The sequence below is a fragment of the Stenotrophomonas sp. 62841_Sma genome (assembly GCF_056482945.1).
This window is the reverse complement of record NZ_CM151224.1, coordinates 705,704-762,949: the sequence shown is the minus strand read 5'-3', so window position 1 is coordinate 762,949 and position 57,246 is coordinate 705,704. Positions and strand designations below refer to the sequence as shown.

47 protein-coding genes, 1 tRNA gene, 1 pseudogene and 1 riboswitch (2 of these 50 only partly in view) are annotated in these 57,246 nt (G+C 66.7%); of the genes and pseudogenes, 17 read left to right on the top strand and 32 right to left on the bottom strand.

Going from position 1 to position 57,246, the window contains the following annotated elements; genetic code table 11:
* On the top strand, positions 1-1,190 hold the 3' end of the coding sequence (locus ACZK5G_RS03405) for an ABC transporter permease (RefSeq protein ID WP_478465350.1). It extends 1,327 nt beyond the left edge of the window; the window shows 1,190 of its 2,517 coding nt (coding positions 1,328-2,517); its start codon lies off the left edge, out of view; the stop codon is at positions 1,188-1,190.
* A gap of 109 nt (positions 1,191-1,299) precedes the next feature.
* The gene (locus tag ACZK5G_RS03400) at positions 1,300-1,785 is read left to right on the top strand and encodes a hypothetical protein (protein WP_478465348.1); all 486 of its coding nucleotides are present in this window, start codon (positions 1,300-1,302) and stop codon (positions 1,783-1,785) included.
* A 708-nt stretch (positions 1,786-2,493) separates the two neighbouring features.
* On the opposite strand, the gene ACZK5G_RS03395 is transcribed toward ACZK5G_RS03400, so the two are convergent.
* From ACZK5G_RS03395 to ACZK5G_RS03375, 5 genes are all read right to left on the bottom strand, one after another.
* Positions 2,494-3,420, bottom strand: coding sequence for a DUF6607 family protein (locus ACZK5G_RS03395; RefSeq protein WP_032129933.1), 927 nt, complete (start codon positions 3,418-3,420; stop codon positions 2,494-2,496).
* 73 nt (positions 3,421-3,493) lie between these two features.
* Positions 3,494-4,093 (bottom strand): Hemin transport protein, encoded by a 600-nt coding sequence (locus tag ACZK5G_RS03390; protein WP_478465347.1) that lies wholly within the window; start codon positions 4,091-4,093, stop codon positions 3,494-3,496.
* Positions 4,094-4,097: 4 nt separating this feature from the next.
* The gene (locus ACZK5G_RS03385; protein ID WP_315974805.1) at positions 4,098-6,341 is read right to left on the bottom strand and encodes a TonB-dependent hemoglobin/transferrin/lactoferrin family receptor; all 2,244 of its coding nucleotides are present in this window, start codon (positions 6,339-6,341) and stop codon (positions 4,098-4,100) included.
* Between the two features lie 153 nt (positions 6,342-6,494).
* Positions 6,495-6,689, bottom strand: a complete 195-nt coding sequence (gene hemP, locus ACZK5G_RS03380) for a hemin uptake protein HemP (RefSeq protein ID WP_005412278.1) — start codon at positions 6,687-6,689, stop codon at positions 6,495-6,497.
* A gap of 246 nt (positions 6,690-6,935) precedes the next feature.
* Positions 6,936-7,907: an aldo/keto reductase gene (locus tag ACZK5G_RS03375; RefSeq protein WP_032129941.1), complete on the bottom strand. Its 972-nt coding sequence runs from the start codon at positions 7,905-7,907 to the stop codon at positions 6,936-6,938.
* Positions 7,908-8,100: 193 nt separating this feature from the next.
* On the opposite strand from ACZK5G_RS03375, the gene ACZK5G_RS03370 reads away from it, so the two are divergent.
* The 5 genes from ACZK5G_RS03370 (at position 8,101) to ACZK5G_RS03350 (ending at position 13,083) form a co-directional block, all read left to right on the top strand.
* Positions 8,101-9,399: a NupC/NupG family nucleoside CNT transporter gene (locus ACZK5G_RS03370; RefSeq protein WP_010481870.1), complete on the top strand. Its 1,299-nt coding sequence runs from the start codon at positions 8,101-8,103 to the stop codon at positions 9,397-9,399.
* A gap of 25 nt (positions 9,400-9,424) precedes the next feature.
* Entirely contained in the window at positions 9,425-10,390 is a 966-nt protein-coding gene (locus ACZK5G_RS03365; RefSeq protein WP_132809230.1) for a ribokinase, read from the top strand.
* 148 nt (positions 10,391-10,538) lie between these two features.
* Positions 10,539-10,970, top strand: a complete 432-nt coding sequence (locus ACZK5G_RS03360) for a hypothetical protein (protein ID WP_478465344.1) — start codon at positions 10,539-10,541, stop codon at positions 10,968-10,970.
* 147 nt (positions 10,971-11,117) lie between these two features.
* Positions 11,118-12,113, top strand: coding sequence for a tRNA dihydrouridine synthase DusB (dusB, locus tag ACZK5G_RS03355; RefSeq protein WP_478465343.1), 996 nt, complete (start codon positions 11,118-11,120; stop codon positions 12,111-12,113).
* Positions 12,114-12,255: 142 nt separating this feature from the next.
* Entirely contained in the window at positions 12,256-13,083 is an 828-nt protein-coding gene (locus ACZK5G_RS03350; RefSeq protein ID WP_478465342.1) for a methyltransferase domain-containing protein, read from the top strand.
* 650 nt (positions 13,084-13,733) lie between these two features.
* On the opposite strand, the gene ACZK5G_RS03345 is transcribed toward ACZK5G_RS03350, so the two are convergent.
* The 3 genes from ACZK5G_RS03345 to olsF form a co-directional block, all read right to left on the bottom strand.
* Positions 13,734-14,801 carry a metal-dependent hydrolase gene (locus tag ACZK5G_RS03345; protein WP_478465341.1) on the bottom strand — a complete coding sequence of 356 codons (1,068 nt, stop codon included), beginning with the start codon at positions 14,799-14,801 and terminating at the stop codon, positions 13,734-13,736.
* A 129-nt stretch (positions 14,802-14,930) separates the two neighbouring features.
* Positions 14,931-15,731: a UDP-2,3-diacylglucosamine diphosphatase gene (locus tag ACZK5G_RS03340; protein WP_126927691.1), complete on the bottom strand. Its 801-nt coding sequence runs from the start codon at positions 15,729-15,731 to the stop codon at positions 14,931-14,933.
* A complete protein-coding gene (gene olsF / locus ACZK5G_RS03335; protein WP_478465339.1) occupies positions 15,728-17,443 on the bottom strand; it encodes a bifunctional ornithine lipid synthase OlsF in 1,716 nt (571 codons plus the stop codon). The genes ACZK5G_RS03340 and olsF overlap by 4 nt, the downstream gene beginning before the upstream one ends.
* Before the next feature lie 335 nt (positions 17,444-17,778).
* On the opposite strand from olsF, the gene metK reads away from it, so the two are divergent.
* The gene (gene metK / locus ACZK5G_RS03330) at positions 17,779-18,990 is read left to right on the top strand and encodes a methionine adenosyltransferase (protein ID WP_012510070.1); all 1,212 of its coding nucleotides are present in this window, start codon (positions 17,779-17,781) and stop codon (positions 18,988-18,990) included.
* Positions 18,991-19,128: 138 nt separating this feature from the next.
* Positions 19,129-19,635: an acyl-CoA thioesterase gene (locus ACZK5G_RS03325; RefSeq protein WP_049399791.1), complete on the top strand. Its 507-nt coding sequence runs from the start codon at positions 19,129-19,131 to the stop codon at positions 19,633-19,635.
* A gap of 25 nt (positions 19,636-19,660) precedes the next feature.
* Here the strand turns inward: ACZK5G_RS03325 and ACZK5G_RS03320 are convergent, their stop codons facing one another.
* From ACZK5G_RS03320 to ACZK5G_RS03300, 5 genes are all read right to left on the bottom strand, one after another.
* Positions 19,661-20,122: a hypothetical protein gene (locus tag ACZK5G_RS03320; RefSeq protein ID WP_478465338.1), complete on the bottom strand. Its 462-nt coding sequence runs from the start codon at positions 20,120-20,122 to the stop codon at positions 19,661-19,663.
* A gap of 90 nt (positions 20,123-20,212) precedes the next feature.
* Entirely contained in the window at positions 20,213-22,498 is a 2,286-nt protein-coding gene (locus ACZK5G_RS03315; protein ID WP_478465336.1) for a hypothetical protein, read from the bottom strand.
* Positions 22,499-22,517: 19 nt separating this feature from the next.
* A tRNA-Lys gene (locus ACZK5G_RS03310) sits at positions 22,518-22,589 on the bottom strand.
* Positions 22,590-22,674: 85 nt separating this feature from the next.
* Positions 22,675-25,386 (bottom strand): phosphoenolpyruvate carboxylase, encoded by a 2,712-nt coding sequence (gene ppc, locus ACZK5G_RS03305; protein WP_478466479.1) that lies wholly within the window; start codon positions 25,384-25,386, stop codon positions 22,675-22,677.
* A gap of 172 nt (positions 25,387-25,558) precedes the next feature.
* Entirely contained in the window at positions 25,559-28,075 is a 2,517-nt protein-coding gene (locus ACZK5G_RS03300; protein ID WP_478465335.1) for a S9 family peptidase, read from the bottom strand.
* Positions 28,076-28,195: 120 nt separating this feature from the next.
* Positions 28,196-28,279, top strand: a riboswitch (S-adenosyl-L-homocysteine riboswitch).
* Between the two features lie 36 nt (positions 28,280-28,315).
* Between ACZK5G_RS03300 and ahcY the strand changes: the two genes are divergently transcribed.
* The 4 genes from ahcY to ACZK5G_RS03280 all read left to right on the top strand — a co-directional run bounded on the left by ahcY (position 28,316) and on the right by ACZK5G_RS03280 (position 31,831).
* On the top strand, positions 28,316-29,761 hold the full coding sequence (gene ahcY / locus ACZK5G_RS03295) for an adenosylhomocysteinase (RefSeq protein WP_014036003.1): 1,446 nt from the start codon (positions 28,316-28,318) through the stop codon (positions 29,759-29,761).
* A gap of 59 nt (positions 29,762-29,820) precedes the next feature.
* Positions 29,821-30,552, top strand: a complete 732-nt coding sequence (locus ACZK5G_RS03290) for a GTP pyrophosphokinase (RefSeq protein WP_478465333.1) — start codon at positions 29,821-29,823, stop codon at positions 30,550-30,552.
* 302 nt (positions 30,553-30,854) lie between these two features.
* Positions 30,855-31,328 carry a Cys-tRNA(Pro) deacylase gene (ybaK, locus tag ACZK5G_RS03285; RefSeq protein ID WP_478465331.1) on the top strand — a complete coding sequence of 158 codons (474 nt, stop codon included), beginning with the start codon at positions 30,855-30,857 and terminating at the stop codon, positions 31,326-31,328.
* Entirely contained in the window at positions 31,328-31,831 is a 504-nt protein-coding gene (locus ACZK5G_RS03280) for a hypothetical protein (protein ID WP_478465329.1), read from the top strand. Before ybaK ends, ACZK5G_RS03280 begins: the two co-directional genes overlap by 1 nt.
* Here the strand turns inward: ACZK5G_RS03280 and ACZK5G_RS03275 are convergent.
* Both ACZK5G_RS03275 and ACZK5G_RS03270 read right to left on the bottom strand, forming a co-directional pair.
* Entirely contained in the window at positions 31,828-32,460 is a 633-nt protein-coding gene (locus ACZK5G_RS03275; RefSeq protein ID WP_149908791.1) for an energy transducer TonB, read from the bottom strand. The genes ACZK5G_RS03280 and ACZK5G_RS03275 overlap by 4 nt on opposite strands.
* 91 nt (positions 32,461-32,551) lie before the next feature.
* Positions 32,552-33,109 carry a DUF3228 family protein gene (locus ACZK5G_RS03270; RefSeq protein WP_065722784.1) on the bottom strand — a complete coding sequence of 186 codons (558 nt, stop codon included), beginning with the start codon at positions 33,107-33,109 and terminating at the stop codon, positions 32,552-32,554.
* Positions 33,110-33,245: 136 nt separating this feature from the next.
* On the opposite strand from ACZK5G_RS03270, the gene ACZK5G_RS03265 reads away from it, so the two are divergent.
* Positions 33,246-34,763, top strand: a complete 1,518-nt coding sequence (locus ACZK5G_RS03265; RefSeq protein WP_478465327.1) for an amidohydrolase family protein — start codon at positions 33,246-33,248, stop codon at positions 34,761-34,763.
* A gap of 6 nt (positions 34,764-34,769) precedes the next feature.
* Here the strand turns inward: ACZK5G_RS03265 and ACZK5G_RS03260 are convergent, their stop codons facing one another.
* From ACZK5G_RS03260 to ACZK5G_RS03250, 3 genes are read right to left on the bottom strand one after another with little or no spacing between them, the layout of a single operon-like run.
* Positions 34,770-35,501, bottom strand: coding sequence for a LytR/AlgR family response regulator transcription factor (locus ACZK5G_RS03260; protein WP_478465325.1), 732 nt, complete (start codon positions 35,499-35,501; stop codon positions 34,770-34,772).
* Positions 35,498-36,544, bottom strand: a complete 1,047-nt coding sequence (locus ACZK5G_RS03255) for a sensor histidine kinase (RefSeq protein ID WP_478465324.1) — start codon at positions 36,542-36,544, stop codon at positions 35,498-35,500. Before ACZK5G_RS03255 ends, ACZK5G_RS03260 begins: the two co-directional genes overlap by 4 nt.
* A 24-nt stretch (positions 36,545-36,568) precedes the next feature.
* A complete protein-coding gene (locus tag ACZK5G_RS03250; RefSeq protein WP_478465322.1) occupies positions 36,569-37,495 on the bottom strand; it encodes an alpha/beta fold hydrolase in 927 nt (308 codons plus the stop codon).
* A 203-nt stretch (positions 37,496-37,698) separates the two neighbouring features.
* Here ACZK5G_RS03250 and metF point away from each other — a divergent pair, with 203 nt between their 5' ends.
* A complete protein-coding gene (metF, locus tag ACZK5G_RS03245; RefSeq protein ID WP_478465321.1) occupies positions 37,699-38,526 on the top strand; it encodes a methylenetetrahydrofolate reductase [NAD(P)H] in 828 nt (275 codons plus the stop codon).
* 40 nt (positions 38,527-38,566) lie between these two features.
* Positions 38,567-39,151 carry a DUF4124 domain-containing protein gene (locus ACZK5G_RS03240; RefSeq protein ID WP_478465319.1) on the top strand — a complete coding sequence of 195 codons (585 nt, stop codon included), beginning with the start codon at positions 38,567-38,569 and terminating at the stop codon, positions 39,149-39,151.
* A gap of 87 nt (positions 39,152-39,238) precedes the next feature.
* Here ACZK5G_RS03240 and ACZK5G_RS03235 read toward each other — a convergent pair whose 3' ends face one another.
* From ACZK5G_RS03235 to ACZK5G_RS03225, 3 genes are all read right to left on the bottom strand, one after another.
* Positions 39,239-40,195 (bottom strand): Nudix family hydrolase, encoded by a 957-nt coding sequence (locus ACZK5G_RS03235; RefSeq protein WP_478465318.1) that lies wholly within the window; start codon positions 40,193-40,195, stop codon positions 39,239-39,241.
* Positions 40,196-40,308: 113 nt separating this feature from the next.
* A complete protein-coding gene (gene secA / locus ACZK5G_RS03230; protein ID WP_032129708.1) occupies positions 40,309-43,041 on the bottom strand; it encodes a preprotein translocase subunit SecA in 2,733 nt (910 codons plus the stop codon).
* A gap of 275 nt (positions 43,042-43,316) precedes the next feature.
* Positions 43,317-44,273, bottom strand: a complete 957-nt coding sequence (locus ACZK5G_RS03225) for a M23 family metallopeptidase (RefSeq protein ID WP_478465316.1) — start codon at positions 44,271-44,273, stop codon at positions 43,317-43,319.
* Between the two features lie 12 nt (positions 44,274-44,285).
* On the opposite strand from ACZK5G_RS03225, the gene ACZK5G_RS03220 reads away from it, so the two are divergent.
* Complete coding sequence (locus ACZK5G_RS03220; protein WP_005408086.1) at positions 44,286-44,735, top strand: DciA family protein; 450 nt, start codon at positions 44,286-44,288, stop codon at positions 44,733-44,735.
* 282 nt (positions 44,736-45,017) lie between these two features.
* On the opposite strand, the gene lpxC is transcribed toward ACZK5G_RS03220, so the two are convergent.
* The 11 genes and pseudogenes from lpxC to ACZK5G_RS03165 form a co-directional block, all read right to left on the bottom strand.
* Positions 45,018-45,929 carry a UDP-3-O-acyl-N-acetylglucosamine deacetylase gene (gene lpxC, locus ACZK5G_RS03215; protein ID WP_005408085.1) on the bottom strand — a complete coding sequence of 304 codons (912 nt, stop codon included), beginning with the start codon at positions 45,927-45,929 and terminating at the stop codon, positions 45,018-45,020.
* Between the two features lie 205 nt (positions 45,930-46,134).
* Entirely contained in the window at positions 46,135-47,370 is a 1,236-nt protein-coding gene (gene ftsZ / locus ACZK5G_RS03210) for a cell division protein FtsZ (protein ID WP_043397963.1), read from the bottom strand.
* Positions 47,371-47,540: 170 nt separating this feature from the next.
* Positions 47,541-48,776, bottom strand: a complete 1,236-nt coding sequence (gene ftsA, locus ACZK5G_RS03205; RefSeq protein WP_005408083.1) for a cell division protein FtsA — start codon at positions 48,774-48,776, stop codon at positions 47,541-47,543.
* 68 nt (positions 48,777-48,844) lie between these two features.
* Positions 48,845-49,522 (bottom strand): annotated as a pseudogene (locus ACZK5G_RS03200) (cell division protein FtsQ/DivIB); the annotation flags it as partial.
* A complete protein-coding gene (locus tag ACZK5G_RS03195; protein ID WP_049399805.1) occupies positions 49,519-50,481 on the bottom strand; it encodes a D-alanine--D-alanine ligase in 963 nt (320 codons plus the stop codon). The pseudogene ACZK5G_RS03200 and the gene ACZK5G_RS03195, both read right to left, overlap by 4 nt.
* Entirely contained in the window at positions 50,478-51,914 is a 1,437-nt protein-coding gene (gene murC / locus ACZK5G_RS03190; RefSeq protein ID WP_012510048.1) for a UDP-N-acetylmuramate--L-alanine ligase, read from the bottom strand. Before murC ends, ACZK5G_RS03195 begins: the two co-directional genes overlap by 4 nt.
* Before the next feature lie 40 nt (positions 51,915-51,954).
* Positions 51,955-53,043, bottom strand: a complete 1,089-nt coding sequence (gene murG / locus ACZK5G_RS03185; protein WP_049461621.1) for an undecaprenyldiphospho-muramoylpentapeptide beta-N-acetylglucosaminyltransferase — start codon at positions 53,041-53,043, stop codon at positions 51,955-51,957.
* The gene (gene ftsW, locus ACZK5G_RS03180) at positions 53,040-54,362 is read right to left on the bottom strand and encodes a putative lipid II flippase FtsW (RefSeq protein WP_049399807.1); all 1,323 of its coding nucleotides are present in this window, start codon (positions 54,360-54,362) and stop codon (positions 53,040-53,042) included. Before ftsW ends, murG begins: the two co-directional genes overlap by 4 nt.
* 1 nt (position 54,363) lies before the next feature.
* Positions 54,364-55,449, bottom strand: coding sequence for a phospho-N-acetylmuramoyl-pentapeptide-transferase (gene mraY, locus ACZK5G_RS03175; RefSeq protein ID WP_010481929.1), 1,086 nt, complete (start codon positions 55,447-55,449; stop codon positions 54,364-54,366).
* Positions 55,439-56,833, bottom strand: coding sequence for a UDP-N-acetylmuramoyl-tripeptide--D-alanyl-D-alanine ligase (locus ACZK5G_RS03170; protein ID WP_478465314.1), 1,395 nt, complete (start codon positions 56,831-56,833; stop codon positions 55,439-55,441). The genes mraY and ACZK5G_RS03170 overlap by 11 nt, the downstream gene beginning before the upstream one ends.
* Positions 56,830-57,246, bottom strand: the 3' end of a protein-coding gene (locus ACZK5G_RS03165) for a UDP-N-acetylmuramoyl-L-alanyl-D-glutamate--2,6-diaminopimelate ligase (protein ID WP_478465312.1). 1,092 nt of this gene lie beyond the right edge of the window; only the last 417 of its 1,509 coding nucleotides appear in the window; its start codon lies beyond the right edge, outside the window; it ends in the stop codon at positions 56,830-56,832. Before ACZK5G_RS03165 ends, ACZK5G_RS03170 begins: the two co-directional genes overlap by 4 nt.

Below are 57,246 nucleotides of genomic sequence, written 5' to 3'. Positions count from 1 at the left end.
GCCTGCAGCACCGCCTGCATGGCCACTGGCGGCTGGGTCTGGCCGCGCTGACCCGGCGCCGGATGCTGGCGGTGATGCAGCTGGTGGGGCTGTCGCTGTCGCTGTGCGCGCTGTTGCTGCTGGCGGTGACCGGCCCCGGCCTGCTACAGCAGTGGCGCGAGCGACTGCCCGCGGATACGCCGAACTACTTCCTGATCAACATCCAGCCCGAACAACGCGACAGCGTGCTGGCCGCACTGCGTGGAATGGGTGCCAACGACGCCAGCATCGAACCGATGGCCACTGGCCGCCTGATCGCGATCAACGGCAAGCCGCCGCTGCGCGTGGACCGCTCGCCGGAACAGAACGGGCAGCCGGCACAGGGCGAAGGCCAGCGCGATGACGACGACGAGAACCGGCCGTTGAACTTCAGCTGGCGCAGCAGCTTCCCGCCGGCCAACACACTGGTCAACGGCACCTTCTGGAAGGCAGACAGCACCGCCGCCGAAGCCTCGGTGGAAATCGGCTGGGCCAAGCGCTACGGCGTGCATCCCGGCGACCGCATCACCATTGCGGTGGGCGAGCAGGAACGCGAGTTCACTGTCACCAGCGTGCGCAAGGCCGACTGGAACACTTTCCGTCCGAACTTCTTCGTGCTGCTGAACCCGAATGCGGTGGGCGATACGCCACACAACCTGCTGTCGGCATTCCATCTACCGGCCGGCAAGGCCGCCGGACTGGGCGAGCTGGTACGCGCGCAGCCGAACCTGTCGCTGCTGGACGTGGACGCGGTGATCTCGCAGGTGCGCGATGTGATGGAACGGGTGGCACAGGCGGTGCAGCTGGTGATGGTGTTCAGTCTGCTGGCCGGCGTGCTGGTGCTGCTGGCCGCGCTGCAGGCCACGGCCGGTGAACGCCGCTACGACAGCGCGGTGCTGCGCACGCTGGGCGCGACCCGGCGCCAGCTGCGTGGCGCGGTACTGGTGGAATTCGGTGCTCTGGGCACGCTGGCGGCGTTGCTGGCGGTGGGCGCGGCCGCTGCGATCGGCGTGGTGGTTTCGCAGAGGGTGTTCGAGCTGCCGTTGCTGCCGCCGTGGCCGGGCCTGCTGATCGGCGGCGTGGTCGGCATCGGCTTGAGCCTGCTGGCAGGCTGGTGGGGTACGCGGGCGATCCTGCATACGCCACCGGCACTGGCCCTGCGCGAAGCCTGACGCGATCGTGACACGCTCGGGTGGGGCGCTATGCTGCGCGCCCCACCCGATCAGATCGTCCGGAAGCGCGGAAGGTTGCTCCCGCGCTCCCGAGGTTCAAGGAATGAAGATGAAATACAGCCTCTGCCTGCGCATCCTTCTGGCCAGTTCCCCGCTGCTCGGTGCGATGCTGCCTGCAGACGCCCGCGCGGCGGATGGCTATGTTCCTGACGCGGTGCAGGCCTTCATACTGGAAACGGTGCTGGCCGACGAGGCGCAAGCCTTCCACGAGGGCCACCCGACCTCTCTGGTTCCGGCCAGCGTGTCACGCGCGCGCAGCGATGCCGACGTGATGGCCGGCCTGCGTGCTGAATTCGACCGGTTCTACCGGGGCCAACCGAAGCCGAGAAAGGAAGTGGCGCACATGGCGATCCTCGTCGCACAGACCGCGCTGCTGCTGCCGGACCGTAGCGCCTGCAGCACGGATCGAGTGCGTTGCCACCAAGCTGTCATGGGCGTCCGCACCCGCGATGACGAGGCCAGCCTGCAGGCTACCCTGCGTGCCTTCCAGGACGCCGGGCTGGACCTGACCACCTTGAGTGGGCCGGCGTCCTGAGTGCATCGCATCCACGCATGGCATGGATGCAGCGTGTGATCACCGATGGTGAGCGTGCCGAGCAAGCTCGGCACCTACCAGGAGCGGATATCCGGCACGGCACATCCACATCACGCGTGGATGCAGCGTGCGATCACCGATGGAGAGCGTGCCGAGCAAGCTCGGCACCTACCAGAAGCGGATATGCGGCACGGTAGATCCACGCCATGCGTGGATGCGGTGTGCGATCACCGACGAAGAGCGTGCCGAGCAAGCTCGGCACCTACCAGGAGCGGATATGCGGCACGGTAGATCCACGCCATGCGTGGATGCGGTGTGCAATCGTCGGCGAAGAGCGTGCCGAGCAAGCTCGGCACCTACCAGGAGCAGATATCCGGCACGGCACATCCACATCACGCGTGGATGCGGTGTGCGATCACCGGCGAAGAGCGTGCCAAGCAAGCTCGGCACCTACCAGGAGCGGATATGCGGCACGGTAGATCCACGCCATGCGTGGATGCGGTGTGCAATCGCCAACGAAGAGCGTGCCGAGCAAGCTCGGCACCTACCAGGAGCGGATATCCGGCACGGCACATCCACATCACGCGTGGATGCAGCGTGCGATCACCGATGGAGAGCGTGCCGAGCAAGCTCGGCACCTACCGGAAGCAGAGGTTGGTAGATCCACGCCATGCGTGGATGCGGCCGTGGAGTCGAGCAGGGCTCGACTTACTGGGCCTTTTCCACGTACTTGGCGAACACGTCGTCGATCTGCTTGTCCTTCACCTTCTTGCCGGCCTGGATCTCTTCGGCCTGGGTGAACATCGGGATGATCATCGCCATGCCGTCGATCTTGGTCTTCAGGTGCACGCCCGGGGCCTGGCCGAGGAAGCCATCCCAGCGCTGGCGCACCTTTGCCCAGTAACCGGCGGTGGCCTTCCAGTAGTTGCGCGCCGGGGTGAAGTCGACCTCGGTGGTCTTCACGTAGTCGTTGAAGCCGAACTCGCGGGCGATCTCCACCTGGCTGCCATCGGCGTTGCGCTGCACCTTGGTGTTGAACTGCTCGTGGGTCCAGCCGTTCGGGGTCAGCGTGTGGCGGTTGATCACGGCCAGCGCGTTGTAGTCACTGCGCTTGGTGTACTCACGGCGCGGCAGCGGACGCCAGCTCAGGTCGCTGGTCCAGCTCGGCACGTTGTTGGTGTAGGTCCACGTGCCGGTGCCGCAATAGCGCGGTGCGTCGCTCACTTCGTACACGCACTGGGTCCAGGCGCCCTGGTTCACCGCCGCCGGAATGCTGCGCACCTTCCAGGTCTGGTCGGCACTGAACTCGAAACGGTTCGGTGCTTCGTACACCCAGTCCTGACGCCAGTGCTTGGTGATGTGGCCGCTCTTCTCGTCCAGCAGCAGGTGCTGCAGCACGATGCGCTTCGGCGTGTCCTCGACCACGATGACCACTTCGCTGCCGCCGCTGCGCATCGCCGGTGCGCGCTCGTAACCCGGCTTCAGCAGCACGGTCTCGTCGAAGGCGAAGTCCACGGTGTACTCACCCTGCATGGCAAGGATGCTGTCGTGGTCACGGGCGATATCGGAGGGCTGCGCGCTGGCCACGCCGCTGGCGGCGAGCACAAGCAGGGCGCTGGCTGTCTGGAGCTTCATCGGGGTCTTCCTTCGGGGTTGCAGATGCGTTGAGAGGCCGTCCGTGGCCGACAGGCGTTCCATCAGGAGTGGGTCACAGGCGGATCAGCGGCAGGTCGCCGGGAATCCGCGGCGCCGGACGCCGCGCGGCATCGGCACAGCAGCAATCGTCGATTGCCAGCTCGCCTTCGGCACCTTCCAGCCGTGCAATGCGGCGCGCGGTGGCTGCGCCCAGCGAGGACAGGGTCGACAGACTGGCGGCCAGCGTGCGGCCATCGTCGGCGGCATGCAGGCGCAGCGCGCACAGGCGCCAGCGCTGGCCACCCAGATGACCGGCCAGGCGCCGCCACAGGCGTTCGCCGACGCTGCCATCGCTGTCGTGCTCGGGCCCCGGCGGCAGCGCAGCCACCAGCCGGTCCCAGGCCAGGAAGTCGCTGTCCGGCAGCAGGTACAGGCGCCACACGCAGCGGCCGCGGCCATCGAGGAAGCACAGGCTTTCGCGCAGGCCTTCGCTGTCTACGCCCTGGCAGGCATGCACGCGTACGGCCTGGCGCCAGCCGCCCAGCTCGTTGCCGTCGGCGTGGTACAGGCACAGCACGGTGCCGAGCGTGGCCAGCTGTGCCGGGGTCGGCCAGGCCGCGCTGTACGGCGCGGCGATGGTGTCATTCCTGCGTGCGGACAGTGCTCGGCTCATGAGGTCACCAGGAAACGGCAAGGCTGGCGGAGAAGGTGCGGCCCGGGCTGCTGAAACGATCGCTCAGTGCGCGATTGGTGATCAGGCTCGGAGTGATGGACGACCATTCGATGTAGCGCTTGTCGGCCAGGTTGAACACGCCGACATTGAAGGTGGCACCCGGTGCGAAGTTCCAGTGCGCCATCAGGTCCAGCACGCCATAGCCGGCCGGCTGGTAGACGAACGGCGCCGGTGCGTTCGGATTGGTCTGCGCCGCCGGCGGCGGCAGGCGCTTCTTGCGCTGCACGAAGGTACCGGCCAGTTCGACGCCCCAGGTATCGGTGTCGTACATCAGGCCCAGCGTGCCACGCAGCGGATCGACCGAGGCCAGCGGTTCGTCATCGGTCCGGTTGTCACCACGCGACCAGGCCAGCGCACTGCGCAGCGCCCAGCCCTTCAGCGCCGGGCTGAGTTCACCGAACTCGATGCCGGCCTTCATTTCCGCGCCATAGATGCGCGCGTCGGCGATGTTCTGCGACTGGAACACGGTCAAACCCTGTGCGTTGCGGCCGGTATCGACGTTGGACTGGATGAAATCCTTGTAGTCGTTGTAGTAGCCACTGACGCTGACGTACGCCGCCGGCGCGATGAAGCGCAGGCCCAGTTCGTAGCCATCGCTGGTTTCCGGCTTCAGGTCCGGATTGGCGATGGCGGTATAGCGGAAGGCGACATTGGTCAGGCCGATGTTGACGTCGTTGTACGGCGGCGAACGGAAGCCACGCGCATAGCCGGCGAACAGCGACCACTGGTCGGTGAAGCGCCAGACCATGCCCAGCTTCGGCGACACGCTGGTCTTCTTCAGCTGGGCCACGGCCGTGGTCGGGTTGTCTTCGGCGAAGATGCTGTCCACTTCCGGCTTCAGCTCGTAACGGTCCACGCGCACGCCCGGCACCAGCGACAGCTTGCCGTCGGCCAGGCGCATTTCATCCTGCGCGTACAGGCCCAACTCGGTGGTCTTGCTGATCGGGAAGTCACGCACCGGGAAGGTGTCGGGGGTAACGATGTTGCTGACCACACCGGCACGGTTGACCTGGTAGCCGTCGCGCTTCTGGCGGATCTCGGTACGGGTGCCTTCGAAGCCGTAGGTCAATGCGTGCTCGACGCTGCCGGTGCTGAACGCCTTGTTGAACTGCGCCTGCAGGCCAAAGGCATGCTGGTCGAAGGAGAACACGCGGTGGCGGCGGCTGCCGTCGGTGCGGGTCTCGTCGGTCTGCTGCCGGGTTTCGCTGTTCTGCGCATACACCTGCCAATGCAGGCTGTCGGCGAACGGCTGGTCCAGCGCATCCATTTCGTGGGCAAAGGACACGCGGGTACGCTTCTGCGTGTCGTGGGACTTCATGCCAGTAGCCGCAGCCATCGCGCCGGGGCGCGGTGCAACGCTGGCAATCGCCGACAACACATTGGTATCGGTGGTGTCTTCGTTGCCTTCCACGGTCAGGCGGAAGCGCTGGTCTTCGCTCGGTGCATAGACCAGCTTGCTGAGCAGGCTGCGGCCATCACGATCCTGCGGATTGGACGCGGTGCGGGTGTCGTTGTCGCTGCGCACCGTGCCCTTGTTGTCCGTTTCCTGGCCCTGGTGGTGGTTGACGTTGACCAGGCCGCTCCAGTGGTCGCCACCAAAGGCGGCGGTGGCACCGCCGAGCAGGCCCTTCCACTCACCGTCGTAGCCGAACTTCAGTCCGAAGTAGCTGTTCTTGCCGTCCTTGAGGTAGTCGGCCGGGTCCTTGGTGACGAACGCCACCACGCCGCCCAGTGCATCGGAGCCGTACAGCGAGCTGGCCGGGCCGCGCACGATCTCCACGCGCTTGAGCGTATCGAGGTCGGTGAAGTTGCGGTTGGAACTGGCGAACGAACCGATGTCGAACCGGGTCGGCATGACGATGCCGTCGGTCTGGATGCGCACGCGGTTGCCGTCCAGGCCACGGATGCGGAAACCATCCAGGCCGAAGCGGGTCGCGCTGCGGGTGACCGACAGGCCCGGCTCGTAGCGCACCAGATCCTTGATGTCCTGCACCAGGTGCCGGTCCATCTGCTCGCGGTCGATGACGTCCACGGTGGCCGCCACGTCGCTCACCGCCCGCTCGGTGCGGGTCGCGGTGACCTGCACCCGGTCAAATTCGCGCGCGTCGGGCGCAGCGGCGGCAGCAGCGTGGGCGGACAGCGGCAACGCCATCCAGACAGCAAGACACAGGGCGGTATGGCGGGTCATCGGGTTCATTCGGTCAGGCAGGGGAACCCCCGGTTACCGGCACACCCGGAAGGTGCACGCGGTAGACCGAGGGGGAGAGAGCGGGAGCGGACGGGTCGCCCACCCTGTCGGCGCTGCCGGCAGGAGGGAGGGAGGCGGGCGACCAGGCCGCGATTACTTGGTCAGGATCAGCTTGTCGTTGCTGGTGTGCCGCAGGCGATAGAAGCGGTCGCCGTGCTGGATCAGGATTTCACGACGGCCCTTGAGCAGGGCTTCACTGTCGATGACCTCTTCCGGCGGAACGACGCGGACCGGTCGATCGCGGAGGGTCAGCGTTTCGGGGCGCAGCAGTACAGGTTGAGCATTCATGAGCATCTGGACTCGTGCGAGGGACGAGTTAAATGATAATGATTCTCAGTTGACAATCAACAACCATTCTCAATTTCATTGATGAGATTAATGATCGAATTCTGAAATTCGATAGATTTCATCAATTGAAAGATGGAGCGGGCGGCTTTTGTAGAGTCGAGCCTTGCTCGACTGCCCTTCGATCCCGGCCAGGTGAAACCCGCACTGCGCGCGGAGTCGAGCGTGGCTCGACTCTCCAAAGGGCTGTCAGGCGAAGACGGCTTCGACCTGGGCCCAGCCGGCCGCATCGACCTGCTCCAGCACGTCCAGCGCCTGCAGGTTCTGCAGCAGCTGGCTGACCCGGCTGGCGCCGAGGATCACGCTGGAAACGTTCGGGTTGCGCAGGCACCAGGCAATCGCCAGCGTCGCCGGGGCATGGCCCAGCGCGCGTGCCACCTCGCTGAAGCGCCGCACCTGGCCCAGGCGGGCGCCGGCGTCGGCCCCCAGCACCAGATCCTGCAACCACTCCATGCCTTCCCGCCCCAGCCGCGCATCGGCCGGGATGCCTTGGTCGTACTTGCCAGTGAGCAGGCCCGAGGCGAGCGGCGAGAAGATGGTGGTGCCCAGGCCGGCACCCGCATACAGCGGCGCGTACTCGACCTCGACCCGCTCGCGGTGCAGCAGGTTGTACTGCGGCTGCTCCATCGACGGGCCCTGCAGGTTGCGCGCCTCGGCGATGTCCAGCGCCTGCTGGATCTGCGCCGCCGACCACTCCGAGGTGCCCCAGTAGAGGATCTTGCCCTGCCGTACCAGGGTATCCATGGCGTGCACGGTCTCGGCGATCGGCGCGTCCGGATCCGGGCGGTGGCAGTAATAAAGGTCCAGGTAGTCCACCCGCAGGCGCTTGAGCGCGGCATGGCAGGCGTCGGTCACGTGCTTGCGCGACAAGCCGCGCTGGGTCGGCCGCGGGTCCTTGGCACTGCCGAAGAACACCTTGCTGGACACGCAGAAACCGTCGCGCGGCAGGCGCAGGTCGGTGATCACGTCGCCCATGACCTGTTCGGCACGGCCGTTGGCATAACCCTCGGCGTTGTCGAAGAAGTTGACGCCATGATCCCAGGCGGCGGCCACCAGGTTGCGGGCCTCATCGCGCGGGACCTGGTCGCCGAAGGTCACCCAGGCGCCGAAGGACAAGGCGGAAATCGGCAGGCCGGTGGAGCCCAGGCGACGGTATTGCATGCGAATCTCCTGCTGCGGGCCCGCATCCGGGCCGGGATCGAACCCCATTCTACCCGCCGCCGCCAGCCGCAAGCCCTTGCCGTTGCTGGCCTGATCGGTACCGTTGGCCGCGCGCACGCTGCTTTTTCTTGCCCCGGCCCCTGCCCTGCACTAGGCTTCCCGTTTTTCGCGACGCCCCAGGGGAGTCACTCACATGGTCGAAGGTTTGGGCAGGATCGGCTTCGGCCTGTTCGGGTTGGCGGTGCTGATCGGCATCACCTGGTTGTTTTCCAATAACAAGCGCGCGGTTGACTGGAAGCTGGTTGCCACCGGTATCACCCTGCAGATCGCCTTCGCGGCGCTGGTGATCCTGGTGCCGGGCGGACGCGACGTGTTCGACGCGCTGGGCAAGGGCTTCGTCAAGATCCTCAGCTACGTCAACGAGGGCTCGGGCTTCATCTTCGGCTCGTTGATGGACACCAAGAACTACGGCTTCATCTTCGCCTTCCAGGTGTTGCCGACCATCATCTTCTTCTCTGCGCTGATGGGGGTGATGTACCACCTCAACATCATGCAGGGCATCGTGCGCGTGATGGCCTGGTCGATCACCAAGGTGATGCGCGTGTCCGGTGCTGAAACCACCAGCGTCTGCGCCAGCGTCTTCATCGGCCAGACCGAGGCGCCGCTGACCGTGCGCCCGTACATCGCCAGGATGACCCAGTCCGAGCTGCTGACCATGATGATCGGCGGCATGGCGCACATCGCCGGCGGCGTGCTGGCGGCCTACGTGGGCATGCTCGGCGGTGGCGATCCGGCGCAGCAGGCCTTCTACGCCAAGCACCTGCTGGCGGCGAGCATCATGGCCGCGCCGGCCACGCTGGTCGTGGCCAAGCTGCTGATTCCGGAAACCGGTACCCCGCTGACCCGCGGCACGGTGAAGATGGAAGTCGAGAAGACCTCCAGCAACATCATCGATGCCGCAGCCGCTGGCGCCGGTGACGGCCTGAAGCTGGCGCTGAACATCGGTGCGATGCTGCTGGCCTTCATCGCCCTGATCGCGCTGCTGAATGCCCCGCTGACCTGGATCGGCGATGTGACCGGCCTGGCCGCTGCCATCGGCAAGCCGACCAACCTGTCGACCATCTTCGGTTACGTGCTGGCCCCGATCGCCTGGGTGATCGGCACCCCGTGGGCCGATGCCACCACCGTCGGTTCGCTGATCGGCCAGAAGGTCGTGATCAACGAGTTCGTGGCCTACACCGAGCTGTCGCAGATCGTGAACGGCCAGATCGCGGGCGTGAGCCTGTCCGAGGAAGGTCGCCTGATCGCCACCTACGCGCTGTGCGGCTTCGCCAACTTCAGCTCGATCGCGATCCAGATCGGCGGCATTGGCGGCCTGGCCCCGGAACGTCGCCACGACCTGGCCAAGTTCGGCCTGCGCGCGGTGTTGGGCGGTACCATTGCCACCTTCATGACGGCGACCATCGCCGGCGTGCTGACGCACTTCAGTTGAACCCTTGGTTGAGAAAAGATTCCCTATGAGCAGCAGTGTCGTTGTCGTCGGTTCCTTCAATGTCGATCACGTGTGGCGGTGCGAGTCGCTGCCGGCACCGGGTGCGACCATTGCCGGCCGTTACAGCACCGGCCCCGGTGGCAAGGGCTTCAACCAGGCCGTGGCGGCCTGCCGCGCCGGTGCCGACACGCACTTCGTGTGCGCGCTGGGCGACGACGCCGGTGGCGCCACCGCCCGTGAGCTGGCCGCGCAGGACGGCTTCGGTCTGATCGCCGAAGCCAGCAGCGAACCGACCGGCACCGCCGGCATCTACGTCGATGCCCGTGGCCGCAACACCATCGTGATCGGACCGGGTGCCAACGCCGCGCTGAGCACCGACTTCCTGCAACAGCAGCAGGCCCTGCTGACCGGCGCCAAGGTGGTGCTGGTGCAGCTGGAATCGCCGGTGCAGACCATCGAAGCGGCGCTGGCCACGGCCCGCGAGGCCGGCGTCACCACCGTGCTCAACACCGCACCGGCCGACGCCCCTTCGACCATCGGCCTGCTCAAGCTGGCCGATGTGATCACCCCGAACGAGACCGAGTTCGCCGCCCTGCTCGGCCGTCATGTCGGTGAGCGCGTGGATGCCAACGACGTCGCCGCGCTGGATGGTGCCAGCCTGCATGCGCTGTGCCGCAAGCTGGTCGGCAACGGTACCGTGGTGGTGACCCTGGGTTCGGTGGGTGTGTTCGTGTCGCATGCCGACGAGAACCTGCGCGGCGATACCCAGCCGTACTACCGCGTGGGTGCCGAACAGGTGCAGGCGATCGACACCACCGGTGCCGGTGACGCCTTCAACGGTGCGCTGGCCGCGTCGCTGGCGCAGGTGGCCGACGCCCCGTTCGCCCGCCACGTGCGCTTCGCCAACCAGTTCGCCGGTCGTTCGACCGAGAAGGAAGGCGCTGCGGCGGCAATGCCGCGCTTCACCCCGGCCGACGTGGAAGTGAAGTAGATCCACGCCATGCGTGGATGGGAAGGCCCGGGTGCGCTGGCATCCGGGCCTTTCTTTTGCCCATTGTCCAGCTCTGCGACCGCCTGCCGCATTGCCCTCACCCCGCCCCTCGCCGAACATCCGCGCAGCTTCTCTGCACGGGCATGACATGGACGGATTCCCCTGGTTGCTGGTTGCCGCCGCCGGCAGTGCCATCGCAGCCTTGCTGCATATCGGCTGCATTGCCTTTGGGGCCCCCTGGTACCGGTGGTTCGGCGCTGGCCAGCGCATGGTCCGGCTGGCACAGGCGGGGCATTGGTGGCCACCACTGATGACCGCCGGCATTACTGCCGTGCTGGTCGCCTGGACGCTGTATGCGCTGGCAGCCGCAGGCTGGCATTCGCCGCTGCCGGCCAACCGTCCGGTGCTGTCGGGCATCGCCCTGCTGTTGCTGCTGCGCGCGGCGATGGGCTTCGGTCTGGCGCTGCTCCGGCCCGGCTACAACGGCCGGTACTTCTGGGTAGTCAGTTCACTGGCCTGCCTCAGCCTGGGGCTGGCCTTCGCGTTGGGTACCCGCCAGGCCTGGCAGAGCCTGGGGTAGCCGCCTACCATCGCCCGCCCTTGGGGGCGGCGGAAGCAACCGTCAAGCATCTGTTGATGCCGGTACGGCATGAGCTGGGTGCGGATCGGCCTGAACCGGAACGCCCCCGACACGGCCGTACCGCCGCCCGCGCCCTACAATGGGCGCATGCAGATCGGCCCGTACACCATTGCCCCCAACGTCGTGCTGGCGCCCATGGCCGGCGTCACCGACAAGCCTTTCCGCCTGCTGTGCAAACGGCTGGGCGCGGGACTGGCCGCCTCGGAAATGACCATCAGCGACCCGCGCTTCTGGACCACGCGCAAGTCGATCCATCGCATGGACCATGACGGCGAGCCGGCACCGATCAGCGTGCAGATCGCCGGCACCGAGCCGCAGCAGCTGGCCGAAGCCGCGCGCTACAACGTGGACCACGGCGCGCAGATCATCGACATCAACATGGGCTGCCCGGCCAAGAAGGTGTGCAACGCCTGGGCCGGTTCGGCACTGATGCGCGACGAACAGCTGGTGGCGCGCATCCTCGAAGCGGTGGTCAACGCGGTGGACGTGCCGGTCACCCTGAAGATCCGCACCGGTTGGGACTGCGACCACCGCAACGGCCCTCTGATCGCCCGCATCGCCGAGGACAGCGGCATCGCCGCACTGGCGGTGCACGGCCGCACCCGCGACCAGCACTACACCGGCCAGGCCGAGTACGCCACGATCGGCGAGATCAAGGCCGCACTGCGCATTCCGGTGATCGCCAACGGCGATATCGATTCGCCGCAGAAGGCCGCCTACGTCCTGAAGGAAACCGGCGTGGATGCAGTGATGATCGGCCGCTCGGCACAGGGCCGGCCATGGATCTTCCGCGAGGTGGCGCACTACCTGGCCACCGGCGAGGAACTGCCGCCGCCGTCGCTGGATGAAGTGCGCGACATCCTGCTTGGTCACCTGCATGCGCTGCATGCGTTTTATGGCGAGCCGCAGGGCGTGCGCATCGCGCGCAAGCACCTGGGCTGGTACGCCAAGGACCGGCCGGAGAATGCCGCCTTCCGCGCGGTGGTCAACCGTGCCGAAGATCCGGCCAGCCAGATCGCATTGACGACCGAGTACTTCGACCGCCTGATTGCCGGGGAACCGGCGTTGTCTTCGGCAGCCTGAGCGCGCCAGCCCCTCGTAACCCGCCCGACTGCCTTGATCCGTAGAGTCGAGCGTGCTCGACTGGCTTTCTGAACAGTCGAGCGAGCTCGACTCTACGCGCCCCTTCCATTGATCACGCTCGACGCTACAAGAGCCCGCCCCCATGACCCCGCCGATTTCCTCCCCGACCTACCTGCACGGATTCTCCGGCACCGAGCAGCAGCGCCTGATGACCCAGGCCCGGCTGCTGGAATCGAGCATCTTCGGCCAGATCGACTACAGCGGCGCGCGTCGCCTGCTGGAAGTCGGCAGCGGCGTCGGCGCGCAGACCGAAATCCTGCTGCGCCGCTTCCCCGATCTGCACGTGACCGGCGTGGACCTGAGCGAAACACAGCTGGCCACCGCGCGCGAGAACCTGGCGCGCACACCGTGGTGCAGCGACCGCTACACCCTGCAGCCGGCCGACGCCGGGGAGCTGCCGTTCGAAGCACGCAGCTTCGACGCGGCGTTCCTGTGCTGGGTGCTGGAGCACGTGCCGTCACCAGCACGCGTATTGAGCGAAGTGCGCCGCGTGCTGGCCCCGGGTTCGCCGGTCTACATCACCGAGGTGATGAATGCCTCGTTCCTGCTCGACCCGTATTCGCCGCATATCTGGCGCTACTGGATGGCCTTCAACGATTTCCAGTACGACCACGGGGGCGACCCGTTCGTCGGCGCCAAGCTGGGCAACCTGCTGCTGGCCGGCGGCTTCCGCGACGTGCACACCGAGATCAAGACCATCCACCTGGACAACCGCGAACCGGCCCGTCGCAAGACGATGATCGCGTTCTGGGAACAGCTGCTGCTGTCGGCTGCCGACCAGCTGTTGCAGGCCGGATCGGTGGACGAGGAAACCGTGGAAGGCATGCGTCGCGAGTTCCGCCTGGTGCAGAACGACCCGAATGCGGTGTTCTTCTATTCGTTCGTGCAGGGCCGCGCGACGGTGTATTGATTCGGTGGAGCCACGCCATGCGTGGCTGCCTTCGCCGATGCCCGCGCCATCCACGCATGGCGTGTATCTACGGATGCGACACTGCACTGCCGATGGAGGCAGTAGAGCCACGCCATGCGTGGCTGCCTTCGCCGATGCCCGCGCCATCCACGCATGGCGTGGATCTACGGATGCGACACTGCACCGCCGATGGAGACAGTAGAGCCACGCCATGCGTGGCTGCCTTCCGATGCCCGCGCCATCCACGCATGGCGTGGATCTACGGATGCGACACTGCACTGCCGATGGAGACAGTAGAGCCACGCCATGCGTGGCTGCCTTCCGATGCCCGCGCCATCCACGCATGGCGTGGATCTACGGATGCGACACTGCACCGCCGATGGAGGCAGTAGAGCCACGCCATGCGTGGCTGCCTTCGCCGATGCCCCCGCCATCCACGCATGGCGTGGATCTACGGATGCGACACTGCACTGCCGATGGAGGCAGTAGAGCCACGCCATGCGTGGCTGCCTTCCGATGCCCGCACCATCCACGCATGGCGTGGATCTGCGGATGCGACACTGCACTGCCGATGGAGGCAGTAGAGCCACGCCATGCGTGGCTGTCTTCGCCAATGTCCGCGCCATCCACGCATGGCGTGGATCTACTGATCAATGCACGGCGCTGTGGTCGGCCGCACCCGGCTGTGCTGCCGGCTCCTGCCAGATCCGCTGCCACATCGCGGCCAACCGGCGTCCGACGTCGGCGCGTGCAGCCGGGCTGCTGTAATCCACCCGCACCTGCTCGGGCGTGATCGCCCGCCACTGCCCATCAGCCTGCTCGGCCACCGCGAAGTTGAAGGTGTAGTCCGGTTCCAGCCCCATGCGCAGGTCGCTCAGCACCAGCCGGCCGTCCACCACCTGCGCACGCATGAAGCCACGGTTGAACCACGTCAGCTGCTGCACCGCCGGAATGGCCTGCGCTTCGCGCAAGGCCTGCACGTTGGATGCGTGGCCTTCGAACCGCATCGGCCCGTGGTCGGCCACCAGCGAGCGGTCGCCCACCACGTAGCCGTTCGGCGTCATTGCCACCACGCGCCACAGCAGGGTGTTGAACGGCATCGGCACCGAGAAGCGCGGCGCATCGCCCAGGCCCATCGCCGCCAGGCTCTGCTGGGCAGCACGGTCGACCTGCGCCTTGGCGATCAGGCCCCAACCCAGGTAGGCGCTGCTGACCAGCAACGCCACACCCAGCACCTTGCCAGCCCAGGGGCGGGCGCGGCCAAACCAGGCCAGCACGCAGCCCAGCAGCAGCCATACCGTGTAGCCGGGATCGATGATGAAAACGCTGGAGCCCATGGTCGGGTGTGGCCGCAACGGCCACCACAGCTGGGTGCCGTAGACGGTGAACGCATCCAACAGCGGATGGGTGACCAGCGCCAGCTGGATCGCCCAGAACCAGCGCACCGGCGATTGCGCGACGCGGCCGTTGCCGAAGCGCTTGAACAACCACCAGACCAGTGCAGCCACCCAGGGCAGCACCAACAGCGAATGGCTGAAGCTGCGGTGCTCGATCATGTTCGCCACCGGGTCGACGGCGGTGAAGCCGAGCCACAGGGCGTCGAGGTCCGGCAGGGTGCCAAGCGCCGCACCGGCCAGCAGGGCCGCACGGCGATGTCCGGGCGGGGCAATGGCAGCAGCGACGGTGCCGCCGAGCACGATCTGGGTCAGGGAATCCATGGGCCGATGCTAGCGCGATGGCCGCGCGTTTGTAGAGTCGAGCTTGCTCGACTGTTCCGCCCCTGTAGAGTCGAGCTTGCTCGACTGCGGATAGAGCAGTCGAGCAAGCTCGACTCTACAAGAGCAGGTTCAGGCCGCCTGCGACAGGCGCGCGCCCGGCAGTTCCACCAGGGTCTGGCCATTGTGGTCAAGCAGGCGCAGCGCGCCATCATGGTCTTCGGCCAGCGCGGTCAGGCTCTCCACCCAGTCGCCGTCGTTGGCATAGACCAGGCCATCGCGCTCGATCAGCGCGGCGCGGTGGATGTGGCCACAGACGATGCCATCCAGTCCGCGCCGCCGCACGTCATCCAGCCCGGCCTGCACGAAGCGCTCGATATAGCGTTCGGCCGCGCCGCTGCGCTTCTTCAGGAACTCCGACAGCGACCAGTAGCGCATCCCCAGCCGCCGCCGCACCGCATTCAACGCCTGGTTGCCGGTCAGGATGCGGTAGTACAGCCAGTCACCGAACTTTTCCTGCAGGCCACCGAAGTGGGTCACGCCGTCGTACTCGTCCCCATGCGCAACGAGCAGGCGACGGCCATCGGCGGTCACATGGATGGCGCGACGGCGCACCTGCATCGCTGGGAGCATCAGCCCGCACACGTGGCGCAGTGACGCGTCATGGTTGCCGGGGATGTAGACGATCTCGGTCCCGGCACGGCGCAGCGCGTGCAGGGCCTGGATGACTTCGCTGTGCGACTGGCGCCAGTTGGCGCGGCGATGCGCCATCCACCACAGGTCGATGATGTCGCCCACCAGGTACAACCGTTCGCAGCGCAGCTGCGAGAGGAACCGCGCCAGCTCGGTGGCATGGCAATGACGTGACCCCAGGTGCACGTCGGAGACGAACACTGCGCGCCGGTGCGGCGACAGGTTCGCCAGCGCGCTCATGCCGGCGTCCCCACGTCGCGCAGGTAGCGTTTGCGCTTGTTCGGCCTGATCGCGCACAGGTCCACTTCAATCAGGCCGTCGATCGAATCACTGAAGTCCGGGTCGACACCGAAGGCAAGGAAACGGGCGCCACCGGGTTCGCACAGATCGGTGTACTGGCGATACAGCGTCGGCACGCCGGTGCCGAGTGCGGCCAGGTTGGCCTTGAGCACGTCGAACGCGGCACCTGCATCCAGCTCGCCGAAACTTGGCGGCGCGGCGAAGTACTGGAACGGGCGGTTCGATTCGGCCAGGCCGGCGGTACCGCTGTAGTAGCGCTGGTAGTACGCCACCAGCTGCTCGCGTGCATCGCGTGGCAGCGCTGCGCTGATCGACACGGCGCCGAACAGGTAGCGGATGCCGGGCCGGCACTGCAGGTAGGCGCCGATGCCCTGCCACAGATAGTCCAGGCTGCGGCTGCCCCAGTAATCAGGCACCACGAAGCTGCGGCCCAGTTCCAGGCCTTCGGCGATGTGGGTGATGGCGTCGTCGGAATAGCGGAACAGCGACGCGCTGTAGAGCCCGGACAGGCCGTGCCGGGCCAGCGCGTGAGCACCACGCATGATCCGGTAGGCGCCGGCGATGCGCTGCGCGGCCGCGTCCCAGATCACGATGTGTTCGTACCGCGGATCGTAATCGTCCAGATCGCGGCTGCGCCCGGTGCCCTCGCCTACCTGGCGGAAGGTCAGCTCGCGCAGGCGCCCCAGCTCCAGCAGCAGCGGCGAATCGGCGGTACAGGTCGCCAACATGATCTGCTTGCCATCGGCGGTCTGGCCCAGCTGGGTCGACGCGGCAATGCCGGCGGCCACCTGCGAAGGCGGCACCGGGGCCGCCAGCGGCTCGGGGCCTGCGCAGGCTGCGGGATTGCCGGCCGCGCCAGTGCGGCCCAGCGCATACAGCGCGCGGCGTACCGCCAGCAGTTGGGCGCCCGGGTCGCCGCCCTTGCCCAGCTGCATCGGCTCGCCGATGCGCAGCCGCAGCGGACGGCCACGACGGGTGAACATCTCGCGCGCCAGCAGCGCGGTGCCGGCCGGCTTGAACAGGGTCGAGGCGCCGTAGAACAGCGCCGAGTTGCGCGCCTCCACACGCACCGGCAGCACCGGTGCGCCGGCCGCGCGGGCAAAACGGACGAAACCGCGCTGCCAGCGGCCATCACGGATGCCGCGCAGCGACAGCCGCGAGACCTCGCCGGCCGGGAACACGATCACGCACTGCTCGGCGGCCAGTGCTTCCTCGACGGCATGCAGGCTGCCGCGCTGGGCCTTGCCACCGAGGATGCGCACCGGCAGCAGCAGGTCCTGCAGTGGCGCGATTGCCCCCAACAGGTCGTTGGCCACGATCCGCACGTCACGGCGGATGCGGCCGACCGCGTCCAGCAGGGCGAGGGCGTCCAGTGCCCCGGAGGGATGGTTGGCGACGATCAGCAGGCGGCCGGTGGCCGGGATCCTGGCCAGCGCGGCCGGGTCCACCTGGTACTGACCGTCGATGAACTCCAGGCCGGCGGCGACGAAGCCGAAGCCACGCAGGCCTGAGCTGCGCTGCAGGAAGGCTTCGATCTGGTCCAACCGCGACCAGCGACCGACGCTGCGCAGCAACGGCCGCGCCAGTTGGCCCCGGCGGCCGAGGAACCAATCGGGGAAGCGTTGCTGGAGACGCTGTTCAAGTTCCTGCATGGCAGATCCACTCATGCCCGGCGGCCGGATTGGCCGACAGCCTGCGCTCGGCAGGCGGCAGCCAGATGGCGGTTTTTGGGCAGAACGATGACGGCCGCACAGCCGCTGCCGGGCGTTGTGGCCCGCGCAGTCGGGGCCGGTAGCCGCCCGCTGCGTTGTCACGCTGGTGGAACACTGGGCCTCGAGGCTGAGCCCCAATCCCGGCCGGACGGCCCCTGCCGGGCCTACGCGGGCTTAACCACCGGCAACCGGTACAGGTTCACAATGCACAGGCGGCGCACCCCGTGTATCATTCGCGCCCATCTTTCCATCCGAATCAAGGGATATTACGCCTGATGTCCAGCTATCTCTTCACCTCCGAGTCGGTCTCCGAAGGCCATCCGGACAAGGTTGCCGACCAGATCTCCGATGCGGTGCTGGACGCGATCCTGACCCAGGACCAGCGCGCCCGCGTGGCCTGCGAGACCATGGTCAAGACCGGTGTTGCCATTGTGGCCGGTGAGATCACCACCAGCGCCTGGATCGACCTGGAAGCGCTGACCCGCAAGGTCATCGTGGACATCGGCTATGACAGCTCCGACGTCGGCTTCGACGGCGCCACCTGTGGCGTGCTGAACCTGATCGGCAAGCAGTCGCCGCACATCGCCCAGGGCGTGGACCGCAAGAAGCCGGAAGAAATGGGCGCTGGCGACCAGGGCCTGATGTTCGGCTATGCCACCAACGAGACCGACAGCTACATGCCGGCCGCGATCCACCTGTCGCACCGCCTGGTCGAGCAGCAGGCCAAGATCCGCAAGAAGAAGAACTCGCCGCTGTCGTGGCTGCGTCCGGACGCCAAGAGCCAGGTCACCCTGCGCTATGAAAACGGCGTGGTCTCGGCCATCGACGCCGTGGTCCTGTCGACCCAGCACGCCCCGGGCATCAAGCAGAAGGACCTCATCGAGGCCGTCCGCGAAGAGATCATCAAGCCGGTGCTGCCGGCCAAGTGGCTGCACAAGGGCACCAAGTTCCACATCAACCCGACCGGCAAGTTCGAGATCGGCGGCCCGGTGGGCGACTGCGGCCTGACCGGCCGCAAGATCATCGTCGACACCTACGGCGGCTGGGCCCGTCACGGTGGTGGCGCCTTCTCCGGCAAGGACCCGTCCAAGGTCGACCGTTCGGCGGCCTACGCGGCCCGCTACGTCGCCAAGAACGTGGTTGCCGCCGGCCTGGCCGACCGCTGCGAAGTGCAGGTTTCCTACGCCATCGGCGTGGCTGAGCCGACCTCGATCTCGGTCACCACCTTCGGCACCGGCAAGATCAGCGACGACAAGATCGAGAAGCTGATCCGCAAGCACTTCGACCTGCGCCCGTACGGCATCATCAAGATGCTGGACCTGGTGCACCCGATGTACCAGCAGACCGCGGCCTACGGCCACTTCGGCCGCAAGCCGAAGGAGTTCAGCTACCTCAACGGCGAAGGCGAGACCGTCAACGCCACGGCCTTCTCCTGGGAGAAGACCGACCGCGCCGCCGCCCTGCGCGCCGATGCGAAGCTGAAGTAAGAAACACGAAGGGCCGCGCAAGCGGCCCTTCTGCTTCTGGTAGAGCCGGCCGCTGGCCGGCTTTTTCATGGCCTCCGGGAACAATCGCGTGGTTGCCGGCCAGCGGTCGGCACTACCGGTTGCCGATACAATCGCCCCATGTCGACCGAACTGAAAACCCACCAGCTGTCCATGACCGTGCTGATGTCGCCGGAGATGGCCAATTTCTCCGGCAAGGTCCACGGTGGCGCCATCCTGCGCCTGCTCGACCAGGTCGCCTACGCCTGCGCCAGCCGTTACGCCGGCAGCTACGTGGTCACCCTGTCGGTGGACCAGGTGATGTTCCGCCAGCCCATCGCGGTGGGCGAGCTGGTCACCTTCCTGGCCTCGGTGAATTACACCGGCACCTCGTCGATGGAGATCGGCATCAAGGTGGTGGCCGAGGACATCCTCAAGCGCAGCGTGCGCCATGCCAACAGCTGCTTCTTCACCATGGTGGCCGTGGACGAGGAAGGCCGGCCAACGCCGGTGCCGTCATTGCAGCCGGTCACGTCGGACGAGAAGCGCCGCCAGGCGGCCGCGCTGATCCGCCGCCAGTTGCGCCAGGAAATGGAGCAGCGGCATCTGGAACTGCTGGCGTCGAACCCGCCGTCGCCGGAAGAATGAGGGTTCTGCCGGCCAGCGGCCGGCACTACCCTTCCCGTTCGGGCAGATAGGGAGAGTGGAACCGCTCGATGTTCAATAACGGGTTGGCGTCTGCCAATGCGGCCGACGCGTCCACCGACGACACCGCATACATGTAGTAGTCGTAGCCGAAGTGCACTTCGGCGTTCTGATAGACCAGCTTGCACCAGAAGGCGTTGCGCAGCACGCCGCGCGCCACCCGCTCAATCTCGTGCAGGCCGAGTTGCTGGCCGTCGTGGTACTGACACGGGCCGTGCGAAGAAAGCGACTGGATGCGAAGGGACTCGACACCGATGCCGACACAGAAACGCCTTATCACGTCCAGATAGGCATCCTCGACAACGAGGTAATCCTCGATGCTCACGCGCTTGCCGACATCGCTGAAGTCAGTCCACTCCTCGGGCGGTGACCACAGGTAACCCTCAGGCGTCCGCTGCCAGTATTTGCTGATACGCCAGGAATGCTTCATGGGGCGGGAGGATACCGGAAGGCGCGGGGGCCAGCCGTGCAACCTACACCACGGTAGTGCCGGCCGCTGGCCGGCAATCTCAGGTCCCAGTCAATGCCCTGTAGGAGGCTGCAACCAGGACTGCGGGCTCCAGCCGAGCAGCACCTGCGCCGGTTGTCCGCCCCGCGACGCCAGAACCAGGCCTTCCATCGCGGGCGCAAAGCGCCGCTGGAAATCGGATGGCTGTGCAGTGAAGAGCAACCTTAGTGTCGCCATGGATTGCGCCAAGCCGGCGTCATCCAGCCTCGAGAGGAAGAACACCATCTGCCGCCACGCGTAGGCGCCTCGCCTGCGTGCTGTCAGCCATGCATGCCAGTGCGGAGCGACCTGCTGCAGGTCGGTACAGACCGCAGCAAAACTACGCTGGATCATGTCCGGCAGTTCCTCGGCCAGCATCGCGTCGAGCTGGAAACGGTCGAACAGGACCGCCAGGTTGTGGGTGGTCAGGATCTGCACCTGTTCGATCACTGCGCCATTCGCAGCGGGCGCTGCCTGGCCCGGTGCAAGGTCTGCCCGAGCCATGCACAGGCCCGCCAGATCGTCTACCCGATACTGTGACCGTCGGCCCGTTCGGAGTGTCGGTTCGCCAAGCCGCTCGAGCATCGTGCTGTCGATACCGTAGTAGCGGGCGTACAGACTGCCTGAGGTGAACCGTCCGGCATGCCGTGCCGCTGCCGCGAAGCCGGGGGCGAACTTGCCCATGAAGATATCTGCGGCCAGCTCTTCCACCAGTGGCAGATCAGCACCAGCACTGTCCGCCAGGCTCCGCAGCTGTCGCAGCAGGGGGTTGGGCAAGGGCGTTTCCGGGTAATGGCGCAGCGCCAGGGCCACGATGTCGGCCAGCATCTGCTTGGCAGCAGGTGTCCCACGCTGCCGTTCGCCTGCCAGTGCAGCGGCCCATGGCAACTCCGCCATGCGCACCTGCGACTGCAGGTTCAGCAGCAGCAGCGAACGACGCGCATTGAAGGCGGTCTGGCATGCAGCATAGAGACGGCCATGGACCGGGTCGGTGAAGCCTCGCTCGGCGATGCGTGCACCCAGCGGCGGAAGCAGCAGGGCGAGCGACTCCAGCGAAGTCACAAGCCCTGCCTCGATCAGCTGTTCAACGGACCCCTGCTGGCAACGCGCCACACGCCGACGCACCGCAAGCGGCAGCACGCTTCCCGCGGCAACGAGGGCGGTTGCTTCATCCGGCTGCACATCCCGCTGCAGCGATGCGACATCAACAACGCCGGCATCGGCAGGAAACCGGTGCAGACGTGCAGCGGCGATCCGCGCGAGGGCGGCATGAGGTGGCGCAGCGACGCTCTCCTGCTCGAAGGCCATGCGAGCCGCGTAGCTGGCCGAACCCGGCCTGCTGTGCTTTTCGACGTGATCGTTCACGATCTGACGCACACGCGACAGCTGATGTGGATTCAGCACCGTGCCATCGTGCACGCACAGCGTCAGGTACTCCAGCAATTCAACGTCGCGATGCCGCGACGCAGTGCGCTGCGGTGATTTCCCGCGAAGCGTCTTGAACGCGGCGACGACGGGCTGTGCTTCCAGCAGCCAGCCCTGCGGGAAACGCATGGAGGGCTGATCCTCCTGCAAGGTCTGCAGGAACAGCCCGACAGCGGTCGCATACAGCGGACGCCATTGCGTCAGCACCCGGTGCTGCTCCTTCACCCGTACCGAACTGGTACACCGCTGCAACTGCGCGGCAACGGCGCCGGCCGTGTTCACGAAGAGTGTGATGTCACCCTCTGCCGGGGAACTCCCGGACCCGGTAGCCATCTGGACAGGCTCCGGGTAGAAACGCAGGCTCGCGAACCAGCCGATGATGGTGGCCAGAATCGGTTCCACCTGCGCATGCGCACCCTGCTGCAGGAGCCAGGCCACGGTAAGCAGCGCCGACTCTTCCGGCACACTGACGTGATAGTCGCCCCGCTGCAGGCGCGCGTGCAGCCAAGCCAGGCCTTCGTCGCTCAGGCACCATTCGTTCAGGCGAAGGCGTAGATTGCCGTCACCCGCACCCAGGACCTGCGCGGCCAGATGCTTTTCCCAGTCCAGCAGCGGCCCCCCGGCCAGCAGGGTACCGGTGGCAAAACCGCCGGTCGCAACTTCCGGTGTAGCCCACGCAGGCACCCCGGCGATGGGCATCCGTGAGCCGTGCTGCAGCAGGTCAAGGGCCTTGCCGTCGAGAAGTCGGCTCCAGCGATCGACACGTGCCTGTGCGGACTGGCGCTGTTGTCGGGTGGAGGCTTCCTTCAACGCGTGCAATGCCTTCCGCATCTGGGCATCGATGTAGCCGTTCCCGATGGTGGGTGAAGCGTCGCGTTCGTCGTCCTTGGCCATCACTGCTGGAATCCATGTGGTCCGGGGGCTGGAATCGAACCAGCGCCCACCCGGGTAAGAGCCAGGTGTTCTACCACTGAACTACCCCGGAGTAGAGTCCGCATGCTGTCCGATAGTCGACCGCACGGCAAGCGATGGAGAACGGACGGGGGAATTCCCCGTCCCACGAAAGCGGATCAACCGGTGTTCTGCACACCCTGCGAAACACCGTTCACGCAGGCCACCAGCGCGCGCAGCAGGTCTTCATCCTCGCGCCCGCTTTCGCGCCAGCGCTGCAGCAGATCCACCTGCAGCACGCTGATCGGATCGACGTACGGATTGCGCAGGCGGATCGAAAGCGACAGCCGCGCATCGTGGTCGAGCAACGTCTGCTGGCCCATCAGCGCCAGCAACCAGTGCCGGGTCAGTTCCAGTTCGCGCTGTACCTGCGGGAAGAAGCGCCCGTGCAGGTCGCCCGACAACAGCGAGAACTGCTCGGCAATGGTGATATCCCCCTTGGACAGCACCATCGCGATGTCGTCCAGGAAGGTACGGAAGAACGGCCAGTCACGTGCCATCTCGCGCAGGGTCTGCTCGTGACCAGCATCGACTGCCGCCTGCAGGCCGCTGCCCACGCCATACCACCCGGGAATGACTGCACGCGCCTGGCTCCAGGCGAACACCCAGGGAATCGCGCGCAGGTTGCCCAACGCCGCGTCCTGGCCGAGCCGGCGCGACGGACGCGAACCCAGCGTCATCCGCTCGATCACGTCGATCGGCGTGGCCGTGCGGAAGTAGTCCATGAAGCCAGACTGGCCGACGAAGGCGCGGTACACCTCGCTGCTGGAGCCAGCGACCACATCCATCACCGGTCGCCACTCATCCTCGCGGGGTTCGGCAGCCCGCGGGCGGAGGCTGGCGCGCAGCACCGCGCCGGTGGCCTGTTCCAGCGAGCGCAGCGCCAGCGCACGGATGCCGTATTTGCGATGGATCACCTCGCCCTGCTCGGTCACCCGCAGGCGGCCATCGATGCTGCCGCGCGGCGAAGCATCCACCGCGTGCGTGGTCTTGCCGCCACCGCGGCTGATCGAACCACCACGGCCATGGAAGAAGGTCAGGCGGATGCCGGCCTCGGCCGCCACCTCCAGCAGTTCCACCTGCGCGCGTTGCAGGCCCCAGCGCGAAGCAGCGATGCCGCCGTCCTTGCTGCTGTCCGAATAGCCCAGCATCACCATCTGCACGTCATCGCGTGCATGCAGGTGTGCGCGGTACACCGGATCGGCCAGCAGGTCGCGCAGGGTCGCGGTGCCACGCTTGAGGTCGTCCACCGTCTCGAACAGCGGCGCGATATCCAGCGGCACCGAACCGCCCTCTTCCACCAGGCCGCCACGGCGTGCCAGCGCCAGCACGGCCAGCACGTCACTGCGGTCGTGTGCCATCGAGATGATGTAGCTGCCCAGCGCATCGCCACCATGGCGCGCACGCGCATCGGCCAACGCCGCAAATACCGCATCCAGACGCTGGTTGCCTTCGTCGTCGCCCTTCGGCAACGGCGCGTCACCACTGGCATGCGGCGCCAGCAGACGCGCACGCCCCACGGCATCGAGACTGTCCCACGCTGCGTCGCCGCCCAGCACGGTGGCCAGCGCGCGCGCATGCACGCTCGATTCCTGGCGCACGTCCAACCGTGCCAGGTGGAAGCCGAAGGTCTTCACCCGCCACAGCAGGCGCTGCACGGCGAAGCCACCGGCATGTTCGCCGCGGTTGGCGCGCAGGCTGTCGAGGATCAGCTGCAGATCCTCGATCAGTTCATCAGGACCGGCGTAGGCGCCTTCGCCGTCATCCAGTGTGGCCTGCAGGCGTGCACGCATGCGGTCATTGAGCAGGCGGTACGGCATGTCGGCATGGCGTGGGCGCGACTGCACCTGCGGCAGCAGCTGCTGGTAGTGCGCCACCCGTGCCTGCAGCGCATCGCTCACACCCACCCGCTCGGTGGACTGGCTGAGCAGGCTGGCCAGCTGCAGCAGTTCCTTCTGGTAGCGCGCGAGCACCGCCTGCCGCTGCGCATCCAGCGTATTGCGGATGGTATGGGCATCCACGTTCGGATTGCCGTCCATGTCGCCGCCCACCCAGGTGCCGAATCGCAGCAGGCGTGGCAGCGGCAGTTCTTCGCCGTAGGTATCGCGCAGCGCCTGCTGCAGCGATTCGTACAGCACCGGAATCACCCGGTACAGCACCTGCACCAGATAGAAGCCGACGTGCTCGCGTTCGTCATCGACGGTGGGCCGCACCGGCGAGGAATCGGTGGTCTGCCACGAAGCGGTCAATGCCATGCGGAAGCGCGCGGCATCGGCGGCGGCTTCACCCGGTGTGCGCTGGCCATCGAGATTGTCGACCAGGCTGGCCACCATCAGCTGCTCCTTCTCCAGCAGCGCGCGGCGCACTGCTTCGGTCGGGTGTGCGGTGAACACCGGTTCAATGTCGATGCGTGGCAGCCACTGCGCCAGCTCGTCCAGGCCCACGCCCTGCGCCTTCAGGTGCTGCAGTGCATCCTGCAGGCCATCGGGCTGCGCCCCTGCGGTACCGGCGCGCTGGTAGTCACGGCGGCGGCGGATGCGATGCACGCGCTCGGCGATGTTGACCACCTGGAAGTAGGTGCTGAAGGCCCGCACCATGGTTTCGGCCTGCTGAGGCGTGCGCCCGGCCAGGCCATCGGCCAGCTCCGACAACGGCGCCTGGTTCTCGCGGCGGGCGATGGCGCGGGTGCGCACGTCCTCGACATCGTCGAGGAACGCGGCGGAGACCTGTTCAACCAGCAGGTCGCCAACCAGCGCGCCGAGCCGGCGCACGTCATCGCGAAGCGGAAGATCGGGGGAAGCAAACTCGATGCTGCTGCGGTACTCGTTCATCGGCGACGCACAGGCCTCGGTCAACGGATCCAGACCCCAAGCCTAAACCAGAACGGGCATCGTGCTGCGATGCAAAAATGGTTTCATCTGGTAGTGCCGGCCGCTGGCCGGCAACCTCAGGTCGCGTGAGTCCATGAGGTTGCCGGCCAGCGGCCGGCACTACCGGGTCACGTCAGCGCTTCTTCTTCGCCTTGCCCTGCTCGGCCGGGCCGATGGTCTGTTCCAGCCAGCGCTCGCTTTCGGCCAGCATGGTCATGATCGACTCGCGTGCACGGTAGGCATGCGATTCGTTCGGCAGCATCACCAGACGCGCGGTACCACCCAGGCCCTTCACTGCGGCGAACATGCGCTCGCTCTGCATCGGGAACGTGCCGGAGTTGTTGTCGTCCACGCCGTGGATGAAGAGGATCGGATCCTTGATCCTGTCGGCGTAGTTGAACGGCGCCATCTTCTGGTAGACGTCCTGCGCCTGCCAGTAGTTGCGCTCCTCGGCCTGGAAGCCGAACGGCGTGAGCGTGCGGTTGTAGGCGCCGCTGCGCGCGATGCCCGCCTTGAACAGGCGCGTGTGCGCCAGCAGGTTGGCGGTCATGAACGCACCGTAGGAATGGCCACCAACGGCGATGTGATCGCGATCGGTCACGCCACGGCGCACCACTTCATCCACGGCGGCCTGCGCGTTGGCCACCAGCTGTTCGATGTAGGTGTCGTTGGGCTCCTTGTCGCCTTCGCCGATGATCGGCATCGACGGGCTGGCCAGCACCACATAGCCCTTGGCCAGGAACGCCTGCGGGCCCCAGTAGCTGACCGCATTGAAGCGGTACGGCGAATCGGTCACCTGGCTGGCCGCAGCCGCACTCTTGAACTCGCCCGGGTAGGCCCACATCAGCAGCGGCCGCGGGCCGTCGCGCTTCGGGTCGTAGCCCGGCGGCAGCAGCAGGGTCGCGGTCAGGTCGACGCCATCCTTGCGCTTGTAGCGGATCTGCTCCTTCTGCACGCCCTTCAACTGCGGCAGCGGATGCGCGAAGTGGGTCAGCGCACGCGGTGCAGCACCGGCATCGGCCAGCGACTGCACGTAGAAGTTGGCCGGCTCATCCGGGCTCTCGCGGCTCAGCAGCAGCGAGCTGGCCTGGTTGTCCAGCAACGCCACCGGCAGCGCATAGCTCGGCGCCTGCGAGTGGAACAGGCGGGTGGCCTTGCCCGTGGCGACGTCGAAGCGGTCCACGAACGGACGATCACCTTCCGGCGATGCACCGGCACCGGCCAGATACAGGCTGCTGCCATCGGCGCTGGTCTGCAGCAGCGAGCGCCCGCGGTCGTCGCTGGACAACAGCGGCCGGCCCGGATCGGAATAGCGGTCCTGTCCGTCGCGATCCCACAGCAGGCGCGGCTCGGCGCCGGCATTGTCCGGGGCAATCAGCCAGGTCCTGGTCTTGCGCGTCTTCCACCACGACTCGGTCAGCAGGGCCAGGTCGCCACGGCCCCAGTTGATGCCCACCAGACGGCTGCCGAGCTGGGCCAACGTGACCGGCGGCGTGTCGAACGGCGCAGCTTGCATCAGCACCGCATCGCGCACCTTGGCCTCCCTGTTCGGGTCGCCGCCGTCCTGGGCTTCGGCCCAGACCAGCGTGGCATCGGCATCACCACGCCAGCTGATATCGCGCACGCCGGTCACTTCAGCGTCGTTGCCGGTCGGCAAACCTTCCACCAGCGGACGCACGGCCACGGTGTGCACCAGCTTGCCGCTGGCACGGTCGATCACTTCAATGCGGCGCGGGAAACTGCTCACCGGCACCACGTAGGAATACGGCCGCTGCACCGGCTGGCGCAGCACGAAGCGGCCATCCGGCGACACCGCAAAGCCCATGAAGATGCCAGCTGCGCCGATCGCGCGGGTGTTGCCATCCAGGCTGACTTCCATCGGCTGGGTGGTGGCGTAGTAATCGAACTGGCGCGCGTCGGCCTCGTTCTTCAGCAGGTCCTGGTAGGTACGGATCGACACCACGCCGCCGCCCTGGCTGGTCTGCTGCACGGCCGGGCCGGTCGGAATGCCGTCGGCGGCCGGGGCCGCACCAAGGTTGGCCGGGCGCATGAATACCACCAGGCCGCGGCTGTCCGGCAGCCACTGGTAGCCACTGCCGATCACCGTGTTCAGGCTGGCGACCAGACGACGGGCGCTGCCGCCGGCCACATCCACCAGCCACAGTTCATTGGCGCCGCTGGCGGCGTCGACCTGGTTGAAGGCAAGCCACTTCTGGTCCGGCGACCACATCACGCTGGCGATCGACAGCGTGGCCGGCAGGCCGCTGATCTGCCGTTCCTTGCCGTCGGCCACGTTCATCAGCCACAGCTTCTCGCCGAAGCTGAAGCGGCTGTCGGAGAAGGTGCGCGGGTTGATGCGCAGGCCGGCCAGCTTCAGTTCCGGCTGCGCCACCACCTGGATCGACGGCAGCGACGGCATCTGCATCAACGCGGCCACGTCGCGGCGTGGCGACAGGTACAGCGAAGGCGCGCGCGGCGCGTCGACCACCGCCTGCAGCGCGGCCGACGGCAGTTCGTAGCCGGTGACGCCCGGGGCCTGTACCTGGGCGGGCTGCGGGGACGCAGCCCAGGCCAGCGGGGCCACCGCCAGCAGTCCCATCGACAGGACCAGACCGGTCCAGCGCCGTGTGCGGCGCGCGTGCATGCTCATCGTTCCACCTGTGTGATGCGTGAAAACACCGACCTTAACAGGCCGTGCACGCGATCCCACCTGCCGATGGTTGGGTCATCCGGATGTCACGCCGGGGCCGCGATATAATGGGGGTTCTCCCCTGCCGAGGGGCGCTGCGACCGGATCCCATGAGGCCCGGCCAGGCTCGGTAAGGTGGCTTTGTAACAACGGCGCCCGGCTAGATGCGAGCACCCGCTCGCCCACAACCGGAGCACACGAATGAACGCTGTTGCCAAGACCTTCTCCACCGAAGGTGATTACAAGATCCGCGACATCACGCTGGCCGACTGGGGCCGCAAGGAACTGGACATCGCCGAGCACGAGATGCCGGGCCTGATGTCGATCCGCCGCAAGTACCAGGCCGAGCTGCCGCTGAAGGGCGTGCGCGTGACCGGCTCGCTGCACATGACCATCCAGACCGCCGTGCTGATCGAGACCCTGAAGGACATCGGTGCCGACGTGCGCTGGGCCTCGTGCAACATCTTCTCGACCCAGGACCACGCCGCTGCCGCCATCGCCGCCACCGGCACCCCGGTGTTCGCCTGGAAGGGCGAGACCCTGGAAGAGTACTGGGACTGCACCCTGGACGCGCTGACCTTCACCCTGGCCGACGGCACCCTGACCGGCCCGGAACTGGTGGTCGACGACGGCGGTGACGTGACCCTGCTGATCCACAAGGGCTACGAGCTGGAAAACGGCAGCGACTGGGTCAACACCGCCTCTGCCTCGCACGAAGAACAGGTCATCAAGAACCTGCTCAAGCGCGTCGCCAAGGAGCGCCCGGGTTACTGGGGCCGCGTGGTCAAGGACTGGAAGGGCGTCTCCGAAGAGACCACCACCGGCGTGCACCGCCTGTACCAGCTGGCCCAGGCCGGCACCCTGCTGATCCCGGCGATCAACGTCAACGACTCGGTCACCAAGAGCAAGTTCGACAACCTGTACGGCTGCCGCGAGTCGCTGGCCGATGGCCTGAAGCGCGCGATGGACGTGATGCTGGCCGGCAAGGTGGCCGTGGTCTGCGGCTACGGCGACGTCGGCAAGGGCTGCGCGGCCTCGCTGCGTGCCTACGGCGCGCGCGTGATCGTCACCGAGATCGACCCGATCTGCGCCCTGCAGGCGGCGATGGAAGGCTATGAAGTCAACACCATCGAATCGACCCTGGGCCGTGCCGACCTGTACGTCACCACCACCGGCAACAAGGACATCATCCGCATCGAGCACCTGAGCGCGATGAAGGACCAGGCCATCGTCTGCAACATCGGCCACTTCGACAACGAGATCCAGGTCGATGCGCTGGTGTCGTTCGCCGGCATCAAGCACGTCAACATCAAGCCGCAGGTGGACAAGTACATCTTCCCGAACGGCAACGCGATCTTCCTGCTGGCCGAAGGCCGCCTGGTGAACCTGGGCTGCGCCACCGGCCACCCGAGCTTCGTCATGTCCAACAGCTTCGCCAACCAGACCCTGGCACAGATCGACCTGTGGGCGAACAAGGACAGCTACGAGAAGAAGGTCTACCTGCTGCCGAAGAAGCTGGACGAAGAAGTGGCCCGCCTGCACCTGGAAAAGATCGGCGTGAAGCTGACCACCCTGAGCCAGGAACAGGCCGACTACATCGGCGTGCCGGTGGAAGGCCCGTTCAAGCCGGACCACTACCGCTACTGATCGTTTTTATCTATCCGACGGGGCCTTACCGCCCCGTCGGTTTGAGGGACACAACATTGTTGAGCAACAGCAGTGTTACACGACTCGGCGAGCAGCTGAAGAATGGTAATGACGATGCCAATACGCTCACCGAGCTAGAAGCATATCGTTCAGAATTCGTACCCGCATACAACCACGTAGTTCGAATCCTGAAAGATAAGCTGCTTCTTTCGGTCACCGGGCGCTTCAAATCAACAATTTCGATCATTGAAAAATTGAGACGAAGCAGCAGCAGACTTGCTCAAATTCAAGATATTGCGGGTTGCCGCGTCGTCGCCACTACGACAATGGAGCAGAGGGAGATTGCCGACTCTCTCAGACAGTGGTTTCCTGACATTAAATTCATTGATCGCACTACACGCCCAAGTAACGGTTACAGAGCTATACACGCACTTGTTCGACATGATGGCCGCGTTGTCGAAATTCAAATCAGAACGCTCATTCAGAATTTCTGGGCAAGCATCTCAGAGAAGGTCGCCGATCTCCATGGTCAGGAAGTCAAATACGGAGGGGGGCCTCCGGAATTGCAGCGCCACCTCATTGGCCTCTCAGAAGCATTCAGAGTGGCCGAGGATCGCAACGAGCAGTATGCACTGACGCACGTTAGCGTGGTGCAAGCGAAGCGTTCTGGCGTCTCCAAAGACACTTGGAAGAAGCTTCGCGACGATAAATCTAGCGCCAAGAAGAGATATGAAAGCGCCATGAGCCACGTTAGCAAGCTACTTGCTAGCAAGCTGCTTAAGGGAATCTAAATATGTATTACCTTGTTCACTACAATCGGCGCTCCAGATCAGTCCTCAGGCTAAGTGAGTTTGTGGACAGACCTTCTGCATCACGCGAAAAGCTCGCAATTGAGATCAGCCTAATTGGGCACGACGACGGACACGAGGTCGTCATACTGGAAGCTAAGGACATGACAGACCTTCAGCGCAGTCATAGCAGATACTTCGCTGATTTGACGAAGCTAAATCCTTTTGGCCGCAGAACCGAATAGGTCTGATGGTGCAGTAGCCTCGGTCAAGGCAACACCCCTGCCCCGCGCTAGGATGCCCCCATGACTCCGGCCATCAACCTGCTCAAGCGCGAGAAGATCGCCCACACCGTGCGCAGCTACGTGCACGATGCTCACGCCGAATCCTATGGCGGCGAAGCCGTCGACAAGCTCGGCCTCGACCCGGCCCAGGTGTTCAAGACCCTGCTGGCCAGCACCGAGACCCACGAACTGCTGGTAGCGATCGTGCCGGTGGCCGGCCAGCTGGACCTGAAGGCCCTTGCCGAAGCGGCCAGCTGCAAGAAGTGCGAAATGGCCGCGGCCGATGCCGCACAGCGCGCGACCGGTTACCTGGTCGGTGGCATCAGCCCACTCGGGCAGAAGAAGCGCCTGCGCACCTTCCTGGACGCCAGCGCGCAGGCATTGCCCGCGCTGCATGTCAGCGCCGGTCGCCGCGGCCTGGAAGTGGAACTGGCACCAGCCGACCTGCTGCGGCTGACTGCCGGCCACTACGCTGCCATCGGCAAGTCACGCTGATGCGCTGGCCCTGGTCTGCAGCACCGATACCCCGGCTCGACGATGCACAGGCCGATGTGCTGCTGCAGGACCTGTTGTCGCGCGATGCAACGCGCATTACCGATGCCGCGCGTACGGTCGCTCGGCTGTTCAGCGCCTCATCGTTGGACGCGCTGGTCGCGCATGTGGATACGATCGAACGCAGCTGCCAAGGCATCGCCCTTGGCGGCATGCTGATCAGCAACCAGGCGCACCTCAAGGCGGCCCTGCAACGGCTGCGCTACTGGCAGGCACGCGAAGGCTGCCTGTGCGCGCTCTACCCATCCTATGTGTTCTTCAGCCCCGAGCCGCTGCTGGAACAAGATCACGTGCAGCTGCGTGCACGGGGCGAAGCGGAGGACGGCTGGGGCGAATGCTACCGGCTGACGTGCACCTGCTGCGCGCAGCAATGGAGCGCGACCGAGCGCGAATACCACTACACCTGGTGGGAGTGGAAGCCCGAGCCCGCCCTGCAGACGCCTTAGTTGAGCTTGAACGTGACCGTGCCGCGTATCAGGCTCATGCTTGGTGCCTTGCCTGCCGCTTCACGCTCGTAGCGCCAGTCACGCGCGTGCTTGAGCGCCGCCGCATCGAGCAGCGGGTAGCCGCTGGATCGGGACAGGATGATCGCCTGGGTCTTGCCCTGCGCATCCAGCAGCAGCATCAGCTCGACACCTCCCTGCTGGGCCTCGCGCATGGCGGCCGCAGGATACGTCGGGACCGACGAAAGTCGCCGCTGGTGCCAGCCTCCTTCCCGGGCAATCAAGGGCGTGCTGGAAGAGAGTGGGCAACGCGCAGGCATCTGCAGGTCGAAGCCTGCAGCCCCTTGCGAAGGCCGGGTGGTGGCTGGCGCACCACAGGCGATCGCAGACACGCTCTGCAGCAACGACTGCTGACGCGAAAGCGCTGCAGCGTCATCCGCTTCCACATGGAACGTGCAGCGCCCCGACGTTGCCTGCGCCTGCAGTGAACCCACGCCGGCATCGCGGATCGGCGTCACGTCGGACAAAGCACCACAGGCAGCGCCTGCATCGTATTTTGCTGCAGAGCCCTCACACGCGGCCAGCAGGCCTGCGGCGACCCATGCGAACGGCATCCAACTGCGAACATCCATCCCTGTGCTCCCTGCGTTGATCCACCGCCATGGTAGCGCCCCGCTGCAATCTTCCCTGTTCACAGGCCGACTGGCCGGCCGCAGCGTGGGCTCACGGCCGCCAGTTGGCGTTGTTCTCCCAGAACGCGACGGAGCGCTGATAAGCCTCGCGATCCAGCGGCACACCGGAACCGCCCTCCTCCACGCCCAGTGCATTGCGCATCATGGTGATCGGCGCCATCGGTACCTCTTCGGGTTCGGCGGTGTAGATACAGCCGACGATGCCCCAGTCGGCCTCGATCGGTGAACCCTCCTTCGCCAGCTGCCCGGCGCTGTACAGGATCACCACCAGGTAGTTCGCACGCGGTGACTCCACGCCTTCGAACCAGCGCACCAGTACCGGCAGTTCCTCGCGGTTGCGCGCCTCGTAGCCGCTGCGCAGCTGGTGGCGGTTGGCGTCGGTGACCGGCACCGTCAGGCAGCGCGTGCTGGTCCAGTTCTCGTAGACGAACAGTTTGCAGAACGGCGCGTAGCCGTCGAGCACCTTCAGCGGCGCGTGCGCATTGAGGTGTGCCTCGAACTGCTCGGCAGTGCAATCCTGGATGGTGTTGCCGCGCGGCACGCGCGGGAACAGGCGGGGACGGGCGAAGTCGGTGAGGACGATGGACATGGCGGGGCGTGATCAGGGGTTCCACCGCACAGGGTAACCGCCCCGGCGACAGGCAGGGGCGGATGCCGATGGTCACTGGCGCCCGCGTCCGGCTTGCAGCACCCTGCGGGGGACCCAATGCAAGGATCGCCGGCTCATGGATGTAGCACGCGCGTTGCCCCGTTCCGCCCACCGTCGGCGATGGCAGATCGTCCTGACCATCCTGCTGCTGGCGCCGCCATTGCTGTTCGCCGCCGCTCTGCTCTGGCCGCTGTCGGCACCGCCGTTGCCCGAGCCGGGCAACAGCCGCATGATCGTCAACGCGCGGGTGGTGGACGTCGCGCGCGGCCAGGTCAGCGAACCCACCACGGTCACCATCCGCAACGGCACGATCACCGCCGTCGGCGAAGGCATTGCCGATGCAGCGTTGCCGGTCTTCGACGCCGGCGGCCGCTGGCTGCTGCCCGGCTTCTGGGACATGCACACCCACGCCCTGCAGCTGTCGCCGCAGCTGCAGTTCCCGCTGATGCTGGCCAATGGCATCACCGGCACCCGCGACATGATGGACTGCCCGCAGGCTACCGATCCGCTGATCGCCTGCGTGGCCGACAAGCGCCGCTGGACCGCACAGGCCGTTGCCGGCCAGCAGGTCGCACCGCGCTTCGTGCAGATCGCCAGCTTCTATTTCGAAGATCCAGCGTTGGCGCCGGACACCGCGGCACAGCGTGCGCGCACGTACAGCGCGCGCGGTGTCGACGCGTTGAAGGTCTACAACCGGTTGCGTGCGGATACCTACCAGCGGCTGGCCAGCGAAGCGCGGCACCTGCATCGCCCGCTGGTCGGCCACCTGCCCAGGGCGGTTCCGCTGGAGGACGCGCTTCAGGCAGGCCAGCGCAGTTTCGAGCATGCGCACCTGTTCGTGCGTCATTGCTTCGACAACGCCGCCGCTTGGCGCGGCGGTACGCTGGATGGCGAAGATCCGACCGCACTGGCCGAACGCATGGTCGGTGGCTACCAGCCTTCCGTGTGCAATGAGGCGTTCGGCTTGATGCAGGCCAGCGGCGCCGCGTTCGTACCCACCCATGTCACCCGCGAAGAGGATGCGCGTGCGCGCGACCCCGCCTTCATCAACGATCCACGTCTGGCCTATCTCGATCCACTTTCGCGCTGGGCATGGCGCGATGATCTGACGGCCACCACCGAACGCTATCCTGGCCTGCGCGGCGAAGACGCGTTGAAGGCGTACTTCGAGCATGGACTGGCCCTCACCGGTGCCGCGCACCGTGCCGGCGTCAGCGTGCTGGTCGGCACCGATACCGGGCTGGGTGGCTTCCGCTATCACGAGGAACTGCAGTGGCTGCGGCAGGCAGGCCTGAGCCAGGCCGACGTGCTGCGCGCGGCAACGCTGCACGCGGCGCGTCATCTGGAGCTGCAGGCATCGCATGGCAGTGTCGAGGTCGGCAAAGCCGCCGACCTGGTATTGCTCGACGGCAACCCGCTGCAGGACACCGCCAACACCCGTCGTGTGCACGCGGTGCTGCTGGCCGGGCACCTCTACGACCGCTCGCGGCTGGATGCACTGCTCGCCTACACCCGCGCGCAGGCACGTTCACCGGCGGTGATGGCGCGCCTGCTGTGGGGCTTCATCACCAGCCCGGTCAGTGCCGAGCTGTAGCGGCAGCTACAACGCCATCCGTTCACGCAGCTCCCGCGCCTGCCGCCGCGACACTTCCACCTCGCTGCCATCATCCAGCGCCAGGTCATAGCCGTCGCCGATGCTGGGCGACACCCCACGGATACGGCGCAGGTTGACCAGCGTGTTGCGGTTGGCACGGAAGAACAGATCCGGCGGCAGACGTGCTTCCAGCGCACTCAGGCTGCGGGTCAGCAACGCGTTCTGGTCGCGGAACCACAGCCGCGTGTAGTTGCCATCCACCACCAGCCGGCGGATCTCCGAGACCGCGACGAACCAGCAGCGTTCGCCCTCGCGCACGAACACCTGGTCCTGCGCGCCCAGCGTGCTGCGCGGCTCCGGCGTTTCGCCCGCCACCACCTCGCGCTGGCGCGCCCGCTGCAACGCTTCCAGCAAACGCGGTGCCTCGACCGGCTTCACCAGATAGTCCAGCGCGTTGGCCTGGAACGCGCGCACCGCGTAGGTGTCATAGGCGGTAACGAACACCACCGCCGGCACCGCCTCCAGCCCGTCCAGCACATCGAAGCCACTGCCGGACGGCATCTGCACATCCAGCAGCACCAGGTCCGGCGCCAGTGTGGCGATCGCCTCGCGTGCGGCAGGCACATCGTCGGCTTCGCCCACGCACTGCACCCACGGCAGCGCCGACAACAGCGTGCGCAGCTCCTGCCGCGCCAGCCGCGCATCATCAACGATCAACACGCGCAGCACGCCATTCATTGCGGAATCTCCAGCAGGGCCCGCATGCGGTCGCCGACCGGCTGCAGGATGAAACGACCTTGCGTACCGAGCTGCGCACGCAGGTAGGCCAGGCCGACGCCATGCCCAGGGGTGGGCTCGTTGGCGCTGCCCAGAGGATTGTCCACCTGCAGGCGCAGCACGTCATTGTCCAGCGTGGCGCGGATCTGCACCTCGCCGCCGCCGGGGCGGCTGGCGATGCCGTGCTTGATCGCGTTTTCCACCAGCAGCTGTAGTGCCATCGCCGGCAGCTGCGTCTGCATGGCATCGGCATCAATGTGCTGGCTTACCTGCAGGCGCTGTTCGAAGTGGATGGCCTCGATGGCCAGGTAGTCGTCGACCACCGCCAGCTCCTCGGCCAACGTGACCTGCTCACTGCGGTTGTGCGCCAGCGCCTGGCGCAGCGTGCGCGACAGGCGGGTGACCATGTCGCGCGCACGCTCAGGATCTTCCAGGATCAGCGCGCGCAGGTTGTTCAACGCATTGAACATGAAGTGCGGGTTGAGCCGTGCACGCAGCGCATCGCGTTCCAGCGCACTGCGCTCGGCTTCGGCGCGCAGGCGGGCCAGTTCCGCCCCGCGTATCCGACGCAGGCTGTGCAGGCTTGCCCAAAGCGCTGCCCACAGGGCCAGCATCACCGCAGTGGTGTACCAGTAGAGCAGCAGCGCCTTGGGGCTGAAGTCGGCCGTCTGCCGCCCCAGGCTCACCCAGTTCCAGGCCAGCGCCGAGTGCAGCGCGATGTTCACCAGCAGCTGCGCCACTGCAGCACCCAATGCCACCGACAGCGCCAGCCGCAGCAACAGCCCGGCCATACCGCGCGCCCACCAGTCGGCACGCAGCGCCAGCGCACGGATGGCACCGCTGCATCCAAACAGGGCCAACGCCAGGCCCAGCGTGATCAACACGCCTGCGCTTCCGGCATCGCTGAAATAGGCCTGGCGCAGGCCGATTCCGGCAACGCCATAGAGCGCCCATACCAGCGCATTGAGCAGCCAGAAGCGTACCGTCGAGGAGGAATCCGGCATGTCCATTCCGAGGCGTGTTGAAACTCAGTGGTGGCGGTCGAGGAAGGCCCGCACCTGTTCCTGCAACCAGCGCGGATCATCCCACATCAGGAAGTGGAAACCCTGCGCGCTCATCGCGATCTGTACGCCCTGCAGTTTCGCGTACTGCGACTGGAACACCGCCCGGGTGCCGTCCTCGGTGCCACCCATCGGCTGGTAGCCGGCCCAGCTGCCCAGCACCAGCGTCGGTGCGGTGATCGAGGCAATGCTGTCACGCAGGTCAGTGGTCATCACCGCATGCATGGCATCGGCCGTGGTCTGGCGATCGCTGCCTTCGCCCCAGCGGCCCAGTTCGGCCTGGCGCTGAGTATCGCGGGTCATCCCCGGCAGGCCCGCCTTCAACTGCGCCTGCCATTGCGCTGCGCCGGCGGCCAGCATGCCCTTGCGCAGCTGGTCGGCCATCGGCCGCACGCTGTCAGCGGTGGCCTTCGGGTCACGCGCGGCCGGCAGGAATGGCAGGGCGTCAACCACCACCAACGCGCTGACCGCCTTCGGCTCGGCCTGCGCCATCTGCAGGCCCAACAGGCCACCGAGGCTGTGGCCCACCACCACCACCGGCCCCAGATGCTGGTCATGCAGGTAGGCCAGCAGCTGCCCGCGCATCGCCGGCAGGAACTCGACCGGGCGCGGATCGGCCGCGAACGCACCGGCAAAGCCGGGCAGCTGCACCAGATGGCACTGCACATCCTTCAGGGCCAGGCAGGTCTCGCGCCACACCTCGGCGCTGCTGTTGAGGCCGGGAATCATCAGCAGCGGGCGGCCCTTGCCGACCACCTCGACCTGCACCTTGCCCGCCGCCGGGGCGCTGGCGGCGTGCGCCGAGCCGGAGCCGAGCACGGCCATCGCCATGCCGATCATCGCCAGCCGGGCCAGGGCCTTCATTGCATACCAGAGTGCCAGGAAGATCTTCATCGTCTGCTCCTTCGTCAGGTGGGTGGTGCCGGGATGGGCTCAGCGTGCCGCCGGCCATGGCACCCGGGGGGCGATTTCGGAGCAGCGGCCGATCGCCGGGGCGAACGGTCGCAGGCGGCTGACGATGTACGCCCGCAGAAATTGACAACATCCATCTTGATGAAGCGATATACTAATCCGCACCCGCCGCTGCCGCCCGTGCCATGACCGCCATCAGCTTCGAGTTCTATCCGCCCAAGACCGACGAACAGCGCAGCCAGCTGGACCGCGCCGCGGCCAGGCTGAAGTACTACGGTCCCGAGTACGTGTCGTGTACCTTCGGCGCCGGTGGCTCGACCCTGAGCTATACCTCCGAGACCGTGCGCCACCTCAACCAGCACCATGGCTTCGATGCCGCACCGCATCTGTCCTGCGTCGGCGGCACCCGTCAGGAAATCCGCGAGCTGCTCAAGCTGTACCGCGCCATCGGCTGCCGCCGCCTGGTCGCGCTGCGCGGCGATCTGCCGTCGGGCATGGGTTTCCCCGGTGACATGCGCTATGCCGCCGAACTGATCGACTTCATCCGCGCCGAGCACGGCGATGCGTTCCATATCGAAGTGGGTGCGTACCCCGAAACCCACCCGCAGGCTTCCGACGCACTGGCCGATCTGAAGCATTTCAAGGCCAAGATCGACGCCGGTGCCGATGCGGCGATCACCCAGTACTTCTTCAACCCTGATGCCTACTTCCATTTCGTCGACGAAGTGCGGCGGCTGGGCGTGCAGGTACCGATCACGCCCGGCATCATGCCGATCGCCAACTTCAGCCAGCTGCGCCGCTTCTCCGAACAGTGCGGTGCGGAGATCCCGCGCTGGATCAGCCGCAAGATGCAGGCCTATGGCGATGATGCAGAGTCGGTGCGTGCATTCGGCACTGAAGTGGTGGCCAAGCTGTGCCAGCGCCTGATCGAAGGCGGCGCACCCGGCCTGCACTTCTACACCTTGAACCTGGCCAAGCCGACCACTTCGGTGCTGAAGCTGCTGCAGGGCTGAAAGCACGGCGCGCAAGCGTGATCGGCGCTACCCTGCGAGGATGATCCGGCTTTCCTTCCTGCTGTTGCTGCTGCTGCCGTGCGTTCTGTCGAGCGCCGCCCACGCACAGTCCACGCGCCTGAACCGCTGCACCGATGCCCAGGGCCAAAGCGTCTACTCCGACCGGCCCTGCGACAGCCTGGGCGCGCGGTCGCGGTTGCCACCGCCTGCGCCCGCCGGCAACACCCTGCAGCGCGACACCCTGGGGGCACGCTGCCCGCGGCGGCTGAGTGAACTGGTGGACGCGCTGCGCGTCGGCATCGTCAGCAACGATGTGAATCGGCTGTCCTCACTGTATCTGTGGGGCGCGGTTTCCGATGCGGGCGCGCAGCGCATCCTCGGCCAGCTGGAATCGTTGGCGCGGCGGCCCCTGGTGGACGTGGTGCCGGTGTATCCGTCACAGGCGCTGCCGCAATCGCAGGATGAGGATCAGAGCCCTGCCGCGTTGGGATCCGACCCTGTGGCCTCTGTGGCGCGGCATCCCATCGGCCTGCGCCTGGAGCAGACCCTGCCCGGCAGCGCGTCGCGCGCGTCGACGGTGCTGGGGTTGCGGCGCCAGTACGGGTGTTTCTGGATCACGTTGTGATCGCGAGCATCCATCCACGCATGGCGTGGATCTACTGCCCCCATCCCACACGGTAGCGCCGGGCCATGCCCGGCGAGCGAAGCAGCCTTACTCCGGCCACAGCGCGCGGATGGCGGCGATGCCCTGCCCACCATGGCGACGCGCTTCGGCGATGTGACCGCGGCCCATGCCGCCCAGGGCGTAGATCGGCAGTGACACCTGCGCGCGCAGCTCGGCGAACGCGTTCCAGCCCAGCGGCACGGCATCCGGATGGCTGGCCGTGGCCTGAACCGGGCCCAGCACGGCGAAGTCGCAGCCCAACCGCTGTGCGGCCTGCAGCTGCTGCAGGTCATGGCAGGACGCGGCCACCAGCTGGCCTTCGGGCAGCGGACGCTGCGACAGCTCCAGCAGCTGCTCGCTGCCCAGGTGCACGCCCACGCCCAGTGCGCGCGCCAGTTCGATATCGCGGTTGAGCAGCCACTGCACCCCGCTGCGACGATGCGCGCGCACGGCCTGTTCGACCATCGCCTGGCGCGCCGGATGTGCCGTCGGCAACCGCAGCTGGATGCGCTGCTGGCCCGCCGCCACCACACGCTGCAGCTGCTCATGCCAGTGCTGCACGCCGTCGGCGTCATCGGCCGGCGCCGGGGTGATCAGGTAGCTGTCGGGTTGGCGCAGCGCGGCCACCACCGGCAGATCGGCCGGTGGCATCGAATAGCGACCCAGTTTGTCCGGCGCCACCCAGGTAATGGCCTGGCCCTCGCGGCCACGTGGCGTCCCCTTCCAGCTGCGCACGTGGCGCACTTCCAGGGTCAGGTGCTTGTCCGGGTAGCGCTGCGGCACATCCATCAGCCATTCGCCGACATCGGCTTCGATGCCCAGTTCCTCGCGCAGCTCGCGAACCAACGCCTGCTCGGAGGTCTCGCCGGATTCGCGCTTGCCGCCGGGGAACTCCCACAGGCCGGCCATGTCGCGGTTCTCGGTACGACGGTTGAGCAGCACGCGGCCACGGGCGTCGGTGATGACGGCGGCCACGACGTGGATCGATCGGGTGGGGGGAGCCATGGGGGAAGCATGCCCAGAACAGGGCGGCCCGCGCAATCTCGGATCGGGCCGGATCAGCCCCGCGAAACAGCCGCCATGAAAAAAGAGCCCCGCTTTCGCGGGGCTCTTCGGGGTCAGCTCAGCTGGCCGTGGCAGTGCTTGTACTTCTTGCCACTGCCGCACGGGCATGGATCGTTGCGGCCGATCTTCGGCTCATCGCGCTGCGCCTGTGCAATGCCCTGCTGGGCAGCCTGCACCTGCGCGGCTTCCTCGTCGGCGCTGTAGCCGCCCACGTCCTGGTGCTGGAACTGCGACTGGCTCAGGCGCGCTTCGGCCTGCTGGCGTTCGGCTGCTTCCAGCGCCTGCACTTCCTCGTCGCTGCGGATCCGCACGCGCGACAGCAGGGTCACCACTTCGCGCTTGACGTTCTCCAGCATGTCCGAGAACAGCTCGAAGGCTTCCTTCTTGTATTCCTGCTTCGGCTGCTTCTGCGCGTAACCACGCAGGTAGATGCCCTGGCGCAGGTAGTCCATGCGCGCCAGGTGCTCCTTCCAGCTCTGGTCCAGCACGGTCAGCATCACGTGCTTCTCCAGCGCGCGCATGGTTTCCTCACCGACACCGGCTTCCTTCTCGGCAAAGTGCTGGTTGACGCGCTCCTGCACCTTGGCGGCGATGGCTTCGGCGTCCAGCTCTTCGTGCGACTTGACCAGGTCGGTCAGCGACATCTGCAGGCCGAAGTCCGACTCCAGGGTCGCTTCCAGGCCACGCAGGTCCCACTGCTCGTCGATCGAGTTCGGCGGCACGAAGCGGGCCACCACGTCGAAGATCACGTCGTCGCGGATGCCGTCGACGTTGTCCTTCACCGACTCGGCGTCCAGCAGTTCATCGCGCTGTGCGTAGATCACCTTGCGCTGGTCGTTGTTGACGTCGTCGAAGTCCAGCAGGTTCTTGCGGATGTCGAAGTTGTGGGCCTCGACCTTGCGCTGCGCCTTCTCGATCTGGCGGCTGACCAGGCGGTCCTCGATGACGTCGTCTTCCTTCATGCCCATCATGCGCATGGCCTTCTGCACCCAGTCGGAGGCGAAGATGCGCATCAGGTTGTCTTCCAGCGACAGGTAGAAGCGGGACGAACCCGGGTCACCCTGGCGGCCCGAACGGCCGCGCAGCTGGTTGTCGATACGGCGCGATTCATGGCGCTCGGTACCGACGATGTGCAGGCCGCCGGCAGCCTTGACGGCCTCGTGGCGCTTCTGCCAATCGGCCTTGACCGCGGCCTTCTGTTCGTCGGTCGCGCCTTCGCCCAGCTCGTGGATTTCCGCTTCCAGCGAACCGCCCAGCACGATGTCGGTACCACGACCGGCCATGTTGGTGGCGATGGTGACCGCGGCCGGACGACCGGCATTGGCGACGATGGTCGCTTCGCGGTCATGCTGCTTGGCGTTGAGCACTTCGTGCTTCACGCCGGCCTTGCGCAGGTGCTCAGACAGCATTTCCGAGGTTTCGATCGAGGTGGTACCCACCAGCACCGGCTGGCCGCGCTTGGCGCACTCTTCGATGTCGGCCAGCACCGCATTGAACTTGCCCTTGCGGTTCAGGAACACCTGGTCCGGGCTGTCCTTGCGGATGGTCGGGCGGTTGGTCGGGATCACCACCACTTCCAGGCCGTAGATGCTCTGGAACTCGAAGGCTTCGGTATCGGCCGTACCGGTCATGCCGGACAGCTTCTTGTACATGCGGAACAGGTTCTGGAAGGTGATGCTCGCCAGCGTCTGGTTCTCGCGCTGGACCGGCACGCCTTCCTTCGCTTCCACCGCCTGGTGCAGGCCATCGGACCAGCGGCGACCGGACAAGGTGCGGCCAGTGAACTCATCGACGATGACCACTTCGCCATCGCGCACGATGTAATCCACGTCACGCTGGTAGATCGCGTGCGCGCGCAGCGCGGCGTTGAGGTGGTGGACCACGGTCAGGTTCTGCGGCGCGTACAGGCCTTCGGTCTCGCCGTCGAGGATGCCGGCCTCGACCAGCAGCTGCTCGGCGTGCTCCATGCCCGCTTCGGACAGGTGCACCTGCTTGCCCTTCTCATCGACCCAGAAGTCGCCTTCGCCGTCTTCCGCTTCCTGCTTGACCAGGTTCGGCACGACACGGTTGACGCGGATGTACAGCTCCGGGGAGTCGTCGGCCGGGCCGGAGATGATCAGCGGGGTACGCGCTTCGTCGATCAGGATGGAGTCGACTTCGTCGACGATGGCGTAGTGCAGGCCGCGCTGGTAGCGGTCGGCCTTGGACAGCGCCATGTTGTCGCGCAGGTAGTCGAAGCCGAATTCGTTGTTGGTGCCGTAGGTGATGTCCGAGGCATAGGCTTCGCGCTTGTCGCTGTGCGGCATGCCCGGGTACACCACGCCCACGCTCAGGCCCAGCCAGTTGTACAGCTTGCCCATCTGCGCGGCGTCGCGGCGGGCCAGGTAGTCGTTCACGGTGACCACGTGCACGCCCTTGCCTTCCAGCGCGTTGAGGTACACCGGCAGGGTCGCCACCAGGGTCTTGCCTTCACCGGTGCGCATTTCTGCGATCTTGCCCAGGTGAAGCACCATGCCGCCGATCAGCTGCACGTCGTAGTGGCGCATGCCCAGCACGCGGCGACCGGCTTCGCGGCAGACCGCGAACGCTTCCGGCAGCACCTTGTCCAGGGCTTCACCGTCGGCGATGCGCTGCTTGAACTCCGGCGTCTTGGCCTGAAGCTGCTCGTCGGAAAGCTTCTCGATCTCCGGCTCCAGCGCATTGATCTTGGCGACGATGCGGTTGAGCTGGCGCAGCTGTCGTTCGTTACGACTGCCAAATACGCGGGTAAGCAGGCTGTTGATCATTGAAGGAACCGGGTTGGATGGACACGACGCCCGGCCTCCCCCTTGGGATCCGTCCGCCGCAAACGAAACAGGGCGCCTGGCGCCCTGTCGATGGCAACACCCATTGTAGCTTGGGACGGCCGGCTGAGGTTTCAACCCCGAGGGGTAGTGCCGGCCGCTGGCCGGCAACCTCGTTCGGGCCCCTCAAAGGAATTGCCGGCCAGCGGCCGGCACTACCAGATCACCCGCATCGGGTCAGAACCCTCCCGCGGCGCGGAAGGGATCCGACCCGGGCATCAGCCGCGGCTGACGCGGCCGACCGGCGTGTTGCCGCCGTCGCCGAGGAACTTGCGCGGGTTGACCACGTTGCCGTTCTCCCACACCTCGAAGTGCACGTGGGCACCGGTCGAACGCCCGGTGGAACCGGCCTTGGCCACTTCCTGCCCGGCACGGACCAGGTCGCCGACCTTCACCACCAGGCGCGAATTGTGCGCGTAGCGGGTGACGTAGCCGTTACCGTGGTCGACGTCGACCACGTTGCCGTAGCCGCCCTTCACGCCGGAGAAGCTGACCACGCCTTCGGCCACGGCCATCACCGGGTCACCGACCCTGGCGTGGAAGTCCATGCCCTTGTGGGTGGCGGCACCGCGGCCGAACGGGTCGGCACGGGTGCCGAAACCGGAGGTCACGTAGCTGTTGCGGATCGGCATGCGCGACGGCACGGCGTTCTGCTGCAGCTGGTGGTCGAACATCAGCGATTCCATCACTGACAACTGGCGGCCTGAAGCAGCGAAGCGCTGCTCCAGCACCTGTAAGTCGGCGTTGACGTCCTTGACCGGGATGTCGCTGGTCGGGCCGCCGGAGTCGCCGTCACCGAGACCCGGGGTCTCGTTGAAGTCGAACTCGCCGTCTTCCAGCTTGCCCATCTGGGTCAGCCGTTCGCCAAGGGCGTTGAGGCGGGTGGCCTGGGCCTGCAGCTCGCCGAGGCGGGCCGCCAGCGCGTTGACCTGGGTCTGCGCATCGCGCTTGACCTTGGCCAGCTCTGCATCCTGGCGCTCGACCTTGGCCTGCAGGCGGGAATCATTCAGCGCGCTGGCGCCAATGCCGCCGGCAAGGCCGATAATGCAGCCTACCCCGAGCACGCTGCCCAGCAGGGCGCGGGGGCGGTCCTCGAAATAGAACCGCAAACGCGCGATGGGCGACGCTTTGGCCTGTCCTTCACGCGTTTTGATTACGATCTTTTTGAATGCCATCAGTGAGTTTTCATGTCTGAGCCGAAATCCAGCGTTCGCCCCGCGTCAGTGCCGAAGCCGGCGCTGGATGCGGTGATGGCGGACAAAAGCGGGAACCCGCTGCGGCGTGCCTTGTGGCTCGACGCGCTGGACCGTCAGTTGCGCCCCCAGTTGCCGCCACCTCTGCGCAGCCGTTGTCGGCTGGCCAATGTGGACGGGGAACACCTCGTTTTTCTCGTCGAGTCCCCGGTCTGGCATGCCAAGTTGCGGCTTGCCGAAGCCCAGTTGCTCGACGCGGCCCGTTCCATCGGGCTGAAGGCCACCAGGGTGACCATCAAGACTGCGTCTCCCACTCCCACGCGCTCCCCAGCGCTCGACAACCGGAATGGACCCCACGCAGTTTCAGCCGCCACGCACAAAGGGCTACGCGACGCCTTGGCTTGCCTGCAGGACGTTCCTTCGAAGCCGAAGAAGCGGTCCTGACGACAACGGAGCATCCGGCTCCGCTCCCCGTCGCGCGTGTCACCACGGCGTGAAACATTTCGGGGGCCGGGTCGCATCCTAGCTGCCATCCGGGGGCCTGTCGTTAGATTGTTGTTAAAACTACGTTAAATTCAGGCTTCCGATCCAACAGGTTCACAAAACCGTGACCTCGAACCGGCCTTGACGCGCGTCAAGCATGCTGAATGCGCCGGACACGCCTGAAACGACAACGCCGCCCTGGAAGGCGGCGCTTTTGTCTTTCAATTCAACGATCTACAGGAATCAGGCGTAGGCCGGAGTGGCATATTCCACCGGGTCCGGGGTGGCCGGCGAGTCGAAGCTGACCCATTCCCAGGCGGTGGCGTCGGCCATCAGCGCCCGCACCAGCTTGTTGTTGAGGGCGTGACCGGACTTGAAGCCTTCGTAGGCACCCAGCACCTGGCCACCGGCCAGATAGAGGTCGCCGATCGCGTCGAGGATCTTGTGGCGCACGAACTCGTCGGCGTAGCGCAGGCCGTCTTCGTTGAGCACGCGGAACTCGTCCAGCACGATGGCGTTGTCCATCGAACCGCCCAGGCCCAGGTTGCGCTCGCGCATGTATTCCAGGTCGCGCATGAAACCGAAGGTGCGCGCGCGGGAGATTTCCTTGGTGTAGGCCAGCGTCGAGAACTCGATTTCCTGGCGCGACTGCTTGGCCGGGATCATCGGGTGATCGAACTGGATGGTGAAGCCCAGCTTGTAGCCCTCGTACGGGCTGAAGCGGGCCACCTTGTCGCCCTCGGTCACTTCCACGGTCTTCAGCACGCGGATGAAGCGCTTGGGCGCGTCCTGTTCCACGATGCCTGCCGACTGCAGCAGGAACACGAACGGGCCGGCCGAACCGTCCATGATCGGCAGCTCGGCCGAGGACAGTTCGACGATGATGTTGTCCACACCCAGGCCGGCCAGCGCCGACATCAGGTGCTCGACGGTCTGGATCTTGGCGTCGTTGCAGGTCAGGCCGGTGCACAGGGTCACTTCGGTGACCAGTTCGGCCTTGGCCGGCACTTCCACCACCGGGTCCAGGTCCACGCGACGGAACACGATCCCATGGTTGACCGGTGCCGGGCGCAGGGTCATGTAGACCTTGTCACCGCTGTGCAGGCCAACGCCGGTGGCGCGGATCGTGTTCTTGAGGGTGCGTTGCTGGATCATGGGGGATGGGCCGGAAGTGACACATTAGATTAACACGCGCCCTCCCCTACCCTGGCTGAAACGCCAGTGAAGGCTGCCGGCAGGACGCACCGGCACGCCGCGGGGACGCGCGTGAAGCAGGGCAGCCGGACCCATCCTGGCCCGGCGCCCGCGTTTTCAGGACATGGTGGCGCAACCCGGGGAGGACAAGCCCCGGGCGCCCCGCTTAGTCCGCCTGGCGGCGCAGGAACGCCGGGATGTCCAGGTAATCGTTCGGCAGTTCCGCCGCCGCCGGGGCCGAAGCGGCCGGGGCCGAGGGAGCGGAGGCTGCCGCGGTATCGCTGCTGGCGCGACGCAGGCCCAGACCCATGCCGCCCACGGCCTTGGACACGGCGTCGCCGCCGTTGTCGAAGTCACCGAATTCCGGCTGGCCGGTGGTGGCATTGCGGACCAGCTTGATCGGCGCACGCTCGCCCGGACGCTGGGTCTTGCTGGCCGACACGCGGTTCAGGCCGGTAGCGACCACGGTCACGCGCACTTCGTCCTGCATGTCCGGATCCAGCACGGTACCGACCACCACGGTGGCGTCCTCGGAAGCGAAGCCATCGATGGTACGGCCGATCTCGTCGAACTCGGCCATGGTGAAGTCGGCGCCGGCGGTGATGTTGACCAGGATGCCGTTGGCACCGGCCAGGTTCACATCGTCCAGCAGCGGGTTCTGGATCGCGGCTTCGGCCGCGGCCTGGGCGCGGTCATCGCCACGGGCGGTGCCGGTACCCATCATCGCCAGGCCCATTTCGGACATGACGGTGCGCACGTCGGCGAAGTCGACGTTGATCAGGCCCGGACGCACGATCAGGTCGGCGATGCCCTGCACGGCGCCCTGCAGCACGTCGTTGGCGGCACGGAAGGCCTGGATCATGGTCGCATTGCGACCCAGCACGGTGATCAGCTTCTCGTTCGGGATGGTGATCAGCGAGTCGCAGTGCTGGCTCAGTTCCTCGATGCCCTTCAGCGCCACCTGCATGCGGCGACGGCCTTCGAACGGGAACGGCTTGGTGACCACGGCCACGGTCAGGATGCCCATTTCCTTGGCCAGCTGTGCCACCACCGGCGCAGCGCCGGTGCCGGTACCACCGCCCATGCCGGCGGTGATGAACACCATGTCCGCACCCTGCAGGGCGTCCATGATGCGCTCACGGTCTTCCAGCGCGGCCTGACGGCCGACTTCCGGGTTCGCGCCTGCGCCCAGGCCCTTGGTCACGTTGGTACCCAGCTGCAGCTGCAGCTTGGCACCGCAATTCTTGATGGCCTGCGAGTCGGTGTTGGCGGTGATGAATTCCACACCGTCCACCGCCGAGTTGACCATGTGCGCCACGGCATTGCCGCCGCCGCCGCCCACGCCAACCACCTTGATCACCGCATTGGGTGCCATCTTTTCGATCAGTTCAAAATGCGCCATGTCCGTGTCCTCGTTGTATCCGCTTTGGCTGGCATGGGCATTCGGGCGTCCTGCCGTCCTGCTGCATGCCGGCGTTGCGGCTGTGTGGGTTGTGTGTTGCCGGTGTTGCGTTGTGCTACGGGTACTGCGGGTGCTGCGCCCGGGCGATGCCCGGTGTTACGGGTTCCGCGTCAGAACTCGCCGCGGAACCAGGTCTTGAGTTTCTTGAACATGCTTCCAGCGCGCCCGGTCGGCAGCGACGGCCGCCGCGGGTGCTCGATCTGGCTGCCCATCAGCAGCAGGCCCACGCCGGTGGCATGCACCGGGTTGCCCACCACTTCGCCCAGGCCGGTGACGTGCTGCGGGATGCCCACGCGAACCGGCATCTGCAGCATTTCCTCGGCCAGTTCGACCACGCCTTCCATCTTCGAAGCGCCACCGGTCAGCACCATGCCGGCGCGCACCAGTTCCTCGAAGCCGGAGCGGCGCAGTTCGGCCTGCACCATCTCGAAGATTTCCTCGTAGCGGCCCTGCACGGCCTGCGCCAGCGAATGGCGCGGCATGCGGCGCGGCGGGCGGTCGCCCACCGACGGCACCTGGATGCTTTCCTCGGCGGTGGCCAGCTGGGCCAGGGCGCAGGCATAGCGCACCTTGATCTGCTCGGCTTCCGGGGTCGGCGTGCGCAGCATGTGCGCGATGTCATTGGTGACGTGGTCGCCGGCGATCGGCAGCGAAGCCGTGTGGCAGATCGCGCCCTGCACGAACACCGCGATATCGGTGGTGCCGGCGCCCATGTCGACCAGCACCACGCCCAGCTCGCGCTCGTCAGCGGTCAGCACCGCCACGCTGGAGGCCAGCGAGGACAGCACCAGGTCGTCCACCTGCAGGCCGCAGCGCTGGACGCATTTGCTGATGTTGGCCGCAGCCGACTGCGCGCACACCACCAGGTGGGCATGTACTTCCAGGCGCACGCCGGTCATGCCGACCGGGTTGCGGATGCCTTCCTGCGAATCGTCCAGGACGTACTCGCGCGGGATCGCGTGCAGGATCTTCTGGTCGGCCGGAATCGCCACGGCCTTGGCCGCATCGAGCACGCGATCCAGGTCGCCCCAGGTCACTTCGCCGTCGCGGATCGGCACGATGCCCGGCGAGTTCTTGCACTGCACGTGGTTGCCGGAAATCGAGGCATACACCGAGCGGATCTCGCAGCCGGCCATCAGCTCGGCTTCTTCCACCGCGCGCTGGATCGACTGCACGGTCGATTCGATGTCCACCACCACGCCACGCTTGAGCCCGCGCGACTCGTGCGAGCCGATGCCGATCACTTCGATCGGGTTGCCCGGCGAGTACTCGCCCACCAGCGCCACCACCTTGGAGGTGCCGATGTCCAGGCCAACGATCAGCGATTTGTCACCCTTGCGATTCATGTCCTTTCCTGCGTCCTGCTGGCTGGGGTCGCCGGCGTTTTCGCCGGCGTGGCCGGGGTACCCCAGCTCAGCGTGAAACCATTGGTGTAACGGAGGTCGGCGCGCTCGATCGGCGCGTCCTGACGGTTGAGCTGCGGCAGCACCTTGACGAAGCGCTGCATGCGCGAGCGCGCGTCGTCGCGGCCGACCACCACTTCGGTACCGTTGCTCAGCACCAGCGACCAGCTGCCGCGCGCATCCATCGTCACCCGGCGCACGTCGACGCCGGCCGGTGCGAACAATGCACGCGAGTCGCTGTACAGCTTCATCACTTCTTCGGTCTGGCTGTCGGGGCCGTCCAGTTCGGGCAGCGCCAGATCGGCCAGCTTCTTCGGCGTGGGGAACAACTTGCCCTGCTCGGAAACCAGGCGGTCGTTGCCCCAGCGCGCGAACGGCTTGTGCTCGACCAGGGTCACTTCCAGCACGTCCGGCCACTGCTTGCGCACCTGCGCGCTTTCCACCCACGGCAGCTGCTCCAGGGCGTCCTGCGCGTCCTGCAGCTTGACCGCGAAGAAGCCCGCGTGCGCGTACGGCAGCAGCACCTGCTGCAACTGCTCGGCCGGCACCCGCTTGAACTCACCATGCACGCGCAGCTTCGCCAGCGGCCAGCGCTCGGCGCCGACCCAGCCATTGACCACGGCCACCACCGGCAGTGCAACCACCGACAGCGCCAACAGCCAGACGAAGATGCGCAGCACCGCGTTCATGCGTGCGAGGCCTCCAGAGTCTGTTCCAGCACGCGCCACACCAGCTCTTCGAAGCTGATGCCGGCCTGGCCTGCGGCCTTGGGCACCAGCGAATGGCTGGTCATGCCCGGCGCGGTGTTCACTTCCAACAGGAAGAAGCGGCCGCTGCTGCGATCGCGCATCACGTCCACGCGGCCCCAGCCACGGCAGCCAGCGGCACGGAACGCGGCCAGCGCGATGCGGCGGATTTCCTCTTCGTCGTCACCGTCCAGGCCTGGGCACAGGTACTGGGTGTCCTCGGCGATGTACTTGGCGTTGTAGTCGTACCACTGGCCCTTGGGCACGATGCGGATCGACGGCAGTGCGACATCGCCGAGGATGGCCACGGTCAGTTCGTCGCCCACCACCATCTGTTCCATCAGCAGCTGGCCGTCGTAGCGCGCGGCCAGCGCCACGGCTTCATCGAGGCCTGCGTCGTCGGTGACCCGGCTGATACCCACGCTGGAGCCTTCATTGGCCGGCTTCACCACTACCGGCAGGCCCAGTTCGGCTGCCAGTGCGTGCACCGTGGTCGCGTCCACCTTCCGGTACTGCGGGGTGGGCAGGCCCAGCGACAGCCACACCTGCTTGGTGCGGATCTTGTCCATGCTCAGCGCCGAGCCCAGCACGTTCGAGCCGGTGTACGGCACGCCGAAGGCGTCCATCAGGCCCTGCACGATGCCGTCCTCACCGCCGCCGTTGTGGCCATGCAGGATGTTGAACACGCGATCGATGCCACCGGCGGCGAGCGCCTTGGCCAGCGCCGGAATGCCATCCACCGCGAACGCATCGACGCCGCGCGACTGCAGCGCTTCCAGTACGTTGCGGCCGGAGTCCAGCGACACCTCGCGTTCGCTGGAGCTGCCGCCGAGCAGCACGGCGACGCGGCCGAACACGGCCGGGTCGGTCACGCGCAGCGGCGGGAAGGTCAGCGCGCTCACGCCTCGCCCTCCCCCTTGAAGCCTTCCACCGCGATATGGGTGGCCACGGCACCGATGTCGCCGGCACCCATCATCAGCAGCAGGTCACCGTCCTGCAGCACGTCCGGCAGCACGCTGGCCAGCTCGGCGGCCTTGCCCACCACCACCGGCTCGCTGCGGCCACGCGCTCGGATGGCGCGGGCCAACGCATGCGAATCGGCACCGGCAATCGGTTCCTCGCCGGCCGGGTAGACCTCGCTCAGCACCAGTGCATCGACGCTGGACAGCACCGCGGCGAACTTGTCGAACTGGTCGCGGGTACGGCTGTAGCGGTGCGGCTGGAAGGCCACCACCAGGCGCTTGTCGGCCCAGCCACCACGGGCGGCGGCGAACACCGCTTCCAGCTCGCTCGGGTGATGACCGTAGTCGTCGATGATGCGGACCTTGGCGCCGCTGGCGGTGGTCACTTCGCCCAGATCGTTGAAGCGACGGCCGACACCGGCGAAGCCTTCCAGTGCACGCGCGATCGCGTCCGGTGCCACGCCCAGCTGCCAGCCCACCGCAGCGGCGGCCAGCGCGTTGAGTACGTTGTGCTTGCCCGGCAGCGCCAGCACCACTTCCTGGCTGGTGCCCTGCGGCAGGCGCAGGGTGAAGCGCATGCGCGAGCCTTCCTGCACCACGTTCTCGGCGCGCACGTCGGCCTGCGGGCTCATGCCGTAGCTCATCACGTGGCGCGGGGTCTTGGCAGCCAGAGCCGCGACTTCTGGATCGTCGATGCACAGCACCGCCAGGCCGTAGAACGGCAGGCGCTGCAGGAACTCGGCGAACGCCGCCTGCACGCGGGCAAAGTCGTTGCCGTAGTTCTCCAGGTGGTCGGCATCAATGTTGGTGATGATCGACATCAGCGGGTTCAGGCGCAGGAAGCTGCCATCGCTTTCGTCGGCCTCGGCCACCAGCCACTGTCCACCGCCCAGCTTGGCGTTGGCGCCGGCAGCCAGCAACTGGCCACCGATCACGAACGTCGGGTCCAGGCCGCCTTCGCTCAGCACCGCAGCGGTGAGGCTGGTGGTGGTGGTCTTGCCATGGGTACCGGCCACGGCGATGCCGCGGCGGAAGCGCATCAGCTCGGCCAGCATCGCCGCACGCGGCATGATCGGAATGCGCTGGCTGCGCGCTTCCATCAGTTCCGGGTTGTCTTCGCGGATGGCACTGGAGACCACCACGCAGTCGGTGCCCAGCACGTTGGCTGCGGAGTGACCGCGCATGATGCGCGCACCCAGGCTGGCCAGGCGACGGGTCGCCACGTTGTCGGCATTGTCCGAGCCGGACACCTCATAGCCCAGCGTCAGCATCACTTCGGCGATACCGCTCATGCCGGTGCCGCCGATGCCGACGAAATGCACGCGCGGGAACGCGCGCACCAGGTCGTTGGTGTCGTGCAGGCGACGGATCATGCGCGGCCTCGCGCAGGGCAGGCGCGGTGGCATGCCTTCTTCATACAGCTTCCTCAAGAATGATATCGGCGATGCGCTCGGCGGCATCGACCTTGGCCAGGGCACGCGCGGCTTGCGCCATCTGCATGCGGCGGGCGGGATTTTCGGACAGATCGCGCAGCAGTGCGGCAATGCCGTCGGCCAGCGTTCCGTCCTGCTTCAGCAAAACCGCCGCGCCGCGCTCGACCAGGTACTCCGCATTGCGGGTCTGGTGATCGTCGACAGCAGCGGGGAAAGGCACCAGCACGCTACCGACACCCACCGCGCACAGCTCGGCCAGCGTCGAAGCGCCTGCGCGGCACACTACCAGGTCGGCCCAGGCGAAGGCCTCGGCCATGTCGGCGATGAATGGGGTGATCTCGGCCTGCACGCCGGCCTTGGCATATGCCTCGACCGCTTCGGCATGCAGCTTTTCGCCGCTCTGGTGGCGAACCTGCACCGGCACACTCGTGCCCAGCGCAGCAATCGCCTGCGGCACGCCGGTGTTGAGCGCACGCGCGCCCTGGCTGCCACCGACCACCAGCACGCGCAGCGGACCCTGGCGGTCAGCGAAACGCTGTTCCGGCGGTGCGATGGCGGCGATCTCCGCACGTACCGGGTTGCCGACGAACTCCTCGCCCTTGGCGAAGGTGCCCGGGAAGCCGGTCAGCAGCCGGCGCGCATAGCGCGACAGGATGCGGTTGGTCATGCCGGGAGCGCGATTCTGTTCGTGCACCAGCAGCGGCAGGCCGTGCAGGCGTGTGGCCATGCCCCCCGGGCCGGACGCGAAACCACCGAAGGCGACCACCGCACGCGGCTGGCGCTTGCGGATGATCATGCCGGCGGCACGCAGCGCGCGCATCAGCCGCCACGGCGCGCCCAGCAGGGCCAGCTTGCCTTTGCCGCGCAGGCCGGTGATGGCCAGGGTGTCGATCGGAATGTCGTGCTGCGGCACCAGGCGGGTTTCCATCGCACCATCGGCGCCCATCCAGGTGACCGGTACGCCGCGGGCGCGCAGCACGCGGGCCACGGCCAGACCGGGGAAGATGTGACCGCCGGTGCCACCGGCCAGGATCATCACCGGGCGCACGTTATCGGTGGCTGCGCTCATGACAGCCTCCCAAAGGTCGGTTCGATGCGCGACTGCAGGCGGCTGGTACCGCGTGCGGCGTTCGCTGCAGCGGCAGCCGTCGGCTCGGCGCTCATCGGCACGCTGGCCGCAGCCGGTGCGGCCGGCGCGTCCACGGGTGCATCGGCCACGGCCTCGTCGCCACCGCCGATGCGCACGGCCTGGCGACGCTCGGCGCGCTTGAGCTCATAGGAGACGCGCAACAGCAGGCCCATCGCCACGCAGGTCATCAGCACCGACGAACCGCCGGAGGAGATCAGCGGCAGGGTCAGGCCCTTGGTCGGCAGGATGCCCAGGTTCACGCCAATCGAGACGAAGGTCTGCATGCTGATCCACAGGCCGATGCCGAAGGCGATGTAACCGGAGAAGTGGCGCTTCATTTCCACGCAGCGCATGCCCAGCCAGAACGTGCGGCCGACCAGCAGCGCGTACAGGGCCACGATCACGCAGGTGCCGAGGAAACCGAATTCCTCGGCAGTAACCGAGAAGATGAAGTCGGTATGTGCTTCCGGCAGGTAGTACAGCTTCTGCACCGAGTTGCCCAGGCCAACGCCGGTCCACTCGCCGCGGCCCACGGCCATCAGCGCGTTGGACAGCTGGTAGCCGTCGCCCTGCTGGTCGGCCCACGGGTCGAGGAAGGAGGTGATGCGGCGCATGCGGTACGGCTCGATGATCGCCAGCGCGCTCATGCCGACCAGGCCGATGATCACCGGCATCGACATGCGCGGCATGTTCACACCGCCCAGCACCAGCATGCCGGCGGTGATCGCCAGCAGCAGGGTCGAGGAACCGAAGTCCGGCTGCAGCAGCAGCAACAGCACCAGCGCACCGGCCACGCCCAGTGGCTTGAGCATCGCCGGCCAGGTCGCGTTGACCTCGTCGCGGAAGCGCACCAGGTAGCTGGACAGCCAGACGATATAGAGCACCTTCACCGCTTCCACCGTCTGGAACTTGGAGATGCCCAGATTGATCCAGCGGCGTGCGCCGTTGACCGTGCTGCCCAGGCCCGGTGCGAACACCGCCAGCAGCAGCACGAAGCAGCCCAGCAGCAGCATCTGGTTGTACTGCTCGATGGACTTCAGTTCAGTGCGGGCGGCTACGACCGCCAGCACGATACCCACCGCCAGGAAGATCAGGTGGCGGTTGAGGTAGTAGAACGGGCTGCTCATCAGAGCGATCGAGCTGGACGCCACCATCACCACGCCGATGCCCGTGAGCGCGATGATCGCGCCCAGCAGCCACTTGTCGTAGCTGCCTTCGATGGCCTCAAGGCGTGTTGCCTGGCGGGACAGGTCGTTCATCTCAGCGCACCTTCAACGTGGCCAGGCCGATCAGCACGAGCACGACCGAGATGATCCAGAAGCGCACGATCACGCGCGGCTCCGGCCAGCCCTTCAGTTCGAAGTGGTGGTGGATCGGTGCCATGCGGAACACGCGCTTGCCGGTCAGCTTGAACGAGGCGACCTGGATCATCACCGACAGCGTTTCGATGACGAACACGCCGCCCATGATCACCAGCACCAGCTCCTGGCGGGTGATCACTGCGATCGTACCCAGCACCGCACCCAGCGCCAGCGCGCCGATGTCGCCCATGAACACCATGGCCGGATAGGTGTTGAACCACAGGAACCCCAGGCCCGCACCGGCGATGGCCGCGCAGATGATGACCAGCTCGCCGGCGCCTGGGATCTGCGGGATCTGCAGGTAGTTGGCGAACACCACGTTGCCCGAGGCGTAGGCGAACACGCCCAGTGCGCAGGCCACCAGCACGGTCGGCATGATCGCCAGGCCGTCCAGGCCGTCGGTCAGGTTCACCGCGTTGGAGAAGCCGACGATCCAGAAGTAGGCGATGGCCACGAATCCGATGCCGGCCAGCGGCAGCGCGATCGACTTGAACATCGGGATGTAGAAGGTCAGCGCTGCCGGCACGTCGGCCGTGTAGAACAGGAACAGGCCCGCGGCCAGGCCGAAGATCGACTGCAGCAGGTACTTCCAGCGCGACTTCAGGCCGTTCGGGTCGCGGCGGACGATCTTGATCCAGTCGTCATACCAGCCGATGGCGCCGAAGCACAGCATCACCGCCAGCACCAGCCACACGTAGCGGTTGCGCAGGTCGGCCCACATCAGCACCGACAGGGTGATGGTGAGCAGGATCAGCGAACCGCCCATGGTCGGCGTACCGGCCTTGGAGAAATGGGTCTGCGGACCGTCCTTGCGGATCGGCTGGCCGCCCTTGAACTGGGCAAGCTTGCGGATCATCGCCGGGCCGAGCCACAGCGACAGGAACAGGGCCGTCAACGCGGCAAGGATGGCGCGGAACGTCTGGTAGTTGAACAGCCCGAACAGGCTCTCCAACTGCTGCAACCATCGAGCCAGTTCATACAACATGCGGGGATTCCTCTCCTTGCGCCAGCAGCGCTTTGACAATCGTGTCCATGGCGCTGCCACGGGAACCCTTGACCAGGCAGCGCACGCCGGCGTGCAGCTCGTCCTTCAGCGCCTGCGACAGCGCGTCATGGGTGGCGAAATGACGGCCGCCTTCACCGAAGGCGGTGGCGGCAGCGGCGCTGAGCGGACCCAGCGCATACAGGCGCTTCAGGCCAGCCGCGCGGGCGCGCAGGCCGGCCTGCGCATGCAGCGCTTCGGCATCCGGGCCCAGCTCGCGCATGTCGCCAAGCACCAGCCAGCCTTCTTCCGGAGCCGCCGCCAGGGCATCGATGGCCGCAGCCAGCGAACCCGGGTTGGCGTTGTAGCTGTCGTCCACCAGCACCGCGCCGTTGCGCAGCTGATGGGCAATCTGGCGACCCGGCACCGGCTGCGCTTCGGCCAGGCCGGCGGCAATCAGCGCCAGATCAACACCGGCGGCCAGCGCCAGGCTGGCAGCGGCCAGCGCATTGCTGACGTTGTGGCGACCCGGCAGGCCCAGCACCACGCGGGCTTCGCCGGTCGGTGCGACCAGGGTGAACTGGCTGCCCTGCGCGCCGGCGCGGATGTCGCGTGCGGTCACGTCCGCCGAGTGCTCCAGGCCATAGCGCAGCACACGGCTGCGCGGCGGGGTGCCGACGAAGTGCTGTTCGAACCAGCGGCCGTAGGCATCGTCGACGTTGATCACCGCCACGCCATCGGCCGGCAGCGCGGCATAGATCGCGCCCTTGGTCACTGCCACGCCGAGCAGGCTGCCCATGCGTTCCAGGTGCGCCGGGGCGATGTTGTTGACCAGCGCATAACGCGGGCGGGCGATGTCGGTCAGGTAGGCGATGTCACCCGGCTTGCCCGCGCCCATCTCGTAGACAGCGTAGTCGGCATCTTCCGGGGCATCGATCACTGCCAGCGGCAGGCCGATCTCGTTGTTGCGGTTGCCCGGGTTGGCGTAGACCACCTTGTGCGCATGACGGGCCACCTGCTGCAGGATCGACAGCAGCAGGCTCTTCACGCTGGTCTTGCCGTTGCTGCCGGTGATCGCGAACACCTCGGTATCACGGTCACGCTGCATGCCGGTGGCGATCTTCGCCAGCGCCAGTTCGCTGTCGGCCACCAGCACCTGCGGCAGTTCGATCGGCAGCAGGCGCTCGACCAGCAGCGCGCTGGCACCGCGCGCCTGCGCGTCGGCGGCAAAGTCATGGCCATCGAAACGCTCGCCGCGCAGCGCCACATACAGGCTGCCCGGGCCGAGGCTGCGGGTGTCATTGCTGACCGCATCGATAGCCACGTCGTCGCCGTGGATCTCGCCGCCGGCCCAGTGTGCGATCAGCGAAAGCAGAGTGCGCTTCATGCGATGCCCTCCCCGGCCTGCGCGCTGAGCACACCGGCCTTGGCGGCCAACGCAGCGGCGGCCACTTCGGTGTCGTCGAAGTCATGGCGCACGCCATTCACTTCCTGGTACGGCTCGTGGCCCTTGCCAGCGATCAGGATGATGTCGCCGGCACCGGCACGCTTCACCGCCAGGCCGATCGCACGCGCGCGGCTGCGCTGCACGGTCACGGCGGAGGCATCGGTGAAGCCGGCCAGGATGTCGGCCACGATCACGTCGCCATCTTCGCCACGCGGATTGTCGTCGGTGACGATGACCTGGTTGGCCAAGCGCTCGGCGATCGCGGCCATCTGCGGGCGCTTGCCGGTATCACGCTCGCCACCGCAGCCGAACACACAGAACAGCGTGCCCTGCAGGTGGCCGTGCAGGCTGTC

Bases quoted from the DNA above. Each gene is read 5' to 3' on its own strand.
- metK (WP_012510070.1), top strand. From the start codon at position 17,779: ATGTCCAGCTATCTCTTCACCTCCGAGTCGGTCTCCGAAGGCCATCCG.
- ACZK5G_RS03265 (WP_478465327.1), top strand. From the start codon at position 33,246: ATGGATGTAGCACGCGCGTTGCCCCGTTCCGCCCACCGTCGGCGATGG.
- ftsZ (WP_043397963.1), bottom strand. From the start codon at position 47,370: ATGGCGCATTTTGAACTGATCGAAAAGATGGCACCCAATGCGGTGATC.
- ACZK5G_RS03300 (WP_478465335.1), bottom strand. From the start codon at position 28,075: ATGAGCATGCACGCGCGCCGCACACGGCGCTGGACCGGTCTGGTCCTG.
- secA (WP_032129708.1), bottom strand. From the start codon at position 43,041: ATGATCAACAGCCTGCTTACCCGCGTATTTGGCAGTCGTAACGAACGA.
- ACZK5G_RS03400 (WP_478465348.1), top strand. From the start codon at position 1,300: ATGAAATACAGCCTCTGCCTGCGCATCCTTCTGGCCAGTTCCCCGCTG.
- ACZK5G_RS03370 (WP_010481870.1), top strand. From the start codon at position 8,101: ATGGTCGAAGGTTTGGGCAGGATCGGCTTCGGCCTGTTCGGGTTGGCG.
- murG (WP_049461621.1), bottom strand. From the start codon at position 53,043: ATGAGCGCAGCCACCGATAACGTGCGCCCGGTGATGATCCTGGCCGGT.
- ahcY (WP_014036003.1), top strand. From the start codon at position 28,316: ATGAACGCTGTTGCCAAGACCTTCTCCACCGAAGGTGATTACAAGATC.
- ACZK5G_RS03395 (WP_032129933.1), bottom strand. From the start codon at position 3,420: ATGAAGCTCCAGACAGCCAGCGCCCTGCTTGTGCTCGCCGCCAGCGGC.
- ACZK5G_RS03350 (WP_478465342.1), top strand. From the start codon at position 12,256: ATGACCCCGCCGATTTCCTCCCCGACCTACCTGCACGGATTCTCCGGC.
- murC (WP_012510048.1), bottom strand. From the start codon at position 51,914: ATGATCCGTCGCCTGCACGACACCAACGACCTGGTGCGCGCGTTCCCG.
- ACZK5G_RS03320 (WP_478465338.1), bottom strand. From the start codon at position 20,122: ATGAAGCATTCCTGGCGTATCAGCAAATACTGGCAGCGGACGCCTGAG.
- ACZK5G_RS03255 (WP_478465324.1), bottom strand. From the start codon at position 36,544: ATGCCGGATTCCTCCTCGACGGTACGCTTCTGGCTGCTCAATGCGCTG.
- ppc (WP_478466479.1), bottom strand. From the start codon at position 25,386: ATGAACGAGTACCGCAGCAGCATCGAGTTTGCTTCCCCCGATCTTCCG.
- ACZK5G_RS03240 (WP_478465319.1), top strand. From the start codon at position 38,567: ATGATCCGGCTTTCCTTCCTGCTGTTGCTGCTGCTGCCGTGCGTTCTG.
- olsF (WP_478465339.1), bottom strand. From the start codon at position 17,443: ATGCAGGAACTTGAACAGCGTCTCCAGCAACGCTTCCCCGATTGGTTC.
- ACZK5G_RS03375 (WP_032129941.1), bottom strand. From the start codon at position 7,907: ATGCAATACCGTCGCCTGGGCTCCACCGGCCTGCCGATTTCCGCCTTG.
- ybaK (WP_478465331.1), top strand. From the start codon at position 30,855: ATGACTCCGGCCATCAACCTGCTCAAGCGCGAGAAGATCGCCCACACC.
- ftsW (WP_049399807.1), bottom strand. From the start codon at position 54,362: ATGAACGACCTGTCCCGCCAGGCAACACGCCTTGAGGCCATCGAAGGC.
- ACZK5G_RS03280 (WP_478465329.1), top strand. From the start codon at position 31,328: ATGCGCTGGCCCTGGTCTGCAGCACCGATACCCCGGCTCGACGATGCA.
- ACZK5G_RS03360 (WP_478465344.1), top strand. From the start codon at position 10,539: ATGGACGGATTCCCCTGGTTGCTGGTTGCCGCCGCCGGCAGTGCCATC.
- metF (WP_478465321.1), top strand. From the start codon at position 37,699: ATGACCGCCATCAGCTTCGAGTTCTATCCGCCCAAGACCGACGAACAG.
- ACZK5G_RS03235 (WP_478465318.1), bottom strand. From the start codon at position 40,195: ATGGCTCCCCCCACCCGATCGATCCACGTCGTGGCCGCCGTCATCACC.
- ACZK5G_RS03250 (WP_478465322.1), bottom strand. From the start codon at position 37,495: ATGAAGATCTTCCTGGCACTCTGGTATGCAATGAAGGCCCTGGCCCGG.
- ACZK5G_RS03325 (WP_049399791.1), top strand. From the start codon at position 19,129: ATGTCGACCGAACTGAAAACCCACCAGCTGTCCATGACCGTGCTGATG.
- lpxC (WP_005408085.1), bottom strand. From the start codon at position 45,929: ATGATCCAGCAACGCACCCTCAAGAACACGATCCGCGCCACCGGCGTT.
- ACZK5G_RS03345 (WP_478465341.1), bottom strand. From the start codon at position 14,801: ATGGATTCCCTGACCCAGATCGTGCTCGGCGGCACCGTCGCTGCTGCC.
- ACZK5G_RS03170 (WP_478465314.1), bottom strand. From the start codon at position 56,833: ATGAAGCGCACTCTGCTTTCGCTGATCGCACACTGGGCCGGCGGCGAG.
- ACZK5G_RS03390 (WP_478465347.1), bottom strand. From the start codon at position 4,093: ATGAGCCGAGCACTGTCCGCACGCAGGAATGACACCATCGCCGCGCCG.
- ACZK5G_RS03315 (WP_478465336.1), bottom strand. From the start codon at position 22,498: ATGGCCAAGGACGACGAACGCGACGCTTCACCCACCATCGGGAACGGC.
- ACZK5G_RS03365 (WP_132809230.1), top strand. From the start codon at position 9,425: ATGAGCAGCAGTGTCGTTGTCGTCGGTTCCTTCAATGTCGATCACGTG.
- ACZK5G_RS03275 (WP_149908791.1), bottom strand. From the start codon at position 32,460: ATGGATGTTCGCAGTTGGATGCCGTTCGCATGGGTCGCCGCAGGCCTG.
- dusB (WP_478465343.1), top strand. From the start codon at position 11,118: ATGCAGATCGGCCCGTACACCATTGCCCCCAACGTCGTGCTGGCGCCC.
- ACZK5G_RS03220 (WP_005408086.1), top strand. From the start codon at position 44,286: ATGTCTGAGCCGAAATCCAGCGTTCGCCCCGCGTCAGTGCCGAAGCCG.
- ACZK5G_RS03340 (WP_126927691.1), bottom strand. From the start codon at position 15,731: ATGAGCGCGCTGGCGAACCTGTCGCCGCACCGGCGCGCAGTGTTCGTC.
- ACZK5G_RS03225 (WP_478465316.1), bottom strand. From the start codon at position 44,273: ATGGCATTCAAAAAGATCGTAATCAAAACGCGTGAAGGACAGGCCAAA.
- ACZK5G_RS03385 (WP_315974805.1), bottom strand. From the start codon at position 6,341: ATGACCCGCCATACCGCCCTGTGTCTTGCTGTCTGGATGGCGTTGCCG.
- ACZK5G_RS03270 (WP_065722784.1), bottom strand. From the start codon at position 33,109: ATGTCCATCGTCCTCACCGACTTCGCCCGTCCCCGCCTGTTCCCGCGC.
- ftsA (WP_005408083.1), bottom strand. From the start codon at position 48,776: ATGAATCGCAAGGGTGACAAATCGCTGATCGTTGGCCTGGACATCGGC.
- mraY (WP_010481929.1), bottom strand. From the start codon at position 55,449: ATGTTGTATGAACTGGCTCGATGGTTGCAGCAGTTGGAGAGCCTGTTC.
- hemP (WP_005412278.1), bottom strand. From the start codon at position 6,689: ATGAATGCTCAACCTGTACTGCTGCGCCCCGAAACGCTGACCCTCCGC.
- ACZK5G_RS03260 (WP_478465325.1), bottom strand. From the start codon at position 35,501: ATGAATGGCGTGCTGCGCGTGTTGATCGTTGATGATGCGCGGCTGGCG.